At 35.3% G+C, this 57,671-nt stretch carries 53 protein-coding genes, 1 pseudogene, 1 riboswitch and 2 other annotated features (2 of these 57 cut by a window edge); of the genes and pseudogenes, 43 read left to right on the top strand and 11 right to left on the bottom strand.

What is annotated here, in order from left to right; genetic code table 11:
- Together ACTJJ9_RS10400 and ACTJJ9_RS10395 are read right to left on the bottom strand one after the other, a co-directional pair.
- A protein-coding gene (locus tag ACTJJ9_RS10400) for a potassium channel family protein (protein ID WP_095300747.1) crosses the window boundary here: on the bottom strand, positions 1–153 show its 5' end (the start). The gene continues 504 nt to the left of window position 1, outside the view; only the first 153 of its 657 coding nucleotides appear in the window; it begins with the start codon at positions 151–153; its stop codon lies off the left edge, out of view.
- A gap of 56 nt (positions 154–209) precedes the next feature.
- A complete protein-coding gene (locus tag ACTJJ9_RS10395) occupies positions 210–1,547 on the bottom strand; it encodes a TrkH family potassium uptake protein (RefSeq protein ID WP_145582666.1) in 1,338 nt (445 codons plus the stop codon).
- A gap of 469 nt (positions 1,548–2,016) precedes the next feature.
- Positions 2,017–2,156: riboswitch (cyclic di-AMP (ydaO/yuaA leader) on the bottom strand.
- A 250-nt stretch (positions 2,157–2,406) separates the two neighbouring features.
- Between ACTJJ9_RS10395 and ACTJJ9_RS10390 the strand changes: the two genes are divergently transcribed.
- From ACTJJ9_RS10390 to ACTJJ9_RS10370, 5 genes are all read left to right on the top strand, one after another.
- On the top strand, positions 2,407–2,781 hold the full coding sequence (locus tag ACTJJ9_RS10390; protein WP_095300749.1) for a DUF2294 domain-containing protein: 375 nt from the start codon (positions 2,407–2,409) through the stop codon (positions 2,779–2,781).
- A 238-nt stretch (positions 2,782–3,019) separates the two neighbouring features.
- Complete coding sequence (locus ACTJJ9_RS10385; protein WP_095300750.1) at positions 3,020–3,217, top strand: hypothetical protein; 198 nt, start codon at positions 3,020–3,022, stop codon at positions 3,215–3,217.
- A gap of 178 nt (positions 3,218–3,395) precedes the next feature.
- The gene (locus tag ACTJJ9_RS10380; protein WP_095300751.1) at positions 3,396–3,797 is read left to right on the top strand and encodes an Rrf2 family transcriptional regulator; all 402 of its coding nucleotides are present in this window, start codon (positions 3,396–3,398) and stop codon (positions 3,795–3,797) included.
- An 83-nt stretch (positions 3,798–3,880) separates the two neighbouring features.
- Entirely contained in the window at positions 3,881–4,786 is a 906-nt protein-coding gene (locus tag ACTJJ9_RS10375; protein ID WP_174880751.1) for an NAD(P)/FAD-dependent oxidoreductase, read from the top strand.
- Between the two features lie 185 nt (positions 4,787–4,971).
- Positions 4,972–5,991, top strand: coding sequence for a DUF3231 family protein (locus ACTJJ9_RS10370; protein WP_145582664.1), 1,020 nt, complete (start codon positions 4,972–4,974; stop codon positions 5,989–5,991).
- A 589-nt stretch (positions 5,992–6,580) separates the two neighbouring features.
- Here ACTJJ9_RS10370 and ACTJJ9_RS10365 read toward each other — a convergent pair.
- Positions 6,581–7,024 carry a hypothetical protein gene (locus ACTJJ9_RS10365; RefSeq protein ID WP_145582663.1) on the bottom strand — a complete coding sequence of 148 codons (444 nt, stop codon included), beginning with the start codon at positions 7,022–7,024 and terminating at the stop codon, positions 6,581–6,583.
- 451 nt (positions 7,025–7,475) lie between these two features.
- Here ACTJJ9_RS10365 and ACTJJ9_RS10360 point away from each other — a divergent pair, with 451 nt between their 5' ends.
- On the top strand, positions 7,476–8,348 hold the full coding sequence (locus tag ACTJJ9_RS10360) for a YitT family protein (RefSeq protein ID WP_095300755.1): 873 nt from the start codon (positions 7,476–7,478) through the stop codon (positions 8,346–8,348).
- Positions 8,349–8,540: 192 nt separating this feature from the next.
- On the opposite strand, the gene ACTJJ9_RS10355 is transcribed toward ACTJJ9_RS10360, so the two are convergent.
- Positions 8,541–8,612, bottom strand: coding sequence for a hypothetical protein (locus tag ACTJJ9_RS10355; protein ID WP_440768651.1), 72 nt, complete (start codon positions 8,610–8,612; stop codon positions 8,541–8,543).
- 395 nt (positions 8,613–9,007) lie between these two features.
- Between ACTJJ9_RS10355 and ACTJJ9_RS10350 the strand changes: the two genes are divergently transcribed.
- From ACTJJ9_RS10350 to ACTJJ9_RS10330, 5 genes are all read left to right on the top strand, one after another.
- Positions 9,008–9,586: an HAD-IA family hydrolase gene (locus tag ACTJJ9_RS10350; RefSeq protein WP_095300757.1), complete on the top strand. Its 579-nt coding sequence runs from the start codon at positions 9,008–9,010 to the stop codon at positions 9,584–9,586.
- 118 nt (positions 9,587–9,704) lie between these two features.
- Positions 9,705–10,127 carry a VOC family protein gene (locus ACTJJ9_RS10345; protein ID WP_145582662.1) on the top strand — a complete coding sequence of 141 codons (423 nt, stop codon included), beginning with the start codon at positions 9,705–9,707 and terminating at the stop codon, positions 10,125–10,127.
- 19 nt (positions 10,128–10,146) lie between these two features.
- Entirely contained in the window at positions 10,147–10,644 is a 498-nt protein-coding gene (locus ACTJJ9_RS10340; RefSeq protein WP_145582661.1) for a GNAT family N-acetyltransferase, read from the top strand.
- A gap of 99 nt (positions 10,645–10,743) precedes the next feature.
- Positions 10,744–11,199, top strand: coding sequence for a GNAT family N-acetyltransferase (locus tag ACTJJ9_RS10335; RefSeq protein WP_145582660.1), 456 nt, complete (start codon positions 10,744–10,746; stop codon positions 11,197–11,199).
- Between the two features lie 39 nt (positions 11,200–11,238).
- Positions 11,239–11,598 (top strand): YunG family protein, encoded by a 360-nt coding sequence (locus tag ACTJJ9_RS10330; RefSeq protein ID WP_145582659.1) that lies wholly within the window; start codon positions 11,239–11,241, stop codon positions 11,596–11,598.
- 87 nt (positions 11,599–11,685) lie between these two features.
- On the opposite strand, the gene ACTJJ9_RS10325 is transcribed toward ACTJJ9_RS10330, so the two are convergent.
- Together ACTJJ9_RS10325 and ACTJJ9_RS10320 are read right to left on the bottom strand one after the other, a co-directional pair.
- On the bottom strand, positions 11,686–13,140 hold the full coding sequence (locus ACTJJ9_RS10325) for a serine hydrolase domain-containing protein (protein WP_145582658.1): 1,455 nt from the start codon (positions 13,138–13,140) through the stop codon (positions 11,686–11,688).
- 544 nt (positions 13,141–13,684) lie between these two features.
- Positions 13,685–14,299, bottom strand: coding sequence for a hypothetical protein (locus tag ACTJJ9_RS10320; protein ID WP_145582657.1), 615 nt, complete (start codon positions 14,297–14,299; stop codon positions 13,685–13,687).
- A 538-nt stretch (positions 14,300–14,837) separates the two neighbouring features.
- Here ACTJJ9_RS10320 and ACTJJ9_RS10315 point away from each other — a divergent pair.
- The 13 genes and pseudogenes from ACTJJ9_RS10315 to ACTJJ9_RS10255 all read left to right on the top strand — a co-directional run bounded on the left by ACTJJ9_RS10315 (position 14,838) and on the right by ACTJJ9_RS10255 (position 26,503).
- Positions 14,838–16,283, top strand: coding sequence for a YfcC family protein (locus tag ACTJJ9_RS10315; RefSeq protein WP_095300764.1), 1,446 nt, complete (start codon positions 14,838–14,840; stop codon positions 16,281–16,283).
- A 252-nt stretch (positions 16,284–16,535) separates the two neighbouring features.
- Entirely contained in the window at positions 16,536–17,783 is a 1,248-nt protein-coding gene (locus tag ACTJJ9_RS10310) for an MFS transporter (protein WP_145582656.1), read from the top strand.
- Positions 17,780–19,360, top strand: coding sequence for a gamma-glutamyltransferase (ggt, locus tag ACTJJ9_RS10305; RefSeq protein ID WP_145582655.1), 1,581 nt, complete (start codon positions 17,780–17,782; stop codon positions 19,358–19,360). The genes ACTJJ9_RS10310 and ggt overlap by 4 nt, the downstream gene beginning before the upstream one ends.
- A gap of 120 nt (positions 19,361–19,480) precedes the next feature.
- Positions 19,481–19,930 (top strand): Lrp/AsnC family transcriptional regulator, encoded by a 450-nt coding sequence (locus ACTJJ9_RS10300; RefSeq protein ID WP_095300767.1) that lies wholly within the window; start codon positions 19,481–19,483, stop codon positions 19,928–19,930.
- Positions 19,931–20,294: 364 nt separating this feature from the next.
- The gene (locus ACTJJ9_RS10295) at positions 20,295–20,870 is read left to right on the top strand and encodes a chromate transporter (protein ID WP_145582654.1); all 576 of its coding nucleotides are present in this window, start codon (positions 20,295–20,297) and stop codon (positions 20,868–20,870) included.
- On the top strand, positions 20,867–21,397 hold the full coding sequence (locus tag ACTJJ9_RS10290) for a chromate transporter (RefSeq protein WP_095300769.1): 531 nt from the start codon (positions 20,867–20,869) through the stop codon (positions 21,395–21,397). The genes ACTJJ9_RS10295 and ACTJJ9_RS10290 overlap by 4 nt, the downstream gene beginning before the upstream one ends.
- A gap of 324 nt (positions 21,398–21,721) precedes the next feature.
- Positions 21,722–22,264 carry a GNAT family N-acetyltransferase gene (locus ACTJJ9_RS10285; RefSeq protein ID WP_145582653.1) on the top strand — a complete coding sequence of 181 codons (543 nt, stop codon included), beginning with the start codon at positions 21,722–21,724 and terminating at the stop codon, positions 22,262–22,264.
- 565 nt (positions 22,265–22,829) lie between these two features.
- Positions 22,830–23,228, top strand: coding sequence for a VOC family protein (locus ACTJJ9_RS10280; RefSeq protein WP_095300772.1), 399 nt, complete (start codon positions 22,830–22,832; stop codon positions 23,226–23,228).
- 60 nt (positions 23,229–23,288) lie between these two features.
- Positions 23,289–23,556: a binding site (T-box leader), on the top strand.
- Positions 23,557–23,634: 78 nt separating this feature from the next.
- Positions 23,635–24,198 (top strand): GNAT family N-acetyltransferase, encoded by a 564-nt coding sequence (locus ACTJJ9_RS10275; protein ID WP_145582652.1) that lies wholly within the window; start codon positions 23,635–23,637, stop codon positions 24,196–24,198.
- Positions 24,199–24,322: 124 nt separating this feature from the next.
- A pseudogene (locus tag ACTJJ9_RS10270) lies at positions 24,323–24,754 on the top strand (GNAT family N-acetyltransferase).
- A 107-nt stretch (positions 24,755–24,861) separates the two neighbouring features.
- The gene (locus tag ACTJJ9_RS10265; RefSeq protein ID WP_145582651.1) at positions 24,862–25,491 is read left to right on the top strand and encodes a pyridoxamine 5'-phosphate oxidase family protein; all 630 of its coding nucleotides are present in this window, start codon (positions 24,862–24,864) and stop codon (positions 25,489–25,491) included.
- A 27-nt stretch (positions 25,492–25,518) separates the two neighbouring features.
- Complete coding sequence (locus tag ACTJJ9_RS10260) at positions 25,519–25,863, top strand: hypothetical protein (RefSeq protein ID WP_222124784.1); 345 nt, start codon at positions 25,519–25,521, stop codon at positions 25,861–25,863.
- A 181-nt stretch (positions 25,864–26,044) separates the two neighbouring features.
- Positions 26,045–26,503 (top strand): DUF523 domain-containing protein, encoded by a 459-nt coding sequence (locus ACTJJ9_RS10255; RefSeq protein WP_145582650.1) that lies wholly within the window; start codon positions 26,045–26,047, stop codon positions 26,501–26,503.
- A 47-nt stretch (positions 26,504–26,550) separates the two neighbouring features.
- On the opposite strand, the gene ACTJJ9_RS10250 is transcribed toward ACTJJ9_RS10255, so the two are convergent.
- Positions 26,551–26,991, bottom strand: a complete 441-nt coding sequence (locus tag ACTJJ9_RS10250) for an Rrf2 family transcriptional regulator (protein WP_145582649.1) — start codon at positions 26,989–26,991, stop codon at positions 26,551–26,553.
- A 313-nt stretch (positions 26,992–27,304) separates the two neighbouring features.
- On the opposite strand from ACTJJ9_RS10250, the gene ACTJJ9_RS10245 reads away from it, so the two are divergent.
- Positions 27,305–28,168, top strand: a complete 864-nt coding sequence (locus ACTJJ9_RS10245; protein ID WP_145582648.1) for an SDR family oxidoreductase — start codon at positions 27,305–27,307, stop codon at positions 28,166–28,168.
- 357 nt (positions 28,169–28,525) lie between these two features.
- On the opposite strand, the gene ACTJJ9_RS10240 is transcribed toward ACTJJ9_RS10245, so the two are convergent.
- Both ACTJJ9_RS10240 and ACTJJ9_RS10235 read right to left on the bottom strand, forming a co-directional pair.
- On the bottom strand, positions 28,526–28,981 hold the full coding sequence (locus ACTJJ9_RS10240; protein ID WP_145582647.1) for a hypothetical protein: 456 nt from the start codon (positions 28,979–28,981) through the stop codon (positions 28,526–28,528).
- 143 nt (positions 28,982–29,124) lie between these two features.
- On the bottom strand, positions 29,125–29,316 hold the full coding sequence (locus ACTJJ9_RS10235; protein WP_095303292.1) for a DUF4177 domain-containing protein: 192 nt from the start codon (positions 29,314–29,316) through the stop codon (positions 29,125–29,127).
- A 326-nt stretch (positions 29,317–29,642) separates the two neighbouring features.
- On the opposite strand from ACTJJ9_RS10235, the gene ACTJJ9_RS10230 reads away from it, so the two are divergent.
- The 8 genes from ACTJJ9_RS10230 to trhO all read left to right on the top strand — a co-directional run bounded on the left by ACTJJ9_RS10230 (position 29,643) and on the right by trhO (position 36,977).
- Complete coding sequence (locus ACTJJ9_RS10230; protein ID WP_145582646.1) at positions 29,643–29,957, top strand: DUF3221 domain-containing protein; 315 nt, start codon at positions 29,643–29,645, stop codon at positions 29,955–29,957.
- 308 nt (positions 29,958–30,265) lie between these two features.
- Positions 30,266–30,778 (top strand): MarR family transcriptional regulator, encoded by a 513-nt coding sequence (locus ACTJJ9_RS10225; RefSeq protein ID WP_145582669.1) that lies wholly within the window; start codon positions 30,266–30,268, stop codon positions 30,776–30,778.
- A gap of 18 nt (positions 30,779–30,796) precedes the next feature.
- Positions 30,797–31,018 (top strand) — a binding site (T-box leader).
- A gap of 48 nt (positions 31,019–31,066) precedes the next feature.
- Positions 31,067–32,311 (top strand): tyrosine--tRNA ligase, encoded by a 1,245-nt coding sequence (gene tyrS / locus ACTJJ9_RS10220; RefSeq protein ID WP_145582645.1) that lies wholly within the window; start codon positions 31,067–31,069, stop codon positions 32,309–32,311.
- 233 nt (positions 32,312–32,544) lie between these two features.
- Positions 32,545–33,288 carry a siderophore biosynthesis protein gene (locus tag ACTJJ9_RS10215; protein WP_145582644.1) on the top strand — a complete coding sequence of 248 codons (744 nt, stop codon included), beginning with the start codon at positions 32,545–32,547 and terminating at the stop codon, positions 33,286–33,288.
- Between the two features lie 253 nt (positions 33,289–33,541).
- Positions 33,542–34,171 (top strand): hypothetical protein, encoded by a 630-nt coding sequence (locus ACTJJ9_RS10210; protein ID WP_095303296.1) that lies wholly within the window; start codon positions 33,542–33,544, stop codon positions 34,169–34,171.
- Positions 34,172–34,235: 64 nt separating this feature from the next.
- Complete coding sequence (locus tag ACTJJ9_RS10205) at positions 34,236–34,733, top strand: GNAT family N-acetyltransferase (protein WP_145582643.1); 498 nt, start codon at positions 34,236–34,238, stop codon at positions 34,731–34,733.
- Positions 34,734–34,783: 50 nt separating this feature from the next.
- On the top strand, positions 34,784–35,689 hold the full coding sequence (locus ACTJJ9_RS10200; protein ID WP_145582642.1) for an aminoglycoside phosphotransferase family protein: 906 nt from the start codon (positions 34,784–34,786) through the stop codon (positions 35,687–35,689).
- 340 nt (positions 35,690–36,029) lie between these two features.
- Complete coding sequence (gene trhO / locus ACTJJ9_RS10195) at positions 36,030–36,977, top strand: oxygen-dependent tRNA uridine(34) hydroxylase TrhO (protein WP_095303299.1); 948 nt, start codon at positions 36,030–36,032, stop codon at positions 36,975–36,977.
- On the opposite strand, the gene ACTJJ9_RS10190 is transcribed toward trhO, so the two are convergent.
- Positions 36,960–37,133, bottom strand: coding sequence for a hypothetical protein (locus tag ACTJJ9_RS10190; protein ID WP_186324228.1), 174 nt, complete (start codon positions 37,131–37,133; stop codon positions 36,960–36,962). The two genes, trhO and ACTJJ9_RS10190, sit on opposite strands and share 18 nt — an antisense overlap.
- Before the next feature lie 477 nt (positions 37,134–37,610).
- Here ACTJJ9_RS10190 and ACTJJ9_RS10185 point away from each other — a divergent pair, with 477 nt between their 5' ends.
- Positions 37,611–39,884, top strand: a complete 2,274-nt coding sequence (locus ACTJJ9_RS10185) for an AraC family transcriptional regulator (protein WP_095303300.1) — start codon at positions 37,611–37,613, stop codon at positions 39,882–39,884.
- Positions 39,885–40,074: 190 nt separating this feature from the next.
- Here the strand turns inward: ACTJJ9_RS10185 and ACTJJ9_RS10180 are convergent, their stop codons facing one another.
- Complete coding sequence (locus ACTJJ9_RS10180) at positions 40,075–40,944, bottom strand: carbohydrate ABC transporter permease (RefSeq protein ID WP_145582641.1); 870 nt, start codon at positions 40,942–40,944, stop codon at positions 40,075–40,077.
- A gap of 331 nt (positions 40,945–41,275) precedes the next feature.
- Here ACTJJ9_RS10180 and ACTJJ9_RS10175 point away from each other — a divergent pair, with 331 nt between their 5' ends.
- The 9 genes from ACTJJ9_RS10175 to ACTJJ9_RS10135 all read left to right on the top strand — a co-directional run.
- A complete protein-coding gene (locus ACTJJ9_RS10175; RefSeq protein WP_222124783.1) occupies positions 41,276–42,262 on the top strand; it encodes an ABC transporter permease in 987 nt (328 codons plus the stop codon).
- A gap of 48 nt (positions 42,263–42,310) precedes the next feature.
- Complete coding sequence (locus ACTJJ9_RS10170) at positions 42,311–42,937, top strand: DUF624 domain-containing protein (RefSeq protein WP_145582640.1); 627 nt, start codon at positions 42,311–42,313, stop codon at positions 42,935–42,937.
- A gap of 37 nt (positions 42,938–42,974) precedes the next feature.
- Positions 42,975–44,492: an extracellular solute-binding protein gene (locus ACTJJ9_RS10165; RefSeq protein ID WP_145582639.1), complete on the top strand. Its 1,518-nt coding sequence runs from the start codon at positions 42,975–42,977 to the stop codon at positions 44,490–44,492.
- A gap of 100 nt (positions 44,493–44,592) precedes the next feature.
- Positions 44,593–49,836 carry a pectate lyase gene (gene pelA / locus ACTJJ9_RS10160; protein ID WP_145582638.1) on the top strand — a complete coding sequence of 1,748 codons (5,244 nt, stop codon included), beginning with the start codon at positions 44,593–44,595 and terminating at the stop codon, positions 49,834–49,836.
- A 316-nt stretch (positions 49,837–50,152) separates the two neighbouring features.
- Positions 50,153–52,435 (top strand): Ig-like domain-containing protein, encoded by a 2,283-nt coding sequence (locus ACTJJ9_RS10155; RefSeq protein WP_255451879.1) that lies wholly within the window; start codon positions 50,153–50,155, stop codon positions 52,433–52,435.
- A 360-nt stretch (positions 52,436–52,795) separates the two neighbouring features.
- Positions 52,796–53,689, top strand: a complete 894-nt coding sequence (locus ACTJJ9_RS10150) for an ABC transporter permease subunit (protein WP_304951820.1) — start codon at positions 52,796–52,798, stop codon at positions 53,687–53,689.
- Between the two features lie 69 nt (positions 53,690–53,758).
- Positions 53,759–55,273, top strand: coding sequence for an extracellular solute-binding protein (locus ACTJJ9_RS10145; protein ID WP_145581925.1), 1,515 nt, complete (start codon positions 53,759–53,761; stop codon positions 55,271–55,273).
- A gap of 88 nt (positions 55,274–55,361) precedes the next feature.
- Entirely contained in the window at positions 55,362–56,954 is a 1,593-nt protein-coding gene (locus ACTJJ9_RS10140) for a glycoside hydrolase family 43 protein (protein ID WP_145581923.1), read from the top strand.
- Positions 56,951–57,671 carry the 5' portion of a glycoside hydrolase family 88 protein gene (locus ACTJJ9_RS10135; RefSeq protein ID WP_145581921.1) on the top strand. The gene runs 389 nt beyond the window's last position, so the window shows 721 of its 1,110 coding nt (coding positions 1–721); the start codon lies at positions 56,951–56,953; its stop codon lies off the right edge, out of view. Before ACTJJ9_RS10140 ends, ACTJJ9_RS10135 begins: the two co-directional genes overlap by 4 nt.

The raw sequence follows: 57,671 nt of genomic DNA, 5'->3' as shown, positions 1-57,671 counted from the left end.
GATAACTGCGTGGGTAACAAATGATTCTGCAGCATCTACACGCTCCTCATTTATATCAATTCCAAGCACCTCTTGACCAGCATCATGTAATCTTCGAGCAATACTTGTTCCAAATCTACCTAAACCAATAACCGCATATTGTTTTGTAGCCATTTATGCCACTCCTATACTTATAGTTTATCCAAATCCTCTTAAAGTTGAAGCCTATGTTACCCGATCATAATCTTTCCTTTAGGATGGTGGAAAGCCTCTTTCGTCCGTCTTCTCGTAATCGCAAAGCCAAGAGTTAATGGACCAAATCGACCTACAAACATTGTAAAAATAATAATGACCCGTCCGAAGCTGGAAAGTTCTGGCGTTAATCCCATTGACAAGCCTACAGTTCCAAAAGCAGAGGTCGCTTCAAATAAATACATAATGAAATGATGACCCTTATCTGTAATACTTAATAAAATTGTCACGAGCAAAATAATCATTAAGCCACTTAATGCCACAGTTATAGCCTTTAATATTGTTTGCATTTCAATTCTTCGTTTAAATAAAACAATATCTTCCTTCCCTTTAAGTTGGGACCAAAAGGTTGCCATTAAAACAGCAAAGGTAGTGATTTTTATCCCACCAGCTGTTGAACCTGAACCAGCACCGATATACATGAGGATAATTGTTAAAAATAAACTTGCGTGTGTTAAATCTGCAATCGGCAATGTGTTTGCACCAGCTGTCCTTGGAGTAACTGCATGAAACAAAGCACCATACCCTTTTCCTGAACTATCTAGAGTGCCTAATGTGTTAGGGTTATTGTATTCAAAAAGGAAAATTAAAATTGAAGCACCTGCAGTTAAAATGAAAGTTGTAATTAAAACGATTTTTGTGTTTACCGATAATCTGCGCGTCATTCGGTATTCATATAGTTCATTAAAAACAATGAATCCTAAGCCACCTAAAGTAATAAGCGAACATATCGTTAAGACAACAAAGGGATCGTCAACATAGTCTGTCAAGCTTCGGAACTCCCCCATTAAATCAAAACCAGCGTTATTAAAATTCGATATGGCATGAAAAAAGCCGTAATAAATCGCTGTTCCTATTGGCATGTCAAAGGAAAAACGAATCGAAAGGATGGTAGCGCCAATTGTCTCAATGATTATAGTGAACAACAAAATTCGCTTTACCAATTTGACAATCCCTGAAATTGAGATGTTATTATATGCTTCCTTCAAAACTAATCTTTCTTTTAAAGAGATTTTCTTGCCTAATAATATAAATAAAAACGTTCCAAACGTCATAAAACCTAATCCACCAACCTGAATGAGCGTTAATACGACCAGCTCACCAAATGTAGAAAACGTATCGGCCGTATCTACAACAACAAGACCTGTTACACAAGTAGCGGAAGTAGCCGTAAATAATGCATCTAAGAAAGATAGACCTTTTCCGTTTTCTGTAGCAATCGGTAATGTTAATAAAAACGTTCCGATCAAAATGATAATCGCAAAGCCTAATACTAAAATTTTTGGCGGATTTAAATAATCATTTATTTTTTTCATAGTAATCTCCTTGAATTACCTTAAAGTTAGAAACTCTTCTAATTTTTCCATTGCTTTTAATCATTTATTACATGCTTTGAAAAAATAAATCTTTCTGTATTTGCTTATGTTGCTTATAACAGCCGAGTTGTATTCCACCTGCTTAAACGATTGTTAATTTACGAAAATAGCCATAAATAAAGACCAATGATTACTTTCCTCCATGTTAAAATGAACAATATCAAAATAGATTCCAGCAGAAACTATTCAAAAATTCTGATGAAATTTAAAGAAATTGTCATTTCCAAACATCTTTAATGGAGAAAATGTATTCATTGGTCTATAAAACACCCAGCATTTAAGGCTGCTTTGTGTTCTATCTTCCAAGAGGTACTTTCACATTTAAAGCACAAAAAAAGACCTTTTTTGATCAGGCTGCTCTTTTGCTCCATCATAAAACAAAAAAGCCCCCTGTATTAGGTGGTCCTTTGACCTCCTTCGCTTTAGTCGACGAAGTTAGCTGACGGGTAGAATGGCGAAAGAGTTTCTCATCCCTTCTGCAAAAGCAGAATTAACCCCAAATAATTGGTTCCTCCGTTCTCATATTATGAGATTTGACCATTAATATTTGATTTACGGAGATAATTCTACGCTTATCATCATTGCACTGTAAACCCCTTGGAAGTTCAATATTTCGTTAAAAATGACGATATTCAGCCATTTTTACTATTAAAACTCATGATAATACTGTTTTTCGTAATATTTCTCCTTGTTTTTATGGATTTTAAGGTTTTGTAAAAAAATTAAAATATGGATTGACAAAAACTTTATTCGGACATTAGAATTACTCCATGAATCCCAGATATGCTATGGAGGTTTTATGAATTATTCCAAAAAGAAATTAGAGGCAAAAATAAGTGAAGAATTAATTAAGCTTCAGCGTGAATTAATCGGAAAAGGCCCACAGGAGGCAAAAACATATATCGTTTATGACATGATGATTACACGCTACAAAGGAGTTTTGACTGTGGAAGAAAAACATTTAGTCAATAGCGATCCTGGGAAAAAACTTGTTAAGGAAATGAGAGAATTACTGCGAGAAAAATATTGTCAGGAGTATGAAAAAATAATCGAACAATATACTGGATGTAAGGTACTTTCATCACATAGTGATATAAGCACAAGTACAGGTGAAAGAATAGAAGTGTTTATTTTAGATAGGAACTTAGAAAAATGGATTGAAATGAATAATTGAATCTTATTTTTGTATGGCTTTTTAAATTTTAGCTATGTTAAAGCTAAAATGTAGAATTCTATGTAGTTTGTTTATTGGAGCGCATACGGTAAGAAGTGTGGCAAGGGATCCTACACAAGACCGAATGGCGAGAAGCCCCCAGAACAGCACTCAGAAAGCGAAAATAAGCAACTTAAATTAACAAAACTACTTGTTATTGATTATTTCAAACTTTAATACTTTAGAAAAGGTGGAAAGCATGGGGAAAACCACTTATCGTTATTTAATTAATGCAGAAGGTAAGGGCGGAGAGACTTACTTAACTCATTGTCAAGATAAAGAGGAACTGCAAAAATGGTTAGAAGTCCACGAGCGTGATTTAATAATGGAGAAGCTACATGTGATTGATAAAAAGAAGCATCCTTTACTAAAGCTATTTTCATTTAAAAAATATTAATACTAAATCTTATCAAAATGTCTTGCTTCAAAAAGGAGCAAGGCATTTTTGTTTAAAAGATGCCTCATTTACCTGGTAAAGGGTCCTTGTTATTGAAAAAAACGAATCACTTGAATATCCATCAAGTAAAGGATATTATAGATAGAAGATATCTATAATAGAGAGGTTACGATTTAGGATGAAGTTTTCAAAAGCAACGAACTATGCGCTGCATACTATGCTCCATTTAGCGATTGAACCCCCAGAGAAGCATGTAGGTGTACACCAGCTCGCTGACCATCAACAGGTATCAACAACATATTTGTCTAAAATTTTGACAAAGCTTGTAAAGGCAGGGATGGTTGAGTCTGTTTCCGGTGCGAATGGTGGCTATAAGCTTAAACCAAATTGGGAGAGTATTTCTTTGTTGGACATTATTCAGGCAATTGAAGGTCCTACATCTTTATTTGACTATTGCATTGATCATAATCCAGATTGCTTAATTCAAAAGGCGATTATTTCTGCGGAAGAAAAGATGTTAGATGAGCTAAGAAGTCAAAAAATCGTTGATCTAGCAAAGCAAATGAACGTGGCTAAATAGGCCACCTTCTTTATCGCTTTATTATAGATATTAAAGAGTTGTAAAGTCTTCGATTAACTACTAAAAGAAAAGGATGGTAAAATATGAATACATTTGATTGTGTCATTATTGGAGCAGGACCAGCTGGCTTGAGTGCAAGTTTAACATTAGGTAGAGCTAGAAGAAATATTGCACTGTTTGATGATGGAACAAACCGAAATCGGGTCACCCAAGAGTCACATGGATATTTAACAAGAGATGGAATTAAACCGCAACAATTTAAGGAAATTGGCCTAAACGAAGTAAAAAAATATCCATCTGTTTCATATTTTTCAACTACAGTAACAAAGATTAATCATGATCAAAAAACAGCATTATTTATCATCAAAACAAAGGGTAACCAATTATTTACAGCTGAAAAAATTATACTTGCAACAGGTATTCAAGAGACATTTCCTATTCCTTCTATAAGGGAATACTATGGGAAAAGCTTATTTAATTGTCCTTATTGTGATGGTTGGGAGATGAGGGATAAGCCGTTAATTATTATTGCTGAAAAAGAAGCTTTTGCCATGCATATGGTTAAGTTACTTTATGGCTGGTCCAGAGATTTAGTTGTTGCAACGAATGGAACGAAACTATCTGATGAAGCTCTCGAACAATTGAACAAGCGAAAAATTTCGATTAAAACTGAGCCAATAAAAAACTTAATTGGTGATAACGGCTATCTCGAACAAGTCGAATTTGAATCAGGTGAAATCATTCAACGCTCAGGGGGATTTGTTGTCCCAACATTCCATCGGCCAAACCAATTTGCTGAACAACTTGGTTGTAAAGTTTTAGAAGATGGAGTTGTTGTAACAGACAGTGCAGGTCGTACGACGATTAAGAACATTTATATCGTCGGTGAAACCGAAAAAGCGAGCTCTTCTTCGCTTATTGTTGCAGCTGCAGATGGCCAAAAAGTGGCGACATCTGTCAATATGGACTTAGCGATTGAGCGTTTTTAAGTTTTATTATAGCAAAACGATATAAATAATGATATTAGAATACTTGCGATGCTTCGATAAATGAAGGATCGCTTTTTCAATCGGGTAAAAATATGTTACATACATTTTCAGGAAATAGACAGAATATAGGTAGAAAAAGTAAAAAAATTTTTGAGAATATGTAAAGTGATGGAGGATTATGACAATTGGATAAACCGTTGAACGAAACACCTCACCAAGTGAGATTAACTGCGTCAGAAATTGCAAATATATGGTCTCAATTTCAAAATGATACGATGGCAATTTGTATATATAATTATTTGATAAATACTACCGAGGATGCAGCAATTCGTGAGGTTTTAGAATTTGCTTTATCACTTGCTAAAAAGCATATTGGAACAATAAAAGAGTATTTTATCGCAGAAAAGTTTCCGATTCCTCATGGTTTTACAGAGGATGATGTGGATATAAATGCTCCTAAGCTATATTCAGATGAGTTTTGTTTAACTTATACGTATATCATGTGTGTTTATGGGTTAGCGGGTTATGCTGCTGCTTTATCAACGAATATTCGCCGTGATATTAGGGAGTACTTTGTGAAGTGTCAGGATGAGACAATGGAGCTTTTTAATCGGTCTCTCGATTTAATGTTATCGAAAGGAATCGTTTCTAGACCACCCTATATTAACCCACCAGAGAATTATGAATTTGTTCAATCGAAACATTACATGAAAGGAATCCTTGGGGGGGAAAGACCTTTAAATAGTATTGAAATTAGTAATGTACACTGGGATTTAAAAAAATTACAGGTGGAAAAAGCACTTTGTATTAGCTTTGCTCAAGTTGCCAAAAATGAAGAGGTGAAAAAGTTTTTCTGGCGTGGAGTCGAGTTAGAGGGAAAACAAATTGAAATTTTAGGCTCTGTTTTGTCATTAAGTCATCTTCCATCACCAAAATCAGAGGAGTCAGAAATAACAAGTTCAACGATTGCACCTTTTTCGGATCGCTTAATGATGTTTCATAAAATGATTATTTCTTCTGCCACTATGGGGTTATTTGGCTCAGCGGTAGCGACTTCTCAACGTTTGGATTTGGGTATGCACTACTCAAGATTTTCGATGGAGCTTGCAGATTACATGGTGGATGGATTTAAAATTATGATTAAACATAAATGGGCTGAGCAAGTACCTTTATCAGATGATCGGAAACATTTAGCGGGACAGTAATGCATTAAAGTAAATGTAAATAAGACGTTGAATTCCGAGTAAGATCCACGTTCATCATATGTCTCTCTTTATCAACGCTATTCTTAATCAAAAGAATGTCTTTTTTGGTTTAATTATTTAATAAGAAAAGTTGATATGAAAACTAAGTGACTTAACTAATACCTGGGAGAAATGACATAAAAGATCCAATAGAAGTGCTTGCGAGATGAAAAAAAGGTTAACAATTGTTGTTTTATTTGTTGCTCTTATATTGTCTACCTGTGAAGGAGAAAAGAAGGAAATGCATTAAAAGATAATGAAACTAATAGTGTGAAGGAATTTGTCCACGATTATCGTATTCGTAAGACAAATAGTAAGTCAGCTACTATCACATCAAAGCAGCCCATTGTAACAAACAATGATGGAAGTGGGGCAAGTTTATAAGCTATACAATGATGAATTCTCTCTATAGATACTCCTTATTTTGAAAAACCATTATTATGCATGTCTATTTCGGTTCATGCTCCATTCATCTTGCGCGAATATCTTTACTAATAAACATAATAATTTTTCCTTATGAGTCGTACATACTTAACTTTAATGATCTGTATTAAACATTTTTATTCACTAATCCATCATCCTCACGTTTGACTATACCTTCGATTGAGCCGAATAAGTAAAAGAATAAATACATTAGTAGGTAGTAAACAAATTCAGAGTTTGGTGAATTGAATTCAACTATATCGATAAAGGGATCACTATAGTGCATAATGAGAAAAAAAGGAATAAATTGTATCGCTTCAGATAATAGCTGTCCTACTTTGCTATTCTTTCTTTTATACTTTAAAATTGCTTCCACTAGTATACTGACTGGAATAAGTAGTAAAAACCCTATTAAAATTTTCAAACACATAAATATAGGACCATATGAATTGTTAAAACTAACTTCTATAAATAATCCTATAATCGATTGAAAACCTAGCATTACACCAAATATAATCAAGAAAATACCACACATTACTAATAACATTAATATCAATTCTTTTTTCTTCATAAACTTAAAAATCACCTCGTATCGATATAGATGTATTATTTATAAAATTATACGATTTTCTTTCCAAAGGGTTTCAATTATTAACGATAAAAAAACTTTCATCCTTTTTGATTTTTTAGTAGCATAAATAAAATCCTATTAGTGATTCATATTAATAAAGTGGAGAATTGTTTGAAACCTTTATAAGGAAAACTCGTAAAAAGTGATATGGAATTTTATGTTTTTAAAAATTCAATTTTCTAATATAAGAAAATTTAGTAAATACCAAGCCTTGAGGGAAGAGACAATCGATTAAATTATGGTAAACTAGAGTTATTGCATTATCAGTTAAAGCGAACTTTTTAATGAAAAATATTATAATTTTCCTAAAAAGGAGAGGATAAGTAGCTAAATACTTAAAAATAATTAAAATTTACATAGATAGAAATTTTGTTGAAATGAGGAAATGAATATGATTGAAAACAGAAGGCGTAAATCAAAAAAATCACTAATGGTTATGCGAGCTATAATAGTGATTATTGGAGGATTCATCACAGCATATGGGCTAGAAGCTGTGTTAATTCCAAATAATGTATCAGACGGTGGGGTAACTGGTTTGAGCATCGTTAGTTCACAATTAATTGGGATCCCATTAGGTGTTTTAATTGGAGTGCTAAATCTCCCATTTGTCTTTTTAGGTTATAAACAAATAGGGAAAAGCTTTGCAATCTTTTCTGTGATCGGTATTGCTTCTTTAGCGATAGGTACTAGCATGATGCACCATGTGCCTACTATCATTCAAGGTGATACTTTGTTAGTTACCGTTGTTGGAGGTATTATTATCGGGTTCGGAATGGGTCTTGCCTTAAGAAATGGTGGAGCATTGGATGGGATTGATATGCTAGCAGTTTTATTATCAAGAAAATTACCGTTTGGAACAAGTGACCTTATCCTATTCTTAAATTTATTTGTCTTTATTATTGTCTCTACTGTATTTGGTCTTCAAGGAGCAATCCTTTCAGCAATAGCATACTTTATCGCTTCTAAAGTTATCCACATCGTAGAAGAAGGTTTAAGCGGTTCTAAAACCTTTAAAATTATTACAACCCAACCAGAAGAAATGGTCGAAACTATTCGTGATCGTTTAGGCCGTAGTGCAACATATAAGCTAGCTCAAGGTGGATATTCACACGAACAATTCAAAGAAATCACCTGTGTTATTAACCGTCTAGAAGAGAGTAAAATGAAGGAAATTATACGTGAAATTGATGAAACTGCCTTTGTAACTGTATATGATGTAGCAGAGGTTAAAGGTGGTAACTTCAGAAAACGTGATATTCATTAAAGGCATATAGGGAATCTAATACAAATTGACTTTGCTTCATAATGGAGCAAAGTTTTTTAATGAACAAAATAATTTGATTTTACTATCTTTTGAAATCTAGAAACTAAAAAACGCACAATGTTTTTAAGCATTGAGCGAGATGATAAAAGAAAAATAATAATCTACATAACAGCATACATAGTTATGATAACTTTACCTTGTGCGTGACCCTTCAAAATATTTGAAGGCTTCGGGTACCTCACTTAATTTATAGCTTCTATCAATAATAGGCTTTACTTTACCAGCATCAAGTTGCTTTCATTAAACACGCCTCCTAATTTAGTCTTTTTCACCAATAAAGACTCTCATAGAAAATTGGATATATCTAGTGTATCTGATCGTAATACGAATGAGTTGAAGGATAGTTTCGTTTGAGTTTTTAATTTTCAAAATACTTTACCGGGAATTAAAATAGACTATAGAATTTCATATAGAAACCACCTTGGTTGTATATTGGTAAATGAGGATTATTGTATAAACATATGCTAAGCTTAAAACTGAAGGGAGCTTCAATAAAGCTTTTAATCAAAATGTGTGGACGTAAGGAACTGCATTTATGAATAATGGCACATGAAATTTCCTAAGTTTGTTTATCGAAAAATTATAAAAGGGTGTTTATATTGAATATTTTATGGGATTTTGACGGAACATTATTTGATACGTATCCAGGTTATTCTAAGGTTTTTTCTAAAGTGTTAGGAGGTAAAGTTTCAGAAGAGGAAATCTATAAACGATTAAAAATCTCTCTCTCTCATGCTACTGAATATTACAATCTTACTGACAGTCAAGTAAGAGAAATGGAAACATTAAAGAACGATTTAAATCCAGGTGATTTTAAGCCATTTGACAAGGTGGAAGAAATTTTAAAATATGCAGATAAGAATGTCATAATGACACATAAGGATAGAGATGGCGTTTTAGCTATTTTGAAGCACCATGGATGGGACAAGTATTTTATTGATATGGTTGCAATTGATGACGGTTTTCCGCGAAAACCTAACTCTCAAGCATATAGCCATTTGCACAATAAATACCATATTGATTTAGTTATCGGTGATAGGGAAATCGATATTTTACCAGGTAAGGAATTAGGGATTACAACTTGTATTTTTGGAACGAAAAGTGACATTGCCGACTATTGTTTATCTGATTATGCACAATTTTTTGAGATAATTGATAGAAATGATTTTAATAAATAGTTTATAGTAGTCTCTAACTCTACTAGGCTTATACAAATCAAAAAGAAGGCTACTGTTTTGCAGTATTTTCAAATCTAATGATAAAATATTCAAAAGGGATTTATTGGGAGGGAACGAATTGAAACCAAGAATATCTGTCATCACTTTAGGAGTGGATGATATGGAGAGGTCGTTAACGTTTTATCAAAAAGGACTTGGATTACCAACAGAAGGGATTGTTGGCAAGGAATTTGAACACGGTGCTGTCGCTTTTTTTGATTTACAGCCAGCATTAAAACTTGCGATATGGAGTCGTACTGATCTTGCTCATGACACTAAATTAAATATGACAGCGCCAAGTCCAACCGAATTTACGCTTGGGCATAATGTTGCAAGTAAAGAAGAGGTTGATTTGGTTATGGACCAAGCGAAGAAGGCCGGTGCAATTATTACCGTCGAGCCACATGATACGTTTTGGGGTGGGTATTCAGGATATTTCCAAGATCCTGACGGTCATTTATGGGAAGTAGTTTGGAACCCAGATTGGGAGTTTATCGAATAGTTTTGTAGGAGTGAGAAAGATGGGTACGATTTCTTTAAGATTTGTAGAGAAAGATGATGCTTCATTTGTTCAAAAGTATGCCTCTAGCTATGATGTTGCAAAAACATGCTTACTACCACACCCATATCCGAAAAACGGAGGAGAACATTGGGTTCATTTTGCTTTGGAAAATATAAACAATGAAAAGGCATTTTCCTTTGCTATCCTATATGAAGGAAGCTTTGCTGGAGTTATTTCATTAACAAATGTAGATAAAGATTTAGGGATGAGCAATTTAGGATATTGGATAGGAACTCCTTATTGGAACAATGGGATTTGTACACATGCGGTTTCAAAGGCTGTTGAGTTTGCATTTAAAGAATTAGGATTAAGCCAAATTAATGCCGAGTGTTTAGAAAAGAATCAAGCCTCGATAAAGGTTCTTCTTAATAATGGATTTATGAAGGTAAAAGAATTTATTTTAGAGGATGGTAAATTTATTGGGGAGAAATGTGTTTTATATCGTCTTTCTCAATAGGCTTATAGGGGGAATATTCTAAATAGTATTAATAATGAATTATTAACTTCAGAGGTTAGTGGATTAAAAAATTGAGCAATAGATGTAGGAGGAGCTCGTATGGAAATAAAAATAGATGATTTAACCGGACCTGAGGTTGCCCAATTAATAATGGAGCATCTTCAAGGGATGAAATTGAATTCTCCCCCAGAAAGCATACATGCGTTAAACCTTGAGCAATTGCGTCAACCAAATATAACTTTTTGGAGTGCTTGGAATGGAAAAGATTTACTTGGTTGTGGAGCACTAAAGGAGCTTGATGCTAAGCATGGTGAGATTAAATCTATGCGAACATCTTCGGCACATTTAAGGACAGGTGTTGCCAAAAGGTTACTTCAGCATATCATTGATGTAGCTAAGGAGAGGGGCTATGCTAGGCTTAGCTTGGAAACAGGGTCAATGGATGCCTTCGCACCTGCAAGAAAACTCTATACAAGCTTTGGGTTCGACTATTGTGAGCCGTTTTCAGATTATATTGAGGACCCGAATAGTGTCTTTATGACAAAGGAATTGTAGAGTTTACTAGGAAACATAGAGTAAAAAGGAGTTTTACATATGCTGCAACAAGATATTGTCACGATAGAACAAATCATGAACGCATTATTACACTCTTGGTCTATAGAATCTAGCTCAAAATGGACAATTGATAATCCTGCAAAGGGCCAATGTGGAGTAACAGCTTTAGTCGTTCATGATTTATTGCAAGGTGAAATTAGAAAAACGGAGACAGCTGGAGGATGGCATTTTTACAATATAATTGACGGAAAACGATATGATTTAACGGCCTCACAATTTTCAGAGGAAATTGTTTATAAAGATATTCCTTCAAATTGGGAAGAGGCATTCGCGGATACAAATGAACGGCAATATAACTATTTAAAACAAAGTGTGCTATATGTTTTAAATCAAAGGTAATTGGAAGGATGAGAAGGAACTAATAAGCGCTTGCTCCTACAGGCAAGCGCATAGTTGTACTTTTAAAAATTGTTATGATAAGAAGCTCTATTTTGCACGCAATAGTCTACCAATTTTTAATATCCCGATAAATAAAAGGAGAAATGGGATAATGAATAAAGCATGTCCAATCCCTGGGACAAATAATTTAAAAGTTGGCCATGGCACTACTTTCGGAACATAGTACAAAATCATTCCTGGTATGAAAAAATTCACTGCTATTATAGCTATTCTATTTCCTATAGGGAATTTACTTCGAATATCGTTTCTCGGTTTAAAAGTTCTGTACAATGAAAAGCTAATTAAACTAAAGGTAAGGATTAAAAGCGAATTGATTATAATATAGATTTTATACGGATTTTGATTAGATGTTTGTAGTTCATCATGATGAATGATATTGATTATCCCAGTCATGATATTATCATAGGAATCAATATTGAGATAATCGAGTGAATTGATAAGTAAACTAATTCCATATTCCCCATCTAGTACTACTTTTGTATACGTATTTTCTGTAGAACCATCATGAGAGATAACGTTTTGATTAATGGTCCATCCCATCGCATAATACGAGTCCTCCCACATGAGTGTGGCAGGTCTGAACAATTCCTGCATTTTATCCTTTGACAATACCCTTTCTTTCTTGAATTGACCGTTATTTAAAAGAGCAATCATGTAATTTGCCATATCTTCTGCGCTTGAAATAAGATAACCAGATGGAATATTTCCTTCATGATTTAGTTGCTCAGTTGGAAATTTTAACCCAAAGATCGTTTGATAGCCTGTTGCTATCGTTTTATTTTTATCATCACTTTTATCGGCGTAACTATTTTTCATATTAAGTGGTTTAAATATATTGTTAGTTATATATTTTTTATATGGTGTATTTGTTACTTCCTCAATGACTAGTCCTAAAATGTCGTAGTTAAGATTTGAATATTCATACGTTTCACCGACTTCATGTTCTAATTCAATATTTTTTAAACCTTTTATATGCTCTTTCAATGTTTTATTTCCATTAAGTATAGATAACTGACCGTCATAAGTTGAAAGGCCACTCGTTTGATTTAATAAATGCTTAATAGTAATTTCTTTTGAAGACTCCTCATCTGCTAAACGAAACCATGGTAAATATGATTGCGCTCGTTCCTCTAATCGAATGATTCCTCTATCTACTAATTGAAGAATGGCAAGTGCCGTAAAGGATTTACTAACTGAGCCTATTACAATAGGTGTTTGTGGTGTCATATGATTGTTATTTGCTCCTGATATTCCATAACCTTTTAAGTATTGAATTTGATCATCATTCACAATGGCTAACGACACACCAGGGATGTTTAGCCTTTTCATTTCTTTCCTTATGAATTCATCAAGTTTAGTCATGTCTAAATTGCTAGGATTTTCTGCATGTATCGTTTTTTGGTACATAGGTGAAATCCAAAGTAAAATAAAGATTAGGATTATTTTCCCTATCGTATGACCACTTCCTTTTTTTATCTCCATAAATAACCTCCAAACACAATTTTAAAAACCTAATGAATACGCTTTAGCATTTTACAGTTGAACTAATCATGCTTTTTTATGTTATATAAATTTAAAATGAACAACCATCGATTTTCCTAACAATTGGATGGGGTTATATGACAATTTTGTCACTTGTATTTGGAGAAGAACTTAGGAGAATTTAATTGATATACATTCAGTTAGTTCTCGGCTATTGGCGAAATGATTCATAAGATGAAAATTCTCGTTCCCAGATTTTGATTCTGCTTTTTATATTAAACGTGAGCTTGCCGAATAGACAGTAAGTACTATTCACTTTATAGCATTCCACTGGATTTTCCAGTAGTGTCTTATTCTTTTATTCATACTCTGCAAAACTTGCTTTCCTTTAAATGATTGGCACTTTTTGCAAGTTTAGTTCATCGGAGTTTTTTTCTGGACACAATAAAATTCCCTATAAGAATTAGTGGGCAATTTCTTGTAGCGTTTTACACTAATCCTTATAGGGAATAAAATATCGTCTCTTATGTTACATACAAACATTTTAATCTTTCGAATTGCTTCTAAATTGATCAAAATCAGTTTTAATATAATGAAATAGCTTTTCGTTGCCACCATGGTCTGGGTGAGCTTTTTTTAATAATTCTTTATATGCAGTGATGACGTCCTTATCAATTGCTAATTTTGTAAGACCTAATTTTTGACGTATATCGCTTGAAGAGAAGGAATCTGGTGCATCTTTATTCGTTTCCCCTTTAAAGAACTTTTCCTTTAATGCAATCAACTCATCCCGCAGTTCAATATTTTCTTTTAATAGATTAATCGTTTCCTTTTTTAAATGATTTCTTTCGATTTGCAATAAACCTATTTCATTATAAAGCTTATCTCTTTGTTGGATGAGTACTTTTGACTGAGCAGCATGCAAATCTTCTAACCCTTTTATTTTCGCGTCCTTTGCTTTTATTCTTAGTTTTAATTGTTGAATGATTTGATCCTTATCAAGCTTCGTTTGCGTCTTCATAAAACGAATTAATGCCTTATCATCTACGGTGAATCCGGTTGCTTTTATTTTGCCCTCACGGAGCCATTGCTTAAAAGTTTCAATATTATCTGTTATCCCCGCTTCCTTTAATAGGGAAAATGCTTGATCCGTATTCAATTGATTTCTCCTTTCCTCGGGTAGTAGCTATATAAGTTGAGTGTATAACCACATAAGCCCCTATTATATATATAAGTGCGTGAAGCTGTTTTTTTGCGCTTTCCTTTTGAATTAATAAGTGAAAATGATAAATCAGGTGAAAATCTCCCTATTTTAAACGTAAAAAATATTTGTGGAAATTGAGACAAACTTCGGTGCTTGAAACTATATTTAGAACTTAAGTTCTTTTATTACCTCATATAAAAATAGAGCGCCTCTTTCCTCTTTATATGTAATGTTTTTTTTACATTCAGCTGTCTTTTATGGAAATTGTGATATGTAAATATCATGTTTTATTTTGTGAATTCCAAGAGTATCCCTCTATTTAGCTTTCGAATTACTTCCTCTTTGGATATTTAGTACAAGAAATTGTATAAAATTTCACAAATCCTCTAATGAAACATAAATATCAATCAGTTAAAATAATCATAAAATTAATGTTACGTTTTTTAACATCGAATGTAATTAAATATTACTAAAATGATAAGGAGGAATAAAAATGAGGTTAGAGAAAGCAGAAGAGGCTGTTAATTCACCAGAATTATATAAAGTTAAAAGGAGATTCACACTGCCACATATTTACGTTCTTTTATTTTTCTTTATTACTCTTGCAGCTATTGCTACTTATTTCGTTCCTGCTGGAGTGTATGAAAGAATTCCAGGTCCTGAGGGGAGGACAACAATTGATCCTAGTTCATTTCAACTGGTTGAACGGTCACCTGTTGGATTAACAGAATTTATGACAGCTATACCAAGAGGCTTGGTTGCTGCTGGCGAGGTTGTGTTTTTTACATTTATTATTGGCGGTATCTTTGCGGTAATTCGTAATACAGGGCTTATTGAAATAGGAGTTAGTAAACTAACGAGAAAGTTTTCAACTCGAAGTATTACGCTAATTCCAGTGTTAATGGTTGTATTTGCGACTGTCTGCAGCTTGATTGGTACACAGGAATTAAGTCTAGTGTATGTTCCTGTTATCTTACCGATTATGATCGCTATGGGGTATGATTCGATGGTTGCAGCTGCGGTAGCTTTAGTTGCTACTACAGCAGGTTTTATGACGGGGTTTCTGAATCCAATTAATACGGGATTGGGGCAAAAGATTTCTGGTCTTCCCGTGTTTTCGGGAATAGAGATGAGATTCGTCGCTTTCATTGTGTTTGTATTGGTCGGAGTGTTTTATATTGTCCGTTATGCTCAAAGGGTAAAACGAAATCCAATGTCTAGCTATGTATATGAAGAGGATGAAAGTAAGAGAATGATTTATTTAAATCAATCTAAAGTAAATAAGCCTATTGTAACAATGCGTCAAAAGCTTGCATTCCTTGTACTTTTTGGTTTTTTTGTTTTGTTAGTTTATGGAGTATTAGCAAAAGGATGGTTCATGTTAGAGATGGCAGGATTGTTTATTCTAATGGGAATTGTCGTTGGGATGATTTCTGGTTTAAATCTAACAGCCATTTGTGAAGGATTTAATGAGGGCTTCCGTGAGGTGTTGGTCGGAGCCATTATCATTGGAGTAGCCAGAGCAGTTGCGGTTGTATTAGAGGACGGTCAAGTGATGGATACGGTCGTGAATAGCTTGGGGGCATTTGTTGGTGAATTTCCAGCTGTATTTAGTGCAATTGGAATGTTCTTTGTCCAAATGCTATTTAGCTTTCTAGTTCCATCTGGTAGTGGGCAAGCGTTGGTAACGATGCCGATTTTAGCTCCGCTTTCAGACCTAATTGGTGTAACAAGGCAAACAGCTGTTTTAGCATATCAATTTGGTGATGGTCTGGGAAATATTCTGTTCCCAACCTCGGGATACTTTTTGGCGACTTTGGCTATCGCTGGTGTACCTTGGCAAAAATGGGTTCGCTTCTACATGCCGTTGTTTCTCATCTGGTTTGTACTTGCCATTGTATTTTTAATTATTGCGCAAATGATTCAGTGGAACGGGTAAATATAGCTGAAGGATAGATAGTCGTACATGGCGATCTAATATCCTTAAATACTGCATTTGAGGTAATTAAATTGCTTAGTTTCGTTATGGGAATAAAAAGGAGTCAAAATACTTCGAAACGAAACTAAAAGGAAGTGATTTGTTTCGAATTGTTTAAAAACTATGTGAGAATATATGACAGGAACCCCTTTTATTTGTAAGTGTGTTGTTATAATAATCACAACATTCAGAAAATAAAAGGAGGAATTTGTAATGAAAAAGACACATCCAGCTTTTGTTATTTTTCTATTTTTTTTAGGTTGGGTATTTATGTATGCTGACCGTAATATCCTTTCTCCAGTTATGGGTAGCATCGGGGAAGAATGGGGACTTGATAATGCTCAATTAGGATTAATGTCAACAGTGTTTTTTGCTGCTTATGCCCTTATGCAAATCCCTACAGGGTTTTTAGCTGATAAGTTTGGAAGGGTAAAGGTGTTAGTTGCTGGGTATGTGTTATTTGGTGTTGCAACCTATTTGAGCGGGTTAGCCGCAAGCTTTGGTATTTTTTTATTAATGAGAGCTTTAACTGGCTTAGGAGAAGGAACGTATTATGGTTCCCAATATGGAATTTCCTCGAGCATAACACCTAAAAAATACAGAGGACTTGTATCAGCTCTAATCAATAGCGGGATGGCGTTTGGAATCTCACTCGGATTTATTGCATCTAGTTATTTTACATATTCCTTAAATAAGGGCTGGCAATTTCCTTTTTATGTATTTGCTGTTCCGACAATAATTGTGGCGATTTTAATCGGAATATTTGTAAAAGATAATCACCATAAAAAGCACAAGCAAGAGAAGGCAATCCAAGAAAAAGGCAATATGAAGCTATTATTTACAAAAAACCACCTTCTTGTTTATCTATTAATCTTTTGTTCCTTATATGGATTTTTTGGAATGCTAACGTGGCTTCCTTACTATTTACAAACCGCTCGAGGTGTCGATGCCGCACAAACTGGCATCATTGCATCTTTAGTACCGTGGGCTTCAATTCCTGGTGCCATCTTATTTGGGATATTATCCGACAAAATAAAAAGCAAAAAGCCGTTAATTATTTCATTGGCGTTTGCGGGGGCATTATGTCAATTTGCCATTCCTTATATTGAAAACTATTCCTTGCTTCTTGTAGGTTTAGTCCTATATGGATTACTTGGAAAATTAGCGCTTGATCCAGTTTTAATTTCATATATGGCTGATATTACTCCTTCATCTATGTATTCGAGAGTTTATGGATTTTTTAACTTTAGCGGTATGTTGTCTTCCATTTTTGCTCCTTATATTACCGGGTATTTTGCAGATCAAACTGGCAGCCTTGAATTCGGCTTTTATTTATCAGGAGTTCTTTTAATTTTCGGAGGTATATTGTTTATTTTTACCGATAAGCGAATTAAACCAACGATTGATTCCTCTTCAACTGTCATGATAGGAAATGTAGCTGGGGAGGGAAAAATAGGATGAATAAAGCGATTGTAGCAAACAAGACAATGGTCGTAAGTCCTCATTATCTTGCATCACAGGCTGGAAATGCGATTCTTCAAAAAGGGGGAAATGCTTTTGATGCAGCTGTAGGGGTCAGTGCTTGCCTTGCAGTAGTATACCCACATATGACTGGACTTGGAGGTGATTCCTTTTGGCTGACATATTATGCTAAGGATAAAATGATCCGTGCTTATAATGGAAGCGGCAGATCAGGCTCTAGCGTAACACGTGATGTATACAAAGGGAAAACCTCTATTCCGACCCGTGGGATTGAAAGTGTCATAACCGTACCAGGAATGGTTGATAGCTGGGACGCAATCCTAAAGGAATATGGAAATTTATCATTAGAGGATGTACTTGAACCTGCCATTGAGTATGCAAAATCCGGCTTTCCTTTTTCAAAGGATCAGCAGGAGAATACGGTGAAAAACTTTAAGATGCTACAAAGAGATAATGATGCAGCAGCTATTTTTCTTCCGGATGGGAAGGTGCCAAAGGTAAATGAGAGATTTATTCAAGGAAATCTAGCCGATACATTAAAGGAAATTGCTAAATATGGCAGAGATAGCTTTTATAAAGGCGAGTTAGGGAAACGAATCATCCAACGTTTAAAGGAAAAAGGCGGTTTGCTCAACGAGGCAGATTTTGTTGACCATAAAGGAAGATGGACTGATCCAATTACAACCACTTACCGAGGCTATCAAATGTACCAAGTACCCCCTAATTCTCAAGGCTTTACAGGGCTAATGGCCCTTAATATTCTGGAAAACTATGATTTACGTTCAATCTCAGAAGGTTCATTTGAATATTATCATTTATTAGTAGAAACATTAAAAAGATGTTTTCAAGATCGAAATCGCTATTTAACTGATCCAGATTTTCAATCCATTCCATTAGATAAGTTGCTAAGTAAATCCTATGCACAAGAAATGGCAAGCTGTATTCAATTTGAGCGAGTGAACGATGTTCAAACTCAATCGATTGGAAGTGATACCGCTCATGCTGCAATTGTAGATGAGGAAGGTAACGCCGTATCCTTTATTCAAAGTCTTTACTTTGAATTCGGCTCTGGAGTAGTTGCGGGGGATACTGGAATTATCATGCAGAACAGGGGTTCATTCTTTTCTCTTGATTCTTCACATATCAATCGTTTAGAACCAAGAAAAAGAACCTTCCATACATTAATGCCTGCGATGGCGATTAAAGATGGACGACCTCGCATTCTCTACGGTACCCAAGGTGGTGAGGGACAGCCGCAAACACAAACTATTATGATTACAAGAATGATCGATTATGGCATGGATCCACAACAAGCAATTAGTGAACCCCGATTCGTTTGGGGCAGAACCTGGGGAGAAGCTAGTCAAGAGCTCAAGATTGAAGGCCGCGTTTCATTAGCAGTTATTGAGCAATTAATGGCAGCTGGGCATCTCGTTAAAAGGGTAGAACAATTTGATGGGATTATGGGACATGCAAATGCCATTGTTATAGATGATCAAGGCTTTTTGCATGGCGGTGTTGACCCGAGAAGTGACGGTGCTGCTATTGGGAGATAAGGCAACTGCTCTAAAGCTTGTTGATTGATTTTAGGATTGCTTTCTTTCACCTTAAAGGCTTTCATCAGATGTCTGTTAATATTATACTCATACTATATGATGCTAAAGGATGGGTATAATATGAAGATCGATAACATTGATAGGAGAATACTTGAGTTACTAACTGTTAATGGAAGAATGTCTTATTCTGATATAGGTAAAGAGCTGGATTTATCTAGAGTATCTGTTCGTGAACGTGTAAATCAATTAATAAAAAATGAGGTTATTGAAAAATTTAGTGTAGTGATTAATTCTGAGAAAATGGGGAAGAATGTTTCAGCCTTTTTTGAAGTGGATTGTGAGCCTAGTTCCTTAGTAGCGGTAGCGGAAAAGTTAGCGGATAATCCCTGTGTATCAAGCTGTTATCAAATGACTGGTCCAAGTACACTTCATATGCATGTACTCGTTGAAGACTTTAGTGCGTTAGAAAAGTTCATTAATAACGAGTTATATGCACTTGAAGGAATTACAAGAGTAGAGAGCCATATTTTGCTTAGACGCTTTAAAAGTCGTAGCGGTTTGAAATTATAGAATGGCTATTCGTAGAGGTTAATACTCATTATCCCCCTTTTTATTTAAGCTTTATTTGGGAAAGGGGGTGACCGAGTTTAACCTCTTTTTTCTTGAAAAGTATTTTAATTTATAGAAAAAACTAAATATTTACACTATAATAAGTGATAAGTGGAATGTGATTCCGTTTGTTAGGTATTTTTTGGATATATATTAACAAAGGGATATAAAAGTAGCATATTATATAATTATTTATCATAAGGTTTATCGTAGGGGAAATAAAAAGAATTAATACTATGTTGGGGAAGATAGAAGATAAGTCATGTTTTCGTTTGTAAATTTCTAATGGATGTAACAAGAAAAATAATTTGTAAAGGGAGATTATATGAAACAACTTCAATTGTTTTTAGCGTTTTTCCGTGTTGGAATTTTGGGCTATGGTGGTGGACCATCGTCAATACCTCTTGTACATAAAGAAGTTGTGGATCATTATAAATGGATGAATGATGATGAATTTGCAGATGTGTTAGCGTTAGGCAACACACTGCCAGGTCCAATCGCAACAAAAATGGCTGGTTATATTGGCTATAGAGTGGCAGGGATTGTAGGACTTATTAATGCCACCATGGCAACCATTTTACCTACGATTATTTTAATGATTGTTCTATTAACGACCATTTCTTCTGTTAAAGACTATCCTTGGGTTCAGGGGATGACAGCTGCGGTCGTTCCTGTAGTTGGAGTTATGCTTGCGACCTTAACATGGGAGTTTTTTGCGAAATCAAAAGAATCTTTGGGATGGCTAAAATCCATTTTATTTTTAGTCGGTAGTTTTTTGTTAATGGAGGTTATAGGGTTGTATCCAGCCATTTTAATTGGTGGTCTTTTACTCGCAGCCATCTTTCAAAAAGATAAAAAGCCTGAGGCAGATCGTGCTGTAGAGAGGGGGAATGCTTCATGATTTATTGGGAAATCTTCCTTGCCTTTTTTATACCGGGAATACTTGGATACGGAGGAGGTCCAGCTTCCATTCCATTGATTGAAAATGAGGTTGTCGATCGTTACGGTTGGATGAGTGTAAACGAATTTAGCGAGGTGCTTGCATTAGGAAATGCGCTTCCAGGTCCAATCGCTACAAAGATGGCCGGTTATATTGGTTATCAACAAGGGGGGATTTTTGGAGGATTTATAGGTATATTTGCGACAGTTGCCCCATCATTAATTTTAATGATCGTATTATTAGGGTTTTTATATAAGTATAAAGATTCTCCAAAGGTAAAAAGAATGACAACCTATATTAGGCCGACAATTGCTGTTTTACTTGGGGTCATGGCATTTAGTTTTTTTTCTACCGCCTACATTGATACTGGAATTTGGCAAACACTTTTTCTAATTGTTATCAGTTTTTTACTACTAGAAAGGTTGAAGGTACACCCTGCGCTTGTCATTATAGGAGCAATGGGGTATGGAGCGATTTTTATAACGTAATGTTTTAAAAGGCAACAAAAAAATCTAACAAAGTCTTCTTAAAGGACGATTGTTAGTTTTTTTTACTAGGCTGTTTTCAGTAAACTCCTGCTTTAGAGCAGTGGTACTAGTGAGAATTAAAAGTGAGGGGTAATAGTTTTTGTCATATGGATTAGGTGAGTTTGTTTCCGCGAAAAAGTAAATTGCTATCCCTTTTTCACAAGGGAATTCTGTAATTTACCAGAATATAATAAAGGATGAAATCGTATATGTGTTAGCAAAGTGCTAGTTGCCACTTATTATTTTACATATAAGTATTAGCTGTTTACAGCAAGGAGTGTATAAATGATTGAGTTAAAATATTTTGACCGTCCAGATTTTGAGCAGCTTATCGACTGGATTGATTCCCCTTCATTTCTGCTTCAATGGGGTGGACCTGCATTTGAATTTCCGTTAACGACCTCTCAGTTAGAACGGTATATGGAAAATGCAAATCGTAAGGATTCAGAAACATTCATTTATAAAGTAATTGAGTGTGAGACTCATAAAGTTATTGGTCATATCTCTTTAGGGAAGATAGATAGAAAAAATAGATCAGCAAGAATTGGAAAAGTCTTAGTTGGTAATAAACATGTTAGAGGAAAAGGAATCGGCCAGCAAATGATTAAGGAAATTTTATCGATTGCTTTTGATGATTTACACTTACATCGAGTTAGCCTTGGAGTTTTTGATTTTAATCTTTCTGCCATCGCTTGCTATGAAAAGGCAGGTTTTATTAAAGAGGGATTGCTAAGAGACTCAAGAAAAAATGGTGATGAATACTGGAGTTTATTGGAAATGAGTATTTTAGAGAATGAATGGCAAAAAATGAAGGGAAGTTCAGTTTAGTTGAGACTGAAAGTAAAGAGACAAAACAGTTGATGCATAAGGAGCTGAATCTTTCTCTAATTACGTATAGTTGTATTATGATAACTAGTACATCTACTCAAACAAATCAACTATAAAAAAAGACCGATGTCAAAAAAACAAGATATAAACATATAATTACTATTTTTAATTTTGAGTTCTTATTCATAATAAACATATAGATGCAAATCATTATCATAATTCCAAATCCTATCCACCTAGCATAATCAGCAAAGTTAGGATCTTTAGAAAAATATAACACTGCTAAGGATAGTAAAAAGAGAAAGAAAAAATAGATATTTTTCATAATATTACACCTTTTCATTTTTGGTCTTTTAATAATAGTAATCTTTATAATTATGTGTGTAAATACGAAAATGTAAATATAAGGATATTATAAAAATTACTTATGATAGTACAATCTTGAGTCATCTTATTAAGCACTACACAAACAAGTAGGAATAGCCCGAGAAAATAATGAAGTCATTATAGAAGTAGGTGGAGACATTTTGAGATACTTAATGAAAATAAAAGGAGTCGATTTATAGTGGGAAAGGTAACACCATTTTTGATGTTTCAAGATGGCAAAGCAGAGGAAGCGATGAATTACTATACTTCTCTCATTAAGGATTCAGAGATCACTAGTATTGTCCGCTATGGAGCAAATGAAGCGGGAGATGAAGGAACAGTGATGCAGGCAACTTTCACCTTAAAAGGGCAGGAATTTATGTGCATTGACAGTAATCTAAAGCATCCGTTTACCTTTACACCTTCATTTTCAATTTTTGTTACCTGTGATACGGAAGAAGAACTTGATACTCTATATCATAACCTCAACAAAGGTGGTCAAGAGCTTATGCCATTAGGGGATTATGGCTTTAGTAAAAGGTTTGGCTGGCTAAATGATCGGTTCGGGGTTTCCTGGCAATTAAATCTCCCTAAATAAAGTTTAATGGTATTGACAAACCCATTTCCTTCCAATAAAATCTATTTAATTCTATAATGAAAATTAGCCATGAAGAGAAGAGTAAGTATGAATGATATTTTCAGAGAGCTCCTATTTGGTGGAAGGGAGTAGTATTATCGTATTGAAAAAAGACTCGGAGCTGCACATGGAACGTAGATAAGTGAACTCAAGTGATACTGTGACGGAAATCTCCCGTTAACGAGATGAGGTATAATCAATTCAATAATTGGTTACCTATAAGAGGTTGATGTGGTAACAGATCAACAAACTGAGGTGGTACCACGAAGCTATGACTCTCGTCCTCAAGATAGTTTATCTTGTTGGCGAGAGTTTTTTTGTTCCCATTTTTTCTATTCATCCATTAAATTAGAGAGGAGTATATAAGATGAATCCATTATTGTTAGATATTCCATTACAATTGGAAACGAGTAGATTGATATTACGGGCACCAAAACAAACTGGAGATGGAACAGTTGTGAATATGGCTATCCGAGATTCCTTTCATGAATTAAAAATATGGCTACCATTAGCCCAAAAAATTCCTACTGCTGAAGAAACGGAAATAAACTTAAGAGAAGCACATATTAAGTTTTTAAAAAGAGAAAGTTTTCGTTTTCTTATCTTTCTTAAAGACACAAATGAATTTATTGGCTCAACAAGTATTCATGGGATAAATTGGGACATTCCTAAGTGTGAGATAGGATATTGGATAAATACTAGGTTAAGCGGCAATGGATATATGACGGAAGCGATTAAAGAGTTAGTTCATTTCGGAATAAGCAAAATCAAGTTCAAAAGAATTGAAATAAGGTGTGAATCAACTAATATGAAAAGTCGTTCTATTCCAGAGAAGCTCATGTTCAAGTTAGAAGGGATATTACGGCAAGAGGATTTATCGGCAGATGGTAGGAAACTTACGGATACTTGTATTTATTCTATAATTTCGTGAGGATATCGGTTGAAATAATAGTCGTTGACTTACTAGTACTCTAATGTTTTTTCAGATACATCCGTGATGAGAATAGAGCTTAACTTAGAATAAAATTACAGATAAATATAAAGGAGTGTTAATGATGAATTTAGTAATCTCAAAAGAGCTAGATAAAAACGCTAAACAATATATTAATGATGGACTTTTTAAGTTTAATTTAATGCATTTTCCTAAAGATTTAGGAGGGAGATATGAAGATATTGGCTTGTTTATCAAGGATGAGAATGGAAATGTTCATGGCGGAATAACTGCTGCAATATGTTGGAATTGATTAAAAGTATATATGTTCTATTTAGATGAGGAGATTCGAAAAATGGGATATGGAACAAAATTATTGCGAGAAATAGAGACAATTGCGATAGAAAAACAATGTGATTTTATTAAGCTAGATACTTTGAGTTTTCAAGCTTTAGGTTTTTATGAGAAGAATGAGTATCAAGTGTTTGGGACAATAGATAATGTAGGTAGAGATTTTAAACATTACTATTTAAAAAAAGATTTAAAGAACTGTTAAACGTGTACTTTCTTAAATAAATTCGTTCATGCTAGCTGGACATGAAATTTGATTTTCGAATGGTTACTAATGATTGATTTCATTGTTTTAAGAGGGAGGCAACCTATTTGAAACGAAATCAAAAATTTAAAAATATAGTTGAAACAGAAGAAGAGCTACGTTCAATTATTGGTTTTCCGAGTGAGTTAGTAAATAGAAAGGTTATTCCGTATTTAGACGAGCATTGTACTGACTTCATTTCAAAATCACCATTTTTAGTCATTTCCACATCAGATGATGGGGGCTTTTGTGACGTTTCTCCAAGAGGGGATGCCCCAGGGTTTGCTGTTGTTTTAGATGAAAAACATTTAATTATACCTGAGAGACCAGGAAATAGAAGGATAGATTCTATGCGAAATATTTTATTAAACTCGAGAGTAGGTCTTCTTTTTATCATACCTGGAATGGAAGAAACGCTTAGGGTGAATGGAAGGGCAACTTTAATACATGATGAACAATTACTTGAAAAAATGAAAGTGAAGGAGCGAAAACCACTTATAGGCATAGGTGTTGAAGTTGAGGAGTGTTTTATTCATTGTGCCAAAGTCTTCAAACGTTCAAAATTATGGGACACGAATTCTTGGATGAGTAAAGAGATGCTGCCTTCTGCTTCAAAGATATTATCTGCTCATTCGCAATTTCGAAACGAGGATGTTACTCGTATGCTTGAAAAAAGTTATACGAAACGGCTATATTAAATTTTGAGCTAAAAGGAGAATATGTTTATGGTTAAAATGATAGAAGATGAGCATTATTATAATAATAGATTTATTGTTGTTAACGATATCGTAGAGTTTGAGAGAGTATATATGGTTGACGAAAGCAAGTTTACTAAAGAAACGTATGAAGAGTTAGGTGAAATATATGAAAATTTGCCATCGTATTTAGGCAAGCAAACAGAATATCCTTGCTGGTACGGGGATGAGCAAAAGGGTGATACCTACTTTATAACTGTTTCATTTGAACCGTCAGGACTACAATTTTGGGGGTATTTGCTTAGTTCGGATTTCATGCAGTGGGAGCGTAAATTCAATGAGTTGATCGCTAACTTCCCGTTTAAGTATCAATAAAATACATAAAAGAAAGTTCCTTTAAAGTTGCAATGCAGTTGTCAGGACTAGCGGTATGACTGAAGAAAAACAAGGATGCTTATTTAGATTTTAAGGGCAGAGAACTTTTACTAGTGTTATCCCTATTCATGAAAGTTATATAATACGTGTATGAATCCTATTTTTGCGAGGTGTAGATTTGATGATAGTCGTTAGCTCCTGTTTAGCAGGATTAGAAGTACGATATAACGGTACACATAGTTTAGATAAGACAATTCGTCAATTAGTTAACGAGAATAAGGCGGTGACCATTTGCCCTGAATTACTCGGTGGGTTTACAACGCCTAGAGAACCAGCTGAAATTATCGGCGGAGACGGTTATGATGTCCTTGATGGCAACGCAAAAGTGGTTGAGAAGTCAGGAAGAGATGTAACAGAGCTTTACATTAAAGGTGCTCATGCAGCATTAGAAAAAGCTAGAAAATTACAAGCATCTGCTGTTGTGCTTAAGGAGAACAGTCCATCTTGTGGCAGTACAATGATCTATAATGGAGAGTTTAAAGGAAAGAAAATTGTTGGCAATGGTGTAACCTCTGCATTGCTAAAAAGGAATGGAATACAAGTTTTGAATGAGGAGCAATTTGTTGAATCTATGAAATAAGAATGAGGAACATTTAAGTGCCCCATCCTTATTCCTAAGGTAGTATTTCATTTAGTAGCGTTTGAATCTTTATCGACAATGTCCTTTACGATTTTTTCTAGTGTAACCTGGCCCAACGTGCTTTCCATTGCAAGTTGGGCTGCAGAAAAAATCGGATCAATTGTGTTCTGAATATTCCTGCCAACTGTACATTTGATATTTGGATTTTCATGTACACTAAATAATTCGTTCTCTTTTACAACACTAACTGCCTTATATACATCTAGCATTGTAATTTCGGATAGTTCCCTAGCTAATTTTGCCCCTGCAATACCTGGCTTAACCTCGATTAATCCCGCCTTTTTAAGCATTCCCATAATTTTTCTAATCAAGGTTGGATTTGTATTAACACTTTCAGCTAAAAATTCTGATGAACTAACCCCATCCTTATTTAACTCAATGAGAGCTAAAATATGAATTCCAACAGAGAACCTGCTGCTGATGGACATTATTTTTCACCTACCATGTTTTTATATCTTTTCATCGTTAGGCTGTTTTCGTAAACTTTATTTTTTTAGTAGTAGTCGTTGTGATTGCTTTCCTCGTGCAGTATTTGTTTCATACTTATTAAATTACAAACAAAACAAAAATACGAAAACAGCCTTACATATATTAAACAATCATGTATTTAATTTGGTTACAACGTATTATACCTTAATATTTACGAAAAATAAAAATCGATTGTTGACAAAAGAAAGGGAAGTATTTATGATGAATACATGTATTCGAGATAAATACAGGTTGTTATAAGGAGGAAATAGGATGAAACTATTAGTAACAGGGGCAACAGGAAAATTAGGAACGAAGGTTGTTGAAACATTATTAAAAACAGTACCTGCTGAACAAGTAGTAATTAGTGTTCGAAATCCGGAGAAGGCAGAAGGCTTTAAAAACCGTGGAATTGAAGTTAGGCATGGAGATTTTGATCATCCTGAAACATTGGATACGGCTTTTGCTGGGATTGACCGTTTATTATTGATTTCAGCAGATGGAGATAATGAAACAAGAATTAGACAGCATACTGATGCGGTAGCTGCGGCAGAGCGAGCTCAAGTTAAATTTATAGCTTATACGAGTTTAGGTAATGCAAGTGAGAGTAAGATGTTTCTTGCTCCGCCACATCGGGCTGCTGAGGAGGCCATTTTAAAAACTGGGATTCCATACTCCTTCTTACGCAACAATTGGTACTTGGAGAATGAGATTTCAAGCATCCAAGGTGTATTAGCAGGGGCTCCATGGATCACATCTGCTGGAGCTGGTAAGGTAGGTTGGGCACTTCAACAAGAGTATGCAGAAGCTGCAGCAGCAGTACTTTCCGGAAGCGGTCATGAAAATACAATTTATGAGCTTTCTGGTCAGCCACTAACTCAAGATGAACTTGTAGCTGCTCTAAGTACAGTCTTAGGTAAAGAAGTGCCTGTACAGCATGTTGACGATGTTACTTATGCAGAGGTGATAAAAAATGCTGGAGTGCCAGAGTTTATCATTCCGATGCTCGTTGATATTCAAAAGGGGATTCGGGAGGGAGCTTTAGAGATAGAAAGCAACGATTTTGAAAAATTACTAGGCAGATCATTAACACCTATTAACGAAGCATTAAGCTCTATTGTCAAAGGTATTTCGTAATACTAAGATAGAGGAATATAATGAAGAGTGTTTTTATAGGAAAATCTTAATATAAGGCATCACTGAAGACGTGTGTATTGATACACGTCTTATAAGCCTTTTTCTGAAAGACTGTTATTTGCTTGGGATAAATTAATGTTAAGTAAGTGTTTATAAAGGAGGCACCCCCCCCCTCTTCACGGGAAGGGAGTACTGCAAGTGGAAATCAATCAATAACGACAACTAAGTAAAAAACAACAAAGTTTACACAAACGCCCTTTTAAAATTGTGTGCTTCTTTTAGAAGAAATGTATTTTTATATCAGCGTAAAAAATAATGGCCATAGTTAATAGATAAGCTTTAAGGGCATTCTAGCTATTAGAAGTCTTCCTTTTCAATCAATTTTTGAAAGCCATAATTTATAAAAGAAAGTGAATAGGAAATGAGAAAAAGTGTTAAGGAATTAAACTTTTTTAGTTTATAATGGCCGACCTTTTGAAAGAACCAATTGAATGGATAGGCAAAATTGAGATCGATGATTAAATTACAAAAGGCATATAAGGGGAATTTTCCGTATGTAAAATGAAACACCCATAAATTCATAGTGAAAAATGGACCGAAAATAAAGGCAAGAGCATCAAATACCATTGATTTTATGCCTCCTACTACCTTCCACCAATTAAAAATCACGTTAAGAAGTGTCTGGATTAATAAAAGACATGAACAGAATAATGTAACTGGCAAGAATCTTTTAAATGATTGTTTTGGCAGAAATAATAAGACAATTGCCCATAATCCAATTGCGTTCGCTATTCTAAAAAAGGTCGCCAACATGAGAACTACCTCCATTTTTTTCTTATTATGTTATATTCGTTTGTTTTTATTCAGAATAAGAATAGGAGGAGGATCGTTCAAAAGTTTAGCTACTATTAAGTTAGAAAAGAGAGATAGAAAAATTAGCAAACTCATGCTATACCCTAAAGTTCATAAGGTTTTTCGAAAATAATTTCAAAATAAGAAGCAGCACCATATCCAGAAGTACCGGGAGCGAATATTTGGACAAATTTCCATCCTTCTTTTGCATGATTGTGGATAATTTCATGATAATCTTCCTTTGGAGCTTTATTCCAATTACTAAGTTCAACTTTTACAAATTTATATTCGTACATGAATAAATACCTCCAGTTTAAGCAGTATCTATCGTAATATACGGATAATGGATGAAAAGGTTTCAAGAGCTTAGTGAGAATAGGCCTGAATGTAAAAGAACATGTCTTTCTTTGAAGCGTTTCTAAAAGTGAGACCTTTTGTAAGTTAAGCTCTTTTAAATTTGGTTATTGATTTTCGCTCATGCCTTCGTTTCACGGGATCCATGGTCGTATGTTAAAGAGCCGTTAACTAAATGTATATTAATCGTATGTTTTTTGTAACCTTCTGTTCATTTCTTCGACTAATTTAAAGAAATTGGAAAATTTTCGAAAAGGAGAAAGTTTCTATGAAAAAGACAATTAGTTTAAGTATTATCGTTTTATTATTTAGTTTTCTAGCTGCATGTCAATCTGTTGAAAAGGAAAATAAGACAAGCGCAACATTTACAGGAACAATAGAAGAAATTAATGGTCAAAGTGCGCTAGTTTTGATTGAAGAAGGTGAAATTCTTCATTCAGGTAATAGTGTAAATATAGACTTATCCGTTAATAGTAAGGATACGTTTCATGTTGGGGATAGAGTGAAAGTTAGTTATGATGGTGAAGTTCGAGAAAGTTTACCACTTAGTGTAAATGTTATTGATATAGAAATTGTGAGATAACATCTTTTAGCTAAAATAACTTGAAATAATATAGTCCTCTCGGAAATAGATATAACTATCGGAAGGGTGATATGTCCTCCCCAGATCAAATACATAGGATTCAAGAATTAACAACTGATATAGAAAATGGACAAATAAGTACTAGACGGTAATGTTTTGATGCTTTGAAAATAAACGATAATCTAAAATGTTAGGGGAGGGAGAGGAGATTGATTTAAATGTAGACGATTATTTCTTGTATATATAAAAATCGTTTGCTATAATCGTTTCATAGCTAACGATTTTGAAAATTTAATGAGGTGATTCTAATACATTCATTTAATGAGAATGGGGAACTACTTCCAGAAGAAATAGATACAATCAATCAATTAACGAAACTTCCAATTGATTCGCTACATCTTGATGCAATTTCAGTCGTAACCAATATATATCGGGTGGCACAAGGATTAAGAAACAAAATGGAGCAAGGAGTCTTATCTGAATATGGGTTATCGTGGACGGCATTCTCTATGCTATATGATTTGTGGATATGGGAATCGATTGAAACGAAAAAATTAGCAGAGTCAGCAGGTGTCTCAAAAGCAACTGTGAGCAATATAACAAAGACACTTGAACGAAAAGAGCTGTGCTATCGAAGGATTGACAACAGGGATAGAAGAATTACCTATGTTGCATTAACGGAAAAAGGCAAACAAGTGATGGAGACTCTTTATCCACAATTTCATAAAGGAGAAGTTGAGATTGTTTCAGGATTGTCAGAAGATGAACAAAAAAGTATCTCAAATTTGCTTAGAAAAGTGATTCGCAATAACCGTTTTTGAAAACGAACAATATCATATAAAAAAGCTGTGATGGGACAATTAGTAGTCGTTATCTCCCTGTTTATTAGAGAATCGATGGTTGGTGAAAATCGATACATAGATAACACGAAATACAATCCTAGAGCTTTCTTTGTGAAAGGAAAAGTAGCAAAGAACGGTTGAGCCGTTATTCGATAAGTGGAAGGATGATGTCCTTCAACAAGGGTGGTACCGCGTGTAAAAGTAAACCACGTCCCTTTTTTGGGATGTGGTTTTTTTATATTCCATTTTTTATAGGAGGAACGAGCAATGAGTCATTTAAAAGAACAATTAAATGAGGAGCAACGAGCAGAAGTAATGAGACAAATGGCTATTTATAGTCAAGGTGTACAAGAAATGATTCCAACAGAAGAGTTAGAAAACAAAATAGCCAAATCCATATTAGAGAATAAACCATTAAAAATAAAATTAGGCTTAGATCCATCTGCACCAGATGTACATCTTGGTCATACGGTTGTCCTTAATAAAATGAGGCAATTTCAAGAGAATGGTCATATTATCCAATTAATTATCGGTGATTTTACTGGGAAAATTGGGGATCCGACAGGGAAATCTATCGCTCGAAAACAATTAACTGATGAGGAGGTTAAGCATAATGCGAAAACATACTTCGAACAATTCGCTAAGGTTATAGATATGGATAAAGTCGAGCTGCATTATAATTCTAAATGGTTATCGAAGTTAAATTTTGAAGAGATCATTCAACTATCAGGGAAAATTACTGTAGCAAGACTATTAGAAAGAGATGATTTTGAAGAGAGAATTGCTTTCGGAAAGCCGATTTCCCTTCATGAATTCTTTTACCCTTTAATGCAAGGATATGATTCTGTCGTTTTAGAATGTGATATTGAACTTGGCGGAACAGATCAGCACTTTAATATTTTAATGGGAAGGCATTTTCAAGAAAAATTCGGAAAAGAAAAGCAGGTAGCTTTGCTCATGCCATTATTAGAAGGACTTGATGGTGTAGAGAAAATGTCAAAATCAAAGAAAAATTACATTGGGATTGACGAAAGCCCGCAGGAAATGTACGGAAAATCGATGTCTATACCAGATGAGTTAATGGATAAGTACTTTGAATTAATTACAGATTTTTCTCCTGAACAAATTCGAGATATTAAAGAGCAAATGAAAACAGGAGTTCTTCACCCTAGAGATGCAAAGATGTTACTAAGTAAGACAATTGTTCGAATGTACCATGGGATTGAAGAAGCAAATAAGGCTGAACAGCATTTTATTTCAGTTTTTCAAAAGGGAGATATCCCGAAAGAAATTCCAGTGATTAGCTGGCAAGGACAGAGGGAAATGTCAATCATTGACTTTCTCGTCGAGCTAAAATTATTTACCTCAAAAAGTGAAGCAAGAAGGATGATTGAGAATAGAGGCGTGAAATTAAACGGAAAGACGGTAGAGGATACAAAATTCCAGGTAAATATTATTGATGAGTTAATTGTTCAGGTTGGAAAACGAAAATTTGTAAAGATAAAGATTTAAAATAGTTCAGTAGTGATATTCGTTTATAGCGGAATGTTAGAAATAATGACGATAGGTAATCGCGAGCGTTAATTCAAAGAATTAACGCTCATTCTGTTGTGGAAAAATCATTACTTCAATGTGTAAAATGACTCTATTACCGTTTTTCCCTTATTTGTTCAACAAGGGAATTTTAAGAGATGAGAGAAAATGGTAAAATGAGACACATAACGATATAAGAGAGGGGATGCTTGATGAACATACCTAAACAATTTATTAAACCGTTCCCTTCATATGAAGAAGTATTTTATGATCAATTGGAACAGCATAAAAAACATTTTTTACCGATTTGTTCTATCAATTTAAAATGTATTGATCCAGAATGGGATGAATGGTTACATATTGTTTCCGCAAAGGAAATTCATGAAGGATGTGTTGGTGAACTGACACATCAGTTTCACACAAATTTTTCGAAAGAAGATATGCTAGGCTTTGATGTCATAGATGGAAAATATAAATTTGAAGCCGATTGGCGTTATTTTGACATTGAGCAGGAGCCTTCCGATCAATTAGAAGAAGCATATGTGCAAAATGAAAAAGATTATGAAATTCGCAAGGAGTATTATGAGCGTAATCTGAAAATTTATCCTTATTCTAGCTTTGGAAAAGAATTATCATCTGTTGAAGAATTAGAGCAAGAGTTTGCCAAAAAGCAAGCAAGTGGCTGGGGGTTAGATTATCCTAAGGTAAATGGCCTCTTAGACGATATTCGCTTTATGACTAAAGAGGGAAGAGTACTATTGGAAGATTGTGATCACGAAGAGGAGGCTTTTGACTATACGAATCTCTTATATGTACCAAAGGATGAAGATGGTCACCCGTTTACATATATCGGATTTGCTACTGGTTACTATTTTCAAGCTTATGGAGCGGATCGTATTTACTTGTTTTATAATAAAGACTTAAAAAAGGCGATCATTTGCTTTGAATATACATGAGCATTATCGTCATTTCCTATGAAATATAGTAGCTTGTCATTATATTTCACTTTCTATAGGTCTACTCACATATTAATCTTTCAAAAACAGCACCTCACATGTTTAAGGTTAGTAGAGGTCCTATTGTAATTAAGAAGGTATTTGAACAGCTATATAGAACTATTAGTCGATAATAGTGCTTTGTGTCTTTATTATTAAGGGAATAGAATGTTGGGCATAAGAAATTTCGCCTTTTGGCAAAGGGGTAAATAGGATGAAATGTTTAATTATTCAACCAAAGCTTGAAAATGGCATAGACCAGCTTGAAGCAGTCGTTAAAAAAAATCCAACAGTTGATATCGTTATTTTTCCTGAGGGATATTTAAATGAAAATGTTGAGCTAGCTTGTAAATTAGCTGCAAACTACAATATTGTCCTTATTGGAGGCTATAGAAGATTAAATGAACAACCGAAAGATAGGGTAATCGTTATTAATCGAAAGGGACAAGTGACATTAGATCGGATAAAATACAGTAAAACCACCTTTGTTAATGAGGAAGGTTTAAAAATTGGCCAAATTCTTTGTGATGAATTAATCGTTCAAGGAATGAACAGTCAAGAAGCGAGTGATATAGATTTAATTGTTCATCCAATTGGTGTGGGAATGTTTAGCATTGAACAGTTTGAGGAATGGGTGACAGAAGCAACGAACATTGCAATGACCTATCATACAATGGTCATTGGAACAAGCCATGCTGACGGTTCATTTGGAAATACCGGGGTATCTATCCCTATTGCGTATTGTATTGACCGAGACGGGTCCGCTATATTTATATCAAAAAATGATGTAAGAGCACGCATCCTTGATTACGAGTCAAAGGAAGTCGTATTTGCTAATAATTAGAACATTGGGTATTCAGAGCAATGACTAATTTTTAACTAATAGGGAAATGAGGGATGGAGTGTAAATGGAGATTAGACCATTACGAATTGAGGATGCTGAAACGTACAAAAACATTAGACTTGAAGCATTACGATTACACCCTGAAAACTTCGGAGCAAGCTTTGAAGAAGAGAAAGACTATACTGTTGAGCAATACAAGGAACGATTCGCTAAAGAGGATGCGATAACATTTGGTGCATTCGAGAACAGCGAACTTGTTGGAACGGTAACGTTGGTAAAACAAAAACGTAATAAATTAAAGCACAAAGCAGAAATCGTTGCTATGTACGTTATACCAGAAAAACGTGGTAACGGTTTTGCAAAGATGTTATTAAAGACGGCAATAGAACAAGCGAAAAGGACTCAGGGGATTGAACAAATTAATCTAACAGTTGTGTCAACGAATGTATCAGCAAAACGCTTGTACGATTCATTAGGATTCGAGCAGTTTGGAGTTGAGAGAAGAGCCTTAAAAGTAGGAAAGGCTTACTTTGACGAGATACATATGGTTTTATTTCTATAATTCAATCTCTTCATATACTGCCTAAATAATAGACGTAAGGAGCTGTTGGAATGGAAAAGATGATAAGGGAAAGTGTCTCGTTGCTTAAACATGCAAATCATATTTATGAGCTTATAAAAGGATTTTCTAATGATAAAAAATATGTAATTGATAATAAGTACTTGCTTAGGATTTTTCCAATCAACGAAGAAACAAAGCGAAAAATAGAATATGAAACAATCAACAAATTAGCAGCCTTTTCAAATTATGTACCGAAAGTGATTGAATTCAATAGGATGAATCATGGAGACTTCTCGTATATGCTCCTTACGTACTTACCTGGTGATGACGGAGAAACGGCGCTGAAGGCATTAACCGAACAGGAACAATTATCGGCAGGCTTTCAAGCAGGAGCTGAGCTCTTGAAATTACATAATCTACAAGCCCCTCAAAATTATCCCTCCTGGTACAGTGTGAAGAAACGCAAAAATGATAAGTATTTATTAGAATTCAATAATCTTCCTATTAGCTCAAGGCTAAAGGAGTTGCTGACTACGTATATCACCGAAAATGAGCATATTATGATGGAAAGACCAAACACGTTTCAACACGATGATTTCCATCCTTCCAATTTATTAATTCACCAGAAGAAATTTTCCGGCATTATTGATTTTCAACGTATGGACTGGGGTGATCCAATTCATGATTTGCAAAAGTTAGGTTTTTTTTCAAAAGGAGTAAGTATTCCATTTACAAAAGGCATTATTGATGGATACAACGAAGGTCAACCGATCAAACAATCGTTTTGGAAGCTTTATACGTTCTATAGTGCAGTACATATTGTATCAGCCATGGTTTGGAGCTTACGAATAAGCAAGGAACAATATGAATTAATCCTTGAATATTCTTTAGATGTTATAAAGGACCATGAAGAGTTCAACCGAATCATTCCAATATGGTATGAGAAGTTGCTTTGAAGAAATTGGTTATAGCTAATCTATTCAAGTCCTACTTGCTCTTGATTAATTGCAAATAACTTGGATTAAAGACATTGATCCAAGTATTTTTGTGTTTAGGTAATAATTAACAATTCGTATTTCCTTGCATCTATCATCAAAATCTGGTTTAATCTTAATTACTGTCTATTTTTCTAATTAAGGATATAATAGTACAGTCGCAAGTATACATCGAAAATGTTTATCAATCATAATAGCTATGAGTATTGATAACTTTCGCAACCATCATGTGAAAAAAACCACATTCATGGAAGCCTACATTTTTATATCTTGCAAATATAAATATAGAGGTGAAAGAATAATGGAAAATAAAGAATATCGAGTTTTACTATATTATCATTATGTAACAATTGAAAATCCTGAGGAATTAACTCAACAACATTTAGAATTTTGTAAAAGCATCGGATTAAAAGGTCGGATCTTAATTGCCCACGAAGGTATTAATGGTACTGTTTCTGGTACAGTGGAACAAACGAACCAATATATGGAGCATATGAAGGCAGATCCACGTTTTAAAGATATGGTTTATAAAATTGATGAAGCTGATGAACATGCGTTTAAAAAAATGCATGTACGCCATCGTCCAGAATTAGTGACATTACGCTTAGAAGAGGACGTTAATCCACTTGAGCTAACAGGAAAATATTATAGCCCAAAAGAGTTTTATGAAGCAATGCAGCAGGAAGATACAGTTGTTATCGATGCTAGAAATGAATATGAATATGATTTAGGCCATTTTAAAAATGCGATTAAACCAGAAATTCAATCATTTAAGGAATTGCCTCAATGGATTCGTGAAAATCGCGAAAAATTTGAAAATAAAAAGATCTTAACATATTGCACAGGCGGCGTACGCTGTGAGAAATTCTCTGGTTGGTTACGTAAGGAAGGCTTTGAGGACGTTGCACAGCTACACGGTGGAATTGTCACTTACGGAAAAGACCCAGAGGTTCAAGGTGAGCTATGGGATGGGCAATGTTATGTGTTTGATGAACGCATTAGTGTTCCAGTAAACCGTGTAAATCCAGTTGTTGTCGGTAAAGATTATTTTACTGGTGAGCCATGTGAACGTTATGTTAATTGTGCAAACCCTGAGTGTAACAAACAAATTTTATGCTCAGAGGAAAATGAACATAAATATTTACGTTCATGTAGTGATGAATGCCGTGAGCATCCACGGAACAGATACATTGCAGAGCATGGATTAACAGAAGAAGAGGTTAAGGAAAGATTAGGAGCGCTCGTATAATCTATCTTTGACTCGATAATTCACATATTCTGCTTGAATAAACATGAAGATGATAAATAACGGGATTGAAATAAAAAGCAATTTTCGATGCGAATTTAAATTATATTTCATGACGAGGCTTGAAGCGAGTAGTGCTGATATAAATGTTTGAATCATTTTAACTCCTCCTTACGTTTAGTCTCTACAAAAAATATAAAATGATTCAGAAAAAAAGAGTCCTTTTTGGGCTCTTTTTTTCAATGATAAGCGCTCGATTAAAAAATCGGCCTTGTTATTGATCATCTCATAAAATGCTTACATGATTATTTGCCTTAAAAATATATAAGGCGTAGCAGTCATTTTATAAATAATCATTATGTTATATCATGCTCAATTTATCAGTTTTTTCTAACGTGCCGGTAGGCATTCTACTAAAGTAGAGCAAATGATTATAGTTGTTGTCATTATTTTCAGCTATGATGCTTAGTACATTCATAGACGATATAGAATGAAACAAGTATGTCGTTTCTCATAAGTATAAATCTAGAGCACATATGCCGACTTGAAGTCAAGTTGACATAAAATTTGCTGTGGATTTATAATGGGAAAGTATGTAAGCGCTTTTATAAAGGGGATGGGGAGTGTTGAATTTTAATGAAACATAAACCAAAATATTTTTATCGGATTTTTCTGCCATTCGTCTTAGTTGGAACTCTTGTTATGATTTTATTTAATGGCTTTGCTTACTTTTTCACGAAGAATTCATTTGAAGAAAAAGTGACGCTCGAGAAACAAGAAAATGTTGTTCAGACGATGAATACGGTGGAGCAAAAGTTACAAACATTAGATTATACTCTAAATTCCTATGTCCACGATCATCCATTTAAGGGGTATATTGAACAACCATTAACAGCAAAGAACTTCGATACGTATCATTCAATTGATAAACAATTAAACTACATGTCTTCCTTCGGACCTAGTCAAACAACAATTGATTTAGTAAGTTTACAAGGGAACTGGATTATTAATAAGGATGGCTTACAGCAGCTTACTAAAAGCAAACGAGAAGAAATATCAGAGAAATATCTATCTTTACAACATTCTTCAACATGGCTAAAGGACGAATCAAATCCAAATGTCCTTGAGCTAGTAAAACTAACTCCCTTCTATCAATCAACGAAAAATGGTGTACTCATCGTAAACATTCGGATGAAATCATTAACAAATCTTATTTATAAACATGCTGAGTCTAGTCCAATATACATTTATAGTCAGGATGGGACGTTAATTTATCAAAGCAATAAGAAGGAAAAGGACGGGATGAGTGAAGATGTATTAACAAGTATAAGGGAGGGGAATCTTAAGCAAACAGGAATTATCGATGTTGATCAAAGTGGTGCAGAAAATTACAAGCTTGCCTATTCAAAGTCAGGGTATAATGGATGGGTTTATGTCTCCAAAATCAATAATTCAGAGTTTACCTATGCAATGAAGCCAACCATTATTGGAACGATTTTAATGAGTATCTTTATGCTAACGGTAACGATTATTATTGCTTATATTAGCTCAGATTATTTCTCAAAGCCGATTAAAGAGCTTCTAAATTTTGTTCCGAAAATACAAAACAATGAATATCGAGATGAATTTGAACTAATTGGAAGTTCTATAAGGCAGGTTATTGATAAAAATCAGTCACTTGAACATATTGTGACAAATCAGCATGAACAATTAAAGACATTATTTATGTTAAATTTATTCCATGGACGGATGAATGAAACAGAAATTGAAGAGGAATTACAGGACTTCAATTACCCGCAAAAATGGAATTATTTATATGTATTAGCAATTCAATTTGATAGTTTAGAAGATAATGCATATACGAGAAAGGACAAAGATCTGTTATTGTTTTCGATAAATCAAATTGTATCAGACATCATTCGTGAAGATGAGAAGCTAACTCCTACTGTTATCGATTCAACTACACAGGCAACAATTTTTATTTGTCAGAATAAAAACTTCGAACAACATAATTTAATTATTAATCAATACGCTGAAAAAATTCAAAAAACGGTTAAGGAAATATTCAATTTAACAATTAGCATCGGGGTTAGTAGTCCGTTTGAAAGGCTAACAGATTGTAAGCAAGCACTTAAGCAAGGGATTGAGGCGTTAAAATTCCGCTTAAAGGTTGGAAAGGAATCAGTTATTTTCTATGAAAGTGTGTCAGCGATTTTTAATTCACAGCAAATAAAAACATATTTTCCAAAAATCGTAGAGAATCAGCTGTTTGATGCGATAAAACTAGGGGAAAGCGGAAAAGCAAAAGAGCTACTCCATCAATTATTTGCAGATTTATATAAAAATAATACAAATCCCCATGAGCTAGAAGTAAGTATTATGAGGTTTTTAAATGATCTGATTGGATTAATGCAGGTCATGGGAATGGAAACATTAATCATTGAAAATCATAAAACAATCTATAATGCGATTTCTGATATGAAAACCTCTGAGGAAATCGAAATGTTTGTGAAGAATAAAATCATTTATCCGATGGTTGATGCAATTGGTGAGAGAACGGATTCACAAAATAAATCAATATCGGAAAAGATTCTTGCGATTATTCATAATGAATATGATACGGAATTATCTTTGGAAATTATCGCATCCCGTCTTCATTATAATAAAAACTATTTAAGCAGCATTTTTAAGAAGGAGTTCAAGCAATCATTTAGTGAGTATCTTGCACTTTATCGTTATGATATGGCTAAAAAGTGGCTTCTTCAAACAAACATGTCAGTAAAAGAAATATCGGAAAGATTACAATATAAAAATTCACAAAATTTCATTCGATCCTTTCGGAAAATTGAAGGCACAACACCTGGAAAGTATCGGGATTTACATCGAGAAGATTCGTTTTCATTTGAATGAAAAGAGGGTGACTCAAAAGGTTCAGCCCCCTCCAACAAACACTGATATATAGTAAACTAACCTCATCATTAGTTTATATATTGTGTTTGAGGGTCTGAACCTTTGTTTTTGAGTCACCCTCTTATTTTTATGAATAGTTGTAGGAAGCGAAGAGGAATATCCCTCAATCGCATAAGCGCTTACATTTTAATTATGCCTTTACAGAACCAACAAAAGCACCTTTAACAAAGTATTTTTGTAAAAATGGATATAGGATAAGCATTGGTAATGTTGCAACTGTAATAACAGCCATTTTTACTGTTTGAGCAGGTGGTACGATATCGACTGATGTTGCATCTGCCTGCATTCCACTTGAAACGATAACAATTTGACGAAGTAGAACCTGAATTGGCCACTTTGTTGAATCATTGATATAAAGGATTGCGTTTGTATATTCATTCCAATATGCAACTGCATAAAACAGTGAAATGGTTGCAATAGATGGAAGTGATAATGGAAGGATAATTTTAAAGAAAATCATAATATCATTGTATCCATCCATTTTAGCTGATTCTTCTAAGCTATCAGGAATTGCTTGAAAGAAGTTTCTCATAATAATTAAGTTAAATGCATTAATCGCAACAGGGAGAATTAATGCCCAATAAGAATCGATGAGCCCAACATTTCGAACAACGAGGTATGTTGGAATCATACCGCCGCTAAATAGCATTGTAAAGACGATGATAAAATTAATGCCCTTTCTACCATATAAATACTTTCGTGATAATGAATAAGCCATAAAGGCAGTTAAAATCATGCTTACTAATGTACCTACACCTGTTACACCAATTGATACGGCAAAGCTTCTAAATATAGTTGGTGTTGAAAAAATATATTGATATGCATCTAATGTAAAGGTTGTTGGAAAAAGGATAAATGTTTTTTCAACAACCTCTTGTGTTGTTGCGAATGAACTTGAAATGACATTCACAAATGGGATAAGACAGGCTAGAGCAATAATTAATAAGATGGTGTAGTTAAAAAAGTTAAAGAGACGACTACCTAGTGATTTTTCGTGCATTTGCTAAATCCCTCCTTGTAGAATAAATAGTTACCTTTATGTGTTGCTTTGATCACACTATAGCAATCGTAAGAATGGTACGTCTATAATCATCTTTACATAACCTTACTAGGTTCAGTATTCGTATGAAAACATGTATTGTTACATTGTCCATTTAACGATAATCAATAAGGAGCAATCGTAATCATTTTCTTAGATAATATCGAGAAAGCGCTTACTAAAACTGTCAGTACTGCGTTTCTAACGGAATGATTGTAGACGTAATACGAAAAAATAACGTACCTTTAGCTTGTAAACAATAAGGGGAATAAAACTAAAGGAGGTATACGTTGTGAGAGATGCACCCGTTCCTGTAAGAAATCAACATGAAGCTCCACCTGCTATCGATAAGAAAGCACTCAAGCAAGAACTAAGGCGAAGGAACATCGCGAGCATTGGTCGAAACAAATACTTATATTTTATGATTTTACCCGGTCTCTTGTACTTTATTATTTTCAAGTACGTTCCAATGGGGGGCCTCATTATTGCCTTTCAAGATTATCAGCCCTTTTTAGGGATATTCGGCAGTCCATGGGCAGGCTTTAAGCATTTTATCCGTCTATTTACAGAGCCGACGTTTTTTATGTTGTTATCGAACACATTGTTTTTATTTGCGCTCAATTTATTTATCTTTTTTCCGATACCGATCATTATTGCGTTAATGCTAAATGAGGTACGAGTAAAAATGTTTAAAAGCGCAATCCAAACGGTGATTTACATCCCGCATTTTATGTCATGGGTTATCATCGTTTCGATTTCCTACGTATTCTTAACTGTTGATGGTGGGGTTATTAACGAGCTCATTGCGAAAGCAGGAGGAGAGAAGATTAATTTCCTTACTGATGGCGGTTGGACGCGAGCAATGTATATTCTGCAAATCATCTGGAAAGAGATGGGCTGGTCAACAATCATTTATTTGGCAGCGATTACAGCGGTTGACCCGCAATTATATGAAGCCGCAAAAATGGATGGGGCAAATCGTTTTCGGCAAATATGGCATGTAACATTGCCGGCGATCCGTCCGGTAATTATTATTCTTTTAATCTTAAAAATAGGTCAAACACTCGATTTAGGCTTTGAGCATGTTTACCTATTATTAAACTCATTAAACCGTGAATCGATTGAAATTTTTGACACATACGTTTATACGGCAGGATTGAAGAACGGTCAATTAAGCTATAGTACAGCAGTTGGAATGTTTAAAGGACTCGTTGGCTTAATTCTCGTCATAGGAGCTAATAAGCTAGCGAAAAAGTTTGGTGAGGATGGATTGTATTAACAACAAAAATGATAGCGGTTTCAGGGTGGGGAAAGGAGGTTCATAAAGATGGGGAAAATGGCGGAGCGCTTTAATGAGATTTGCATCCGTATTTTACAGCTTGTCTATCTCAATTTACTATGGATGGCATTTAGTTTATTAGGACTTGTCCTTCTAGGCATTGGTCCAGCTACATTAGCGATGTTTACCGTAATAAGGCATTGGATAAGAGGTAAAAAGGATATTCCTATTTTTTCTACCTTTTGGAAGGCGTACCGCGAAAATTTTATCGAATCTGCAATACTAGGAATTCTTTACTTTGCAGTTGGAGTAGTACTTTATGTAGATTTACTTTTTGTCGAGTCTTTCATGTTACGTACGTTCATTATCATAGTTAGCTTCGTATATCTTGTTTCATTATGCTATATTTTTCCGATTATGGCTCACTATGATTTGAAAAATGTTGTACACAAACTGAAGTATTCAGTTTTATTTGGAATTTCCTATTTACAATATACCTTGCTTTTATTGGTAAGCTTGGCAATTGTTTATCTTGTCCTATTTTTAAACCCTGGCATTTTCACCTTCTTCGGAACAAGTATCGGGTGTTATGTTGTCATGTGGTTTACACATCAGGTGTTTCTGAGAATTGAGATGCAAAATATGAAAAAGCAGTCACATCAGGTTCACTCATAGTCTATAGATTGATGATAAATAAGGGGGATGGAGATCAATGAAAAAGAAGAAACTTGGAAAATTAATTGCGGTAAATGTGTTAGTTGCCTCTCAACTGTTGCTTGCAGCATGCTCAAACAATAGTGAAAAAACAGGTGGTGACTCAAAGGAATCCTATAGTCTAGATTCTCATCTTGAAGTGAGCTGGACTGCAATTCTTCATACACCATCACCACCTACAGATGTCGTTCTCGATAAGATTGAAGAAGCAACAAATACAACAATTAACTTTAATTGGGTTCCGGATGCATCAAAGGAGGAGCGTATTACAGCAGCCCTTGCTTCAGGTGAATTATCAGATATTGTTTCATTAACGATGTTAACGAATTCCTCTGTTAGACAATCATTGAAGTCAGGCATGTTCTGGGATGTAGGAGAGTACCTTGATGATTATGATAATTTAAAGTTAATTTCTGAGGATATACGTAAGGCAGCATCAATTGATGGAAAGCTATATGGGGTACCGTTTCAAAAGGACCTAGCTCGCTCAGGATTGATTATTCGAAAGGATTGGCTCGATAAACTAGGCTTAGAAGTACCTAAAACATTAGACGAATTATACGAGGTAGCACGAGCATTTACCGAGGATGACCCAGACGGCAACGGAAAAGAAGATACTACTGGCTTTGGTGACAGAAGTGATTTAAGATACAGTAGCTTTAAAACATTAAGCTCGTATTTTGGAACACCAAACGGATGGGCAGTAGATGAAAACGGAAAATTTACTCCTGAATTTGAAACACAAGCATATAAGGATACAATGAATTATTCAAGAAAATTATATGAAAATGGCTATCTTGCTCAGGATTTTGCTGTAACAGCGAAAACGGATCAGCAACAAAACTTTGCTCAAGGGAAAACAGGGATTTATACAGGAATGGTTGATATTAAAAACTTAAAGGTAATGGCAAAAGGTGTACAGGATCAAATGGAATTAGTGCCTGTAAACAAGATTGCTGGTCCAGATGGAAAATATCATATTTGGTCTGAAAATAGTGGTGTCGGTGGATTAATGGCATTTCCTAAATCAGAGGTCGAAAGCGAAGAAGAGTTGAAACGGATTTTACAATTTATCAATGATTTAATTGATGAAGAAGTATTCATGCTTATGACAGGGGGAATTGAGGGAACACATTATGAGCTAGGGGAAAATGGTGAATTTAAGGTTTTAGATGATGCGTTATGGCAAAAGGATGTTCAACCTTTTGCAAGCTCAAGACCAAGTGAAATCACTCATTCAATAGTTGATGCCGATCCTTCTAAGCAGTTAGCAAATGAATTGATTAAAGAAAATGAGGAATTTGCTATCCTTGATCCGACAGTACCGCTAGATTCAGCTACAGCAAATGAAAGAGGAACAGAGCTACAAAAAATTATCGTTGATGCAACAATTAAATATATTATGGGTGAACTTGACGAAAAGGGCTTTGATGCAGAGGTAGAAAAATGGAGAAAATCTGGTGGCGAACAGATGATAACTGAATATGAAGAGGCTTACAAAAAGAGTCAGGAATAATTTAGTTTAGATTCCTTCTATGAAGTGGGGGATACGATAACCCCCACTTATCTAATTTTTTAAGAAAAGTTGATTCTACGATGCTATTAGGAGGAAATAGATGAAAAAACTAACGAATGTTTTTTTATGTTTAATTCTTTTACTATCAATTTTTCAAAGTGCTAATGTAACAGCAGCAACAGAATTAGAGCAATCTAAACACTATCTAATTAATGATGATTTTGAAAATCAACAAATTGGTAGTTTACCAGATGGCTATTTATATAGTGCTTCTGTAGAGGGAGTGACTGAAGAAACAAGTGCTGTTTATACTGATCAAATACCAGCTGATTCAACAGGTAATACGTCAGCAAAGGGATTAAGAGTTTTTGATAATGATAGTGGAGCCTCTAAGCGAGCTAGAACGATTGTAACAAAACCATTTGCACCTCAAGAGGGAAGCTTTGTCGTTGAATTGGATATGATGGAGCCAAAAGCTGTAGGGAACTCATATCCTTTACGTATAGAGGACAAGGAAAATGGAAAAACAGCGTTCATCATTGAAATTTCAGGCTCAAGCATCGGTTATAGAGGAAGCGATGGAACGTTTAAAGCTTTCACTTTTGAAGGAAAGAATATTCCGTTAGAAGGAAACAGCTGGTATCATCTCAAGCTATTAGTTGATATGAATGATCAGTCAGTTGAGATGTATATCAATGATGATTATATTGGGAATTTTCCATTTTATGAGGCTGTGACTAGCTTAAACTCTGTTGAGGCCCAAACGGCTGGTTCATCTGTTGGGGATATTTTATGGGACAATTTGAACGTTTATGTAGAACCAACTGATTCACCAAAGGCATTAACAGCAATATCCGGTGACAAAATAGTTGAACTTAATTGGAATCCGGCAAAAGGTGCTTCCTCTTACACAATAAAGCGTAGTACATCAGACGGTGGACCATATGAGACAATTGCAAAGGATATAACGGAAACGAGATATGTTGATAAAGATGTAATGAATAATCAAATCTATTATTATGTAGTATCAGCTGTTAATGCAGTAGGAGAAAGTCAACACTCTAACCAGGTTTCAGTCACTCCAACAGAAATACCAAATCCCCCATCAGCACCTACTGGTTTAACTGCAACTTCAAGAAATAGTCAAATTGATTTAACATGGGACAAATTTGGTGAGAGTAAATCGATTTTGTTTGTTGGTACTGGCATAGCAGCTGATGAAAAAACAATTGCTCATTTAGAAGGAAAGGGTTTTTCCGTAACCTTTAAAAAGGATAATGAAGTTACTTCAGATGATGCAGCTAATTATGATTTAGTCTTTATTGGTGAATCATCAGGGTCAGGGTATATCGGGAAGAAGTTCATCAATTCAAAGGTACCTGTTATCTATGCAGAGCCTTATGTACTTGATGATGTTTATTTAAGCTCAGCTACATCTGGTACTTTTGGAAGCTATGAAAATCAAACATCAATTCAAATAAAAACTAGCCATCACCCCCTTGCAGCAGGACTTCAAGGTACAGTAAAAGTGTATTCTCAAGCAGGTAGTATGAATTTTGGAAAGCCATCTGATGAAGCGATTATTATTGCGACTGCAGCAAACGATGAGGAAAAGGCAACGATTTTTGCCTATGAGGCTGGGGCGAAAAATGTTAATGGAGACCCTGTTCCTGCACGGCAAGTTTCTACCTTTTTATTCGCTGGACAGGAAGATGCGCTCACTTCAGAAGGCTGGAAGTTGATTGATGAGGCTGTAAAATGGGCGCTTGGTATCGATGAAAACGAAGCTGCTTCAAACGTAACTTATAATGTAAAGCGAGCGACGGTAAATGGTGGGCCTTATGAGGTAATTGCAAGCAATGTTGAAGGTACAAGCTATCGTGATACAGGACTTGATAACAACAGAAACTATTTCTATGTTTTATCAGCAGAAAATATCGGAGGAGAAAGTGAAAACTCTTTGGAGGTTAAAGCTATTCCAAGTGCACCGTTACAATCACCAACCGAATTGTCTGCTACTAGTGGTGATAATAGGATTACGCTAAACTGGAAGGCGGTTGATGGAGCAACCTCTTATGAAATCAAGCGCAGTAAAATAAAAGGGAGAAACTATGAAACAGTAAAAAGCGATGTAAAGGAGACGACATATACAGATACTGGATTAACGAATGGCGAAGAGTATTATTACGTCATTAGCGCAAACAGTGAAACAGCCAAAAGTGCTAATTCTGAACCTTTACGAGCAATCGCAACGTCAAAAAATGGTGTTCCTGATGTTCCAGTTAATTTAAAAGCAAAAGCTGGAGATTCTCAAGTGACATTACAATGGGATGAGGTAAATGGAGCTGACTCCTATATCGTTAAGCGTTCAACATACAAGGAAGGAGAATATAAAGTCATTGCATCGAACATTCCCCTTACAAGCTTTCAGGATGTTGGCTTAGCAAATGGAGAAACGTATGATTATGTCATTTCCGCAGTTAATGAAAACGGAGAAGGTTTTGACTCAGAACCAATTGCAGTGACCCCGGCAAAGGTGTTAATAGTTGCAAAGGAAGGTGCAAGCTATAGAACAGTTCAAGAAGCAATAAATGCTGTACCAGATAATAGCACAAAACGACATGTAATTTACATTAAAAACGGTGAATACCGCGAAAAAATAACGATTCCTAAAACAAAAAGCAATCTAAGTCTAGTAGGTGAAAGCAAGGAAGAGACAGTACTTGTTTATCAAGATAATGCAAACACACCTGGTCCTGATGGAAATCCGTTAGGAACATCTAAAAGCTCAAGTATGTTTATATATGCAAATGATTTTATTGCAAAAAATATAACGATTCAAAACGATTCTGGACAAGGTACAGGGCAAGCGGTAGCTGCTTATGTACAGGGGGATCGAGCTTACTTTGAAAATGTGAGATTTCTAGGCTATCAGGATACATTATATACTCATCAATCAAGACAATATTATCAAGGCTGTTATATCGAGGGGGATGTTGATTTCATCTTTGGTCCGGCAACAGCTGTATTTAATGATTGCCAAATTCATAGTAAACGAGATGGAAGCATGATTACTGCTGCAAGCACACCTCAGGAAAGTGAGTTCGGATATGTGTTTATGAATTCAACAATTACTTCTGACGAAGGAATAGAAGGAGTGCGCTTAGGCAGACCTTGGCGTCCATATTCAGCTGTAAGCTATATTAATACAAAGATGGATTCATCTATTGCACCTGACGGATGGGATAATTGGAGTAATGTGGCAAACGAAAAAACTGCTAGATATTCAGAGTTTAATTCCTCAGGTCCAGGAGCAAACTCAAAGGCACGTGATCCATGGTCAAAGCAACTAACTCCAGAAGAGGCTAATCAATATACGATACAAAATATATTGAAAGGCAATGATGGGTGGGATCCAACAAGAGTTGGTATTATCCCAGTTACTGAGATTTCGGCACCAATTATTACACTTGATCAAAGTGATTCGATCGTTAATAAATCAAGCTTTACTATTTCGGGTAAAGTAGATAAAGAAGCTAAGGTAGTCATTAATGAAAAAGAAATTTCCCTTCGCCAGGATAACAGTTTTAAGGTAAATCTTGACTTAGTTAAAGGGGAAAATCATATCGCTATCAAAGCAATCGATTCAAAGGGGAATGTTGGCATTAAGGTGATCAAAGTTGTATATGACCCAATAAAGCCAGCTATTACACTTGATAGCCTTAAGGCTGAGAAAAAGGGAAATCACTACAACACAGCATATAACCCGTTCCCAATATCAGGGAAGGTGAGTGAAGCTGGATCCATTCAAATTAATGGTGAAAAAATCAAACTTGCGGATGATTTCACCTTTACATCACACGTTCGCCTTAAACCAGGAATGAATACAGTAACAATTACTGCGATTGATCTTGCAGGTAATCAGTCTAAGCCAGTAACAATTAAACTAGTTCCTAAGGGTCATGCAGTAGAGGAAGGCCCCGTAAAAATTGTGAAAAGTGAAGCTATTAATGCAAATACTGTTGAGATTACGTTTAATAGTAAATTAAAAAGCTTTGATCCTACTGATTTGGAATTGCAGACAGCAACGAACGATTGGGCTGACCTTAATCCGGGATTGAAGTCAACATTAACAATTGAAGATGTTTCCACACGAGTGAATAAGGACAACCAAACGGTTGCAATTTTCAAAACGAAGGAAGCGTTTAATCAAGATGGAACCGTTCCTTCGCAAAAAACAGAGGATCCATTTCATATTCCTTATTTAAATGCACCGTATTACACTGGTAATCGAGAAAATGACATAAAGCAAGCAGACTATCTAGTAAGCTGGCAAATGGACCATGGCGGTTGGTATAAAAATATGGAGGATAAGTACAACAGACAATGGGACGGTAAGGAGCCAAAATCTGAGATGTATACTCCAGAGGCTGGAGAGTTAGGTGTCATTGATAATAATGCGACAACAAATGAAATTCTGTTTTTAGCCTTGATGTATAAGGAAACAGGGGATAGCAGATATAAGGATTCCGTATTAAAGGGGATACGTTACCTTCTTGAGGCACAATATGAGACAGGAGGCTGGCCACAAGCATACCCTGCAAGAGGAAATTATTCGGATTATGTTACTTACAACGATAATGCGATGATAAGGGTAATGAATGTATTAACAATGGTTGCAAATAAGGAATACCCATTTAATACAGATGTTGTAAATGATTCTCTTGTTAACCAAATCAATGCATCATTAGATTTAGGTTTAGATTATATTTTGAAATCCCAAATAAAGGTGAATGGGAAATTAACAGCATGGTGTGCCCAGCATGATCCTAAGACGTATGAACCAAAAGAGGCTCGTTCCTATGAGCATCCATCGATTTCAGGTTCAGAATCAGTAGGAGTTGTCCAATATTTAATGTCACTACCGAACCAAACCGATGATGTAAAGGCTGCTATAAACGGTGCATTAACCTGGTTTGAAGAGGCAAAGCTTGAAGGGGTTAAATACGTTTCTGGAGACCCTGCTGGCATTTATTTTTACCAAGATGAATCGGTTAACACATGGTATCGTTTTTATGAAATTGGTACAAATAAGCCAATTTTTTCTGGAAGAGATGGTGTGATCAAGCATAACATCCTTGAGATTGAACAGGAAAGAAGAGATGGCTACAGATGGGCAGGGGAATGGCCGCAGAAATTATTAAATATTGCAGCGACAACTGGTTATTACGAAGATCGAGTTTTTGTGAATGTTGTTGGTCAGCGCTCTAAAAATGCAGTAGGTGAAACCTTTTCTCTAGGTGAATTACATCGGATTGAGGCAAACTTTTCACAGACAAAATAATTGTTCGAAATAAGGATAGTACAAACATAGCTTTGTGCTATCCTTTTTAATCATCATAATCATTCGATTTAATTCTTTTCGGAATGCCTTTTGTTTTTCTATTCTAATTTAATGATTGTAGCTGTTATAGCTGGAACAAGCTAACATTATTATTTAATAAGAGAAAAATAGATTTATTCAACTGTGCAAACCATATTAGCTTTCTCGTATTGAACATTTATTGCTTGGTAATAACGCTTGCTTTATCATCAGCCCAAACGAAATGTAAGCGCTATTATAAATGAAGTTTTTATTTAAAGGAGGAGTAGAATTGAAGGTGAAAAAGTATTCTCTAGCATTTATGGCTGCATTACTATTGGGTGGATTAGTTGAAATGCCCTTTCCTCAACAGGAAGTGAATGCTGCTTCTGAAGAGGAAAGAAAGGTACTTGCTTTCCCTGGTGCAGAGGGTGGTGGCATGTATGCAAGTGGTGGGCGTGGCTATGACGTATATGAAGTGACAACATTAGAGGATTATAATATCGATGAAGCACCAATAAAGGGTTCGTTGCGGGATGCTGTTAGTAAAGGGAATCGTACGATTGTCTTTCGTGTTTCCGGAACGATACAGCTTAAACAGCCGTTGAAAATTAAGCAAAAGAATCTAACAATTGCGGGTCAAACAGCACCTGGTGATGGAATTGCTGTCGCAGGCTTTGGTACCGATATTTCTGGGTCTGAAAATATCATTTTAAGGTATATGAGATTTAGACCTGGGAGTACAAATATTGAATCAGAGCCCGATGCCTTTGGTGGCAGAGATGTAAAAAATGCAATGATTGATCATATTTCAACAAGCTGGTCCGTAGATGAAACTCTTTCCTTCTATCGAAATGAAAACACAACATTACAATGGAGTATCATTAGTGAAAGCTTATATATATCTGGCCATGTAAAAGGGCGTCATGGATATGGTGGAATATGGGGAGGAGAAAATGCGACATTTGCTAATAATTTAATTTCTAGTCATACAAGCAGACTACCAGCTCTAGGTAATACAGGAAACTCACTTCACCCAGTTTCGAGTACTGATTTTGTAAACAATGTTATTTACAATTGGGGATTTAATTCGACTTACGGTGGAAATGATCAGGAGAATAATATAATGAATAACTATTATAAGCCAGGTCCAGCTACACATGAAAATGTAATGAAGCGGATCGTAAGTCCAGGTCAAAATGGCAAGCTTAGCTGGTTTTATGTAGATGGAAATTATATGCATGGCAATAAAGCTGTATCAGCGGATAACAATTTAGGGATTGAGGATATTAAAAACGGTACTTTTTTCTCTGAAACACCATTTTATGTGCTTGGTCATGACACGTTGAAGATAAAATCAGCTGAACAGGCATATAAGGAGGTTCTTGAAAAATCAGGTGCAACATATCCACGCCGTGATGCGGTAGATGCTCGCATTGTTAATGATGTAAAACATGGTACTGGTCGATTTATTAATAATGAATGGGAAACAGGAGGATATCCTGAATTAACGTCATCGGCTGCTCCAATTGATACCGATCACGATGGTATCCCAAATAAATGGGAAGAAGCAAATCGCTTGAATCCAAATAATGCTGAAGATGGTAAAGAAATTACAGCTTCTGGCTATTCAAATCTAGAACTCTATTTAAATTCACTAATTAGTATGGATAAAAAGGCTGAAAACCCGGATGTACAGCTTGTATCGCCAAAATATAATGGCATTTATAAAGCAGGAACCTCCATTAAATTGAAGGCAAAGCTTCAGGATAAACGAAATATTGCAAAGGTAGAGTATTATCAAAATGACCAGAAGATTGGGGAATCAACGAAAGGCTCATTTGATTTTACATGGAATAATGCAGCTGATGGGACATGGTATATTTCCGCAAAGGCGATTGATAAAAATGGAAATGAAACACAAACAACATCAATGCCAATCCATGTAAACACGATGAAGCAATCTGGAGAATGGAAGCCAAAGGATATTGGGAATACGCCACTTAAGGGAAATACGACTAAAACAGATAAAGAACTCATAGTGAAAGGCTCAGGGCGAATTGATAAAACAGCGGATTCCTTCCATTTTGCTTATCAGAAGGTTAAGGGCGATGCCCAGCTAATTGCAAGAATTGATTCATTAACAAAGGTTGATAATAATGCGATTTCCGGATTAATGATCCGCGGAGGTCTTGAAAAGGATGCACCTGCTGCAATGATTAGCACATCTGTAGTAAAGGCAGATAAGCAGGATACTCCATATTCGGTCCATTTCTCTTCAAGAAAGGAAAAGGGTGAGACGATTGTTGCACCAGGTGAAAACGACAGACCCGAGGAAATCGGGGTTCCGTCCTTAAATGGAACAACACTTCCCTATTGGTTAAAGCTTGTAAGAAGCGGAGATTACATTATAGGTTATGCCTCAGCAGATGGTAAAGCTTGGACAGAGGTTGGCAAAGCCGAAATTAGAATTGGTGATGAGGCTTATATTGGCTTTGCAGTTGATGGAGCTAAAAATACTAGTAAGCTCATTTCCTACAATACGGCAATCTTTTCAAATGTTTCACTAACTAGTAAATAAAAATACTGACATGACTAATCTGGTAATAGTTAAAAGAGAAGGGAGTCGCTTTGCGATGAACTTCTCTTTTCTTATTCTCATGAAAGAAGTCCCACTAATCATTCGTGAAAAAGAGTAATCATTTTATCACATTCATAAAGGATAGCCTGCTACATCAAGATTTTGCTCAGAGCCTTACATAATGATTGTAGACGAAATATAGAAAATTGACGTAACTTTAACAGGAGAAGAACAACCTAGGAAGAATATCTGAAGGGAGCATAAGTTGTGAGAGATACACCCATACAAACTAATAATCAATCAGGCGAACCTCTAGTACTAGATAAAAAATCGCTTAAGCAAGAACTAAGGCGAAGGAACATCGCGAGCATTGGTCGAAACAAATACTTATATTTTATGATTTTACCTGGTGTCTTGTACTTTATTATTTTCAAGTACGTTCCAATGGGGGGCCTCATTATTGCCTTTCAAGATTATCAGCCCTTTTTAGGGATATTCGGCAGTCCATGGGCAGGCTTTAAGCATTTTATCCGTCTATTTACAGAGCCGACGTTTTTTATGCTGTTATCGAACACATTGTTTTTATTTGCGCTCAATTTATTTATCTTTTTTCCGATACCGATCATTATTGCGTTAATGCTAAATGAGGTACGAGTAAAAATGTTTAAAAGCGCAATCCAAACGGTGATTTACATCCCGCATTTTATGTCATGGGTTATCATCGTTTCGATTTCCTACGTATTCTTAACTGTTGATGGTGGGGTGATTAACGAGCTCATTGCGAAAGCAGGAGGAGAGAAGATTAATTTCCTTACTGATGGCGGTTGGACGCGAGCAATGTATATTCTGCAAATCATCTGGAAAGAGATGGGCTGGTCAACAATCATATATTTGGCAGCGGTTACAGCAGTCGACCCACAATTATATGAAGCCGCAAAAATGGATGGGGCAAATCGTTTTCGGCAAATATGGCATGTAACATTGCCGGCGATCCGTCCGGTGATTATAATTCTTTTAATCTTAAAAATAGGTCAAACACTCGATTTAGGCTTTGAGCATGTTTACCTATTATTAAACTCATTAAACCGTGAATCGATTGAAATTTTTGACACATACGTTTATACGGCAGGATTGAAGAACGGTCAATTAAGCTATAGTACAGCGGTTGGAATGTTTAAAGGACTCGTTGGCTTAATTCTCGTCATAGGAGCTAATAAGCTAGCGAAAAAGTTTGGTGAGGATGGATTGTATTAAAAGGTTTAGAAATATTTAATGGCATATGTATCATTAATAGCTTCGTAAAAAACAAAGAGGAGACTGAAAATGAAGAAAAAGAAATTCTTTAAAATAATTGCAGTTAATGTACTCGTTGCATCACAGCTTCTACTTGCCGCATGTGGAAATAATAGCGAGAAGGCAGGTAGTGATTCAAAGGAATATAGCTCAGATTCAAAGCTTGAAGTGAGCTGGACAGCGATGCTCCATACACCATCACCACCGACTGATGTAGTATTGAATAAAATTGAGGAAGCAACGAATGCGGATATCAATTTTAATTGGGTTCCTGATGCTTCGAAGGAAGAACGAATTACCGCAGCTTTAGCCTCTGGTGAATTATCGGATATTGTTTCATTAACGATGCTAACAAATTCCTCTGTAAGACAGTCTTTAAAGTCAGGCATGTTTTGGGAGGTTGAAAAGTATTTAGATGACTATGACAATTTAAAGCAAATTTCTGAAGAAATTCGGTCAGCTGCATCCATTGACGGAAAACTATACGGTGTTCCGTTTCAAAAGGATTTAGCCCGCTCAGGTTTACTTCTTCGCAAGGATTGGCTAGATAATTTAGGTTTAAAGGTCCCTACTACCTTAGACGAATTATACGAAGTTGCGAGAGCGTTTACAGAGGATGATCCAGACGGTAATGGGAAGGATGATACAGTCGGCTTTGGTGATCGAAATGAGCTAAGATACGGCAGCTTTAAGACATTAAGCTCTTACTTTGGTACGCCGAATGGATGGGCTGTTGATGAGAATGGAACATTTACTCATGAGGTTGAAACACAAGCTTATAAGGATACGATGAACTATTCTAGAAAGCTTTATGAAAATGGTTATTTAGATAAGGATTTTGCCGTAACTGCAAAAAATGACCAAATGGATAAATTTGCACAAGGGAAGACAGGGATATTTACCGGATTAGTTGGTGTCACAGGTTTATTAAATCTTGCTGAAGGCATTCAGGAAGAAATGGAAATTGTCCCGGTAAATAAAATTAAAGGACCAGATGGCAAACATCATATTTGGTCTGAAAATAGCGGAGTTGGCGGGTTACTAGCATTTCCGAAAACAGAAGTGGAATCAGAGGCAGAATTAAAGCGAATTTTGCAATTTATCAATGACCTAATTGATGAGGAAGTTTTCATGTTAATGACAGGTGGAATTGAAGGCACACATTATGAAATTGATGAAAATGGTGCATTCCAAATTATTGATAATGAATTATGGCAAAAGGATGTTCAACCATTCTCAAGCTCAAGACCAAGTGAAATTACTCATTCATTAATAGATGCAAATCCAGCAAAACAGCAAGTAAATGAATTAATTGAAGAAAATGCTGAATTTGCAGTACTCGATCCAACAGTCCCATTAGACTCGCAAACAGCTAGTGAGCGAGGAACAGAGCTGGAAAAAATTATTATCGATGCAACGATTAAATACATTATGGGAGAAATCGACGAAAAAGGCTTTGATGCAGAAGTTGAAAAGTGGAAAAAATCAGGTGGAGATGCGATGGCACAAGAGTTTGAAGAGGCCTACAAAAAAGCACAAAAATAAAATTTTAAAAAATCAAGGTCCTTTCTCTTAATACATAGCTGTTAAGAGAAAGGATACATCCATCCAAGCGATGAAAAGGAGCGAGTATATGGAAAATATCATTATAAATCCAATTTTAACAGGCTTTAATCCAGATCCTTGTATCATTCGAGTTGATGATGATTACTACATTGTTACATCAACTTTTGAATGGTACCCCGGTGTTCCAGTCTATCATTCTAAGGATCTACGACATTGGCGTCATTTAACGAATATTTTAACAGAGCATACGAATTTCTCAGGGAATCCTGATTCGTGTAGTGTCTGGGCTCCTGCATTGAGCTATCACAATGGATTATTTTATCTCGTTTATACCGATGTGAAAAGAGGGAAGTATCCATTTAAGGATGCCCATAATTACTTAATTACTGCAGAGGAGATAACAGGTCCATGGTCAGAACCAATCTTCTTAAATAGTGGTAACTTTGATCCGTCTTTGTTCCATGATGAGGATGGGAGAAAATGGTTGTTAAATGTCTGTTGGGATTATCGGATTGAAGGAAGAAACAAGTCGTATGGCATTTTCATGCAAGAGTATTCCGAAAAGGAAAAGCAGCTAATTGGTCCACTCTATAAAATTTTTGATGGAACTGAATTGAGGAAAACAGAGGCACCTCACATTTATAAGCAAAATGGTTACTATTATCTTATTACGGCTGAGGGTGGAACAGGAAAAACACATGCTGTCACAGTTGCTCGGTCGAAGAAGATAACTGGCCCATATGAGGTTGATCCGAAAAATCCGATGTTAACATCTGCTCATAATGAACAACTAACCTTACAAAAAGCAGGGCATGCAAGCCTTGTTTGTACACAGACAAATGAATGGTTTATCGCCCATTTATGCAGTCGTCCAGTTAAAGGGAAGTATTCGATATTAGGACGGGAAACGGCCTTGCAACGTGTAAAATGGACCGAGGATGGCTGGCTACGTCTTGAAGGGGGAGGAAATGAACCGAAGGATGAAGTGAAGGCCCCTAATTTACCAGTATATCAATTTCAAGAAGATAGCAATGATACTGATGATTTTAATGGCGAAATGTTACATAAAACATGGAATACACTTCGTCGCCCTGCGGATGAATCATGGGTTTCATTATCAGAACGGAAGGGATATTTACGTATTAAAGGCGGAGAATCGTTGCACTCTTTAACAGACCAACATTTGCTTGCAAGGAGACAGCAACATTTTCAATGTGAAGTGGAGACAGCTGTCGATTTTGCGCCAAAGTCGTTTTTGCAAATGGCTGGATTGGTTCTTTATTACAACACAGATAATTATGTGTATTTCTACCTTTCATATGATGAAGAAAAAGGAAAATGTCTTAACGTAATGAAATGTGAATGGGGAGAGTTCGAATATATCCCGCTCATCATTCCGATTGGTGAAGCAAGGGTATGTAAATTAAAGGCAAAAATTGAAGAGGACCTTGTACAGTTTAGTTATGCCTATGAAGGGGATAATTGGAATTTATTGAAGAAACCAATCAGTATTGCCCATCTTTCTGATGAAGGGAATGGCTTTACAGGGAATTTTGTAGGAATATGTGTCCAAGACTTACAAGGAACGAAGCTGCATGCTGATTTTGATTATTTTCATTATCGTCCAATAAATAATAATCTAGAAGGTGATATGAAATGAAAACTATAACAGAAAACTGGGCCCAGCGTATGGTAGATTCAGTAATAGCACGGAGACCATTGCTTTCAAAAGGAATTTATCAAGATAAATGGTCATATGATTATGGGGTTGTTCTTAAAGGTACGGAATTAGTATGGAGAAAAACAGGTGATGCTAAGTATTTTGACTATATAAAGAAAAATATGGATGCGTTTGTTAGTGAGGATGGTAATATACGAGAATATGATATCGAAGCATTTAATATTGATCATATCAATAACGGGAAGGTGTTATTAACACTATATAAGGAAACAGGTGAACAAAAATATAAAAAAGCAATTGATCTTTTACGGACGCAATTACAATATCACCCACGGACAGCTGAAGGGGCGTTTTGGCATAAGAAGGTATATCCATACCAAATTTGGCTTGACGGCCTATATATGGGGGCTCCATTCTATGCGGAATATGTAAAGGAATTCGGTGATGAAGATGAATTTGATGATATTGTGAAGCAATTTATCCTTTGTGTGAAAAATACAAAGGATGAAGAAACAGGTCTTCTCTATCATGCGTTCGATGAAAAAAGGGTTCAACCTTGGTGTCATCCTGAGACAGGTCACTCAGAAAACTTTTGGGGACGTTCGATGGGCTGGTTTGCCATGGCATTAGTCGATACAATTCCTCTCTTCCCTGATGGACATCAAGGTAAACAATTATTACAAGGATATTTAAATG

This window comes from Metabacillus sp. 22489 (genome assembly GCF_052044855.1).
In the GTDB taxonomy this organism is placed as follows: Bacteria; Bacillota; Bacilli; order Bacillales; family Bacillaceae; genus Metabacillus; species Metabacillus niabensis.
The sequence above is the reverse complement of the archived record's forward strand: the minus strand, read 5'-3'. Positions and strand labels throughout refer to the sequence as shown.

Coding starts and splice junctions, on each gene's coding strand:
- ACTJJ9_RS10185 (WP_095303300.1), top strand. CDS start 37,611: ATGAAACATAAACCAAAATATTTTTATCGGATTTTTCTGCCATTCGTC.
- ACTJJ9_RS10380 (WP_095300751.1), top strand. CDS start 3,396: ATGAAGTTTTCAAAAGCAACGAACTATGCGCTGCATACTATGCTCCAT.
- ACTJJ9_RS10235 (WP_095303292.1), bottom strand. CDS start 29,316: ATGTACGAATATAAATTTGTAAAAGTTGAACTTAGTAATTGGAATAAA.
- ACTJJ9_RS10360 (WP_095300755.1), top strand. CDS start 7,476: ATGATTGAAAACAGAAGGCGTAAATCAAAAAAATCACTAATGGTTATG.
- ACTJJ9_RS10315 (WP_095300764.1), top strand. CDS start 14,838: ATGAGGTTAGAGAAAGCAGAAGAGGCTGTTAATTCACCAGAATTATAT.
- ACTJJ9_RS10295 (WP_145582654.1), top strand. CDS start 20,295: ATGAAACAACTTCAATTGTTTTTAGCGTTTTTCCGTGTTGGAATTTTG.
- ACTJJ9_RS10180 (WP_145582641.1), bottom strand. CDS start 40,944: ATGCACGAAAAATCACTAGGTAGTCGTCTCTTTAACTTTTTTAACTAC.
- tyrS (WP_145582645.1), top strand. CDS start 31,067: ATGAGTCATTTAAAAGAACAATTAAATGAGGAGCAACGAGCAGAAGTA.
- ACTJJ9_RS10190 (WP_186324228.1), bottom strand. CDS start 37,133: ATGATTCAAACATTTATATCAGCACTACTCGCTTCAAGCCTCGTCATG.
- ACTJJ9_RS10395 (WP_145582666.1), bottom strand. CDS start 1,547: ATGAAAAAAATAAATGATTATTTAAATCCGCCAAAAATTTTAGTATTA.
- ACTJJ9_RS10325 (WP_145582658.1), bottom strand. CDS start 13,140: ATGGAGATAAAAAAAGGAAGTGGTCATACGATAGGGAAAATAATCCTA.
- ACTJJ9_RS10300 (WP_095300767.1), top strand. CDS start 19,481: ATGAAGATCGATAACATTGATAGGAGAATACTTGAGTTACTAACTGTT.
- ACTJJ9_RS10285 (WP_145582653.1), top strand. CDS start 21,722: ATGATTGAGTTAAAATATTTTGACCGTCCAGATTTTGAGCAGCTTATC.
- ACTJJ9_RS10290 (WP_095300769.1), top strand. CDS start 20,867: ATGATTTATTGGGAAATCTTCCTTGCCTTTTTTATACCGGGAATACTT.
- ACTJJ9_RS10275 (WP_145582652.1), top strand. CDS start 23,635: ATGAATCCATTATTGTTAGATATTCCATTACAATTGGAAACGAGTAGA.
- ACTJJ9_RS10260 (WP_222124784.1), top strand. CDS start 25,519: ATGGTTAAAATGATAGAAGATGAGCATTATTATAATAATAGATTTATT.
- ACTJJ9_RS10200 (WP_145582642.1), top strand. CDS start 34,784: ATGGAAAAGATGATAAGGGAAAGTGTCTCGTTGCTTAAACATGCAAAT.
- ACTJJ9_RS10215 (WP_145582644.1), top strand. CDS start 32,545: ATGAACATACCTAAACAATTTATTAAACCGTTCCCTTCATATGAAGAA.
- ACTJJ9_RS10385 (WP_095300750.1), top strand. CDS start 3,020: ATGGGGAAAACCACTTATCGTTATTTAATTAATGCAGAAGGTAAGGGC.
- ACTJJ9_RS10170 (WP_145582640.1), top strand. CDS start 42,311: ATGGGGAAAATGGCGGAGCGCTTTAATGAGATTTGCATCCGTATTTTA.
- ACTJJ9_RS10310 (WP_145582656.1), top strand. CDS start 16,536: ATGAAAAAGACACATCCAGCTTTTGTTATTTTTCTATTTTTTTTAGGT.
- trhO (WP_095303299.1), top strand. CDS start 36,030: ATGGAAAATAAAGAATATCGAGTTTTACTATATTATCATTATGTAACA.
- ggt (WP_145582655.1), top strand. CDS start 17,780: ATGAATAAAGCGATTGTAGCAAACAAGACAATGGTCGTAAGTCCTCAT.
- ACTJJ9_RS10140 (WP_145581923.1), top strand. CDS start 55,362: ATGGAAAATATCATTATAAATCCAATTTTAACAGGCTTTAATCCAGAT.
- ACTJJ9_RS10145 (WP_145581925.1), top strand. CDS start 53,759: ATGAAGAAAAAGAAATTCTTTAAAATAATTGCAGTTAATGTACTCGTT.
- pelA (WP_145582638.1), top strand. CDS start 44,593: ATGAAAAAACTAACGAATGTTTTTTTATGTTTAATTCTTTTACTATCA.
- ACTJJ9_RS10365 (WP_145582663.1), bottom strand. CDS start 7,024: ATGAAGAAAAAAGAATTGATATTAATGTTATTAGTAATGTGTGGTATT.
- ACTJJ9_RS10255 (WP_145582650.1), top strand. CDS start 26,045: ATGATAGTCGTTAGCTCCTGTTTAGCAGGATTAGAAGTACGATATAAC.
- ACTJJ9_RS10205 (WP_145582643.1), top strand. CDS start 34,236: ATGGAGATTAGACCATTACGAATTGAGGATGCTGAAACGTACAAAAAC.
- ACTJJ9_RS10210 (WP_095303296.1), top strand. CDS start 33,542: ATGAAATGTTTAATTATTCAACCAAAGCTTGAAAATGGCATAGACCAG.
- ACTJJ9_RS10240 (WP_145582647.1), bottom strand. CDS start 28,981: ATGTTGGCGACCTTTTTTAGAATAGCGAACGCAATTGGATTATGGGCA.
- ACTJJ9_RS10250 (WP_145582649.1), bottom strand. CDS start 26,991: ATGTCCATCAGCAGCAGGTTCTCTGTTGGAATTCATATTTTAGCTCTC.
- ACTJJ9_RS10335 (WP_145582660.1), top strand. CDS start 10,744: ATGGAAATAAAAATAGATGATTTAACCGGACCTGAGGTTGCCCAATTA.
- ACTJJ9_RS10230 (WP_145582646.1), top strand. CDS start 29,643: ATGAAAAAGACAATTAGTTTAAGTATTATCGTTTTATTATTTAGTTTT.
- ACTJJ9_RS10165 (WP_145582639.1), top strand. CDS start 42,975: ATGAAAAAGAAGAAACTTGGAAAATTAATTGCGGTAAATGTGTTAGTT.
- ACTJJ9_RS10340 (WP_145582661.1), top strand. CDS start 10,147: ATGGGTACGATTTCTTTAAGATTTGTAGAGAAAGATGATGCTTCATTT.
- ACTJJ9_RS10375 (WP_174880751.1), top strand. CDS start 3,881: ATGAATACATTTGATTGTGTCATTATTGGAGCAGGACCAGCTGGCTTG.
- ACTJJ9_RS10390 (WP_095300749.1), top strand. CDS start 2,407: ATGAATTATTCCAAAAAGAAATTAGAGGCAAAAATAAGTGAAGAATTA.
- ACTJJ9_RS10245 (WP_145582648.1), top strand. CDS start 27,305: ATGAAACTATTAGTAACAGGGGCAACAGGAAAATTAGGAACGAAGGTT.
- ACTJJ9_RS10330 (WP_145582659.1), top strand. CDS start 11,239: ATGCTGCAACAAGATATTGTCACGATAGAACAAATCATGAACGCATTA.